Raw genomic sequence first — 57,118 nt, forward strand, 5'->3', positions numbered from 1 at the left:
GTCCGCCCGCGAACAGTCGACCGGCTTGGCCGAAGTGAATGTCGCGGTCAACCAGATGGACCAGACGACCCAGCAGAACGCCGCGATGGTGGAGCAATCGACCGCCGCCGCAGCCTCGCTCGCCCAGGAAGCCGGCAAGCTGCGCGATCTCGTCGCCCAGTTCCGGCTGGAACATGGAGCGGCCGCCCAGACGGCGGCGCTTCGCCAGACGGCCGCCGCCATGGCGCGTCCCGTTGCGACATCCCGCCCGCCTGCGGCTCGCCCTGCCCCGGCCCGTCCCGCCGCCAAGGCGGCGTCATATGGCAATGCCGCTGTGAAGGACGAGTGGGAAGAGTTCTAAGCAAACAACTCGACCATGAACAGAACAGCGCGGGGCTTCGGCCCCGCGTTTTTCATTTCAGGTGCGAGTTTCCAATGCAGAAACACCCATTAGACGATCGTTTTTTAAGCATCACTAAACTACTTTCTCGTAGCCTTAACCATGGACCGTGACGTTCTGTAAAGAACTGACGGCTGACCGCGACGACACCGCACCTCTCGGGGTGAGACAGCGCGAAATGATTTCGTCTGCGCTTGCGTTTCGAAACCCTTAGAGGGTGGGATGCAGGCGAACTCTTCCAAAGTGCGATCGGACCAGATTCTCGAAGGATCGCCATGAAAAACACTCCTATCGTCTACAAAGTCCTGCTGATACTGATCGTGTTCGGCGTTTATGCGATCGCAGCGTCGCTATATGCAGGCCAGAAAATCAAGCAGGTCGACACCGCCTACTCCGAACTTCTGTTGAAGGAACAGCGCGCAGCCCAGTTTCTCGCGAAGTCCAATCGCGCATTCCAGAACGCCCGAGCAGCGATCGGCGAAACCATCATGGTTTCCGATCCTGCAGCTGTTGAAACTGCAAAAGCGGAATTTTCTGCGGCGCGAAAGAGCTTCGACGATTTCTCGAACACAGCCATCAAGGCGCTCCCGGACGACCAGAACCTGAAAGCATTTCGCGAACAAGGGATTGCAATCCTAGACAAGGATTGCGCGACGTCATTTACGGCAGGCGCGGCAACCACATCAGATGCAGAAGTTTTAAAGGCGATTGAGATATTCAGAAGCCAATGCCAGCCGAAGTTTCCGCCATTAAGCAAGGAAATCGCCGAGAAGACGAAAAAGCTGGAAGCCGTGGCGGCTGAAGTCAGCGACGAATTGACGGCTGAATCGATCTTCACAGCCAATTCCACCCTTGCCGGTATGGTCATTGGCACTGCGATCATCATGGCGGCCGCCTACTTCGCCATTCGCGCCTGGCTCGTCGCACCGCTCGACATGATGCGTTCGGGCATGGCGAAGCTGGCCGACGGCGACCTTAACGTCGATGTGACCGGCCGAGACCGCCGCGATGAAATCGGAAGAATGGCTGTCGCAGTCCAGGTGTTCAAGGACAATGCATTGCGCGCCCGCGAACTCGAAGGCCAAAGCGAGCAACTGCGCAGCGAGGCGGAGCGTAACCGCGTCGCCGAACAGCAGCGCACAGCGCGCGAAGCCGAACAATTGCGCATCGCCACCTCGACGCTCGGCGAAAACCTGAAGAAGCTCGCTTCCGGCGATCTCACCTGCCGGATCGACACGGCCTTCGCCGCCGAATATGAAAGCCTGAGGGCGGATTTCAACGTCACCGTCCAGCAGCTGTCGCAGACCATCGCCTCGGTGTCGGTTGCGGTGCAGAACATGGACTCGGGCACCCGCGAAATCTCCTCCGGGGCGTCGGACCTCTCCAAGCGCACCGAACAGCAGGCCGCTTCGCTCGAAGAAACGGCTGCGGCGCTCGACGAGATCACCGCCAATGTCTCGAGCTCCAGCAAGCTGACCGACGAGGCCCGGGGCGTGGCGCAATCGGCCAACCAGAGCGCGGCGCAGTCCGCCCAGGTGGTCGCCCATGCCGAAGAGGCCATGCAGCGCATCGAGCAATCGAGCCAGCAGATCTCAAACATCATCGGCGTGATCGACGAGATCGCCTTCCAGACCAATCTGCTGGCGCTCAACGCCGGCGTCGAAGCCGCACGCGCAGGCGAAGCCGGCAAGGGTTTCGCCGTCGTCGCCCAGGAAGTGCGCGAGTTGGCCCAGCGTTCCGCTCAGGCTGCCAAGGAGATCAAGGGCCTGATCCAGAACTCGACCTCGGAAGTCGAAAGCGGCGTGAAGCTGGTGCGCGACACCGGCGAAGCGCTGAAGACGATCGGCGGCTATATCGGCACGATCAACCGTCACATGGAATCGATCGCCACCTCGGCCCGCGAACAGTCGACAGGACTTGCGGAGGTGAATGTCGCCGTCAACCAGATGGACCAGACGACGCAGCAGAACGCCGCGATGGTGGAGCAGTCGACCGCCGCCGCCGCCTCGCTCGCCCAGGAAGCCGGCAAGCTGCGCGATCTCGTCGCCCAGTTCCGGCTCGATCAAGGCGCGACAAACCAGACGGCGGCGCTTCGCCAGACGGCCGCCGCCATGGCGCGTCCGGTCGCCGCATCCCGCCCGGCCGCGGCTCGCCCTGCCCCGGCCCGTCCCGCCGCCAAGGCGGCGTCGCATGGCAATGCGGCGGTGAAGGACGAGTGGGAAGAGTTCTGAAACATACGCCACGGTTATGATGCGACGGCGCGGGGCTTCGGTCCCGCGCCGTTTGCTTTTCCGGGGGCGTGCGGCTCGCGTCACGGATCCTCGCCAATTCACTCTTTGGATGGCGCAAGCGCTGCTGCCGGTCCGCTCACAGCCTCCCAGACACCGAACTCGCGCTGAAGCGCCATCGCGCGCATGCGCCGCAAATCCCCCGCAACCGGGACAATCGGTTCTGTCGGAGCACACGGCTATCGTAAAATTCGCCATTATATTACATTGTAGTAATATGCAACAATAGTGCTAGTGCCTATACTTATATTTTAACTTTTCTTTTCCATTTTTTACTTAATCAAGGGTCAAGTCAATATAGACAATCCTCGAAAGAACGAGGGTCGCCGGATAGACAAATTCTAATTGCGGGAGTTGAAATGCGAAATCTGAAAATTCTTTCAAAATTCCTTGTCATCATGGGGATATTCGCGGTCGTCTCACTGAGTATTGCAGGTTTTTCAATCCTGCAGATGAAGCATATCGATTCCGAGTATAGCGACCTCCTCGCTCAGGAAGCCACATCCACGATTGCCGTTGCACGATCGGCGCGCAATTTTCAGACGATGCGCGCCGCAATTGGCGACATCATCATGGCAGTCGACCCGGAGGTGGTGAAGGCAAGCAAACGGGAGTTCGACGAGGCTCGCAACAAGTTCATTAATTATATGGACGCTGCGATTGAAGCGATGCCTGAAGAACAGATCATCAAAACGCTCAAGGCGCAAGGGCTGACGGTTGCGGATACGACCTGCGCGGGCGTCATCACCGCCGGAATGAACACGCTCGATCCGCTGGAAAATCAAAAAATCCAGGAAGAATTCTATAAGCACTGCCAGCCAGAGATCCTGGCCATGACCAACAAGATGGCCGACTACACCAAACAGGTGGTGGCGCGGACGAGCGCCGAAAACACCGAATTGTCGGCTGAGACAAATTCCATGGTTGGATGGCTGTCGGTCGCCTTCATCGGTGGTCTGGCTCTCGTTTCCGGCGCAGGCGCCTTTCTGATCCGTGGAAGCATCACCAAGCCCATACAGGGATTGGGCGACATCATGCGTCGCATGGCGGATGGCGATCTCACCGTTTCCGTCGACGGCCTTGATCGTCGCGACGAAATCGGGGGCATGGCCAAGGCGGTGCAGGTGTTCAAGGACAACGGCCTCAAGGCCCGCGACCTCGAAACCCAGGCCGACCGGTCGCGCAAGGCGACGGAAGCCGAGCGCGCCCGCTCGGCCGAGATCGACAGCCGCCGCGCCAGCGAAATGGCCGAAGCCACGGCCGGTCTCGCCGACGGGTTGAAACAGCTGTCCAACGGCAATCTGTCCGTCACGCTTGATCGCCCGTTCGCCGCGAATTTCGAAGGTCTCCGCCAGGATTTCAACGCAGCGGTCTCGCAGCTCCGCGATACGCTCGCATCGGTCGCCGAAGCCACGCGCTCCATCGATTCCGGCACCCGCGAAATCGCGTCCGGCGCGTCCGACCTCTCCAAGCGCACCGAGCAGCAGGCTGCATCGCTGGAAGAGACGGCTGCGGCGCTCGACGAGATCACCGCCAATGTCTCGAGCTCCAGCAAGCTGACCGACGAGGCCCGGGGCGTGGCGCAATCGGCCAACCAGAGCGCGGCGCAGTCCGCCCAGGTGGTCGCCCATGCCGAAGAGGCCATGCAGCGCATCGAGCAATCGAGCCAGCAGATCTCAAACATCATCGGCGTGATCGACGAGATCGCCTTCCAGACCAATCTGCTGGCGCTCAACGCCGGCGTCGAAGCCGCACGCGCAGGCGAAGCCGGCAAGGGTTTTGCGGTCGTCGCCCAGGAAGTGCGTGAACTCGCCCAACGCTCGGCGCAGGCCGCCAAGGAGATCAAGGGCCTGATCCAGAACTCGACCTCGGAAGTCGAAAGCGGCGTGAAGCTGGTGCGCGACACCGGTGAGGCGCTGAAGACGATCGGCGGCTATATCGGCACGATCAACCGTCATATGGAATCGATCGCCACCTCGGCCCGCGAACAGTCGACAGGACTTGCGGAAGTGAATGTCGCCGTCAACCAGATGGACCAGACGACGCAGCAGAACGCCGCGATGGTGGAACAATCGACCGCCGCCGCAGCCTCGCTCGCCCAGGAAGCCGGCAAGCTGCGCGATCTCGTCGCCCAGTTCCGGCTGGACCATGGAGCGGCCGCCCAGACGGCGGCGCTTCGGCAAACGGCCGCCGCCATGGCGCGTCCCGTCACAGCATCCCGCCCGACTGCGGCTCGCCCTGCCCCGGCCCGTCCCGCCGCCAAGGCGGCGTCGCATGGCAATGCGGCGGTCAAGGACGATTGGGAAGAGTTCTGATTACATCGCCGATAAGATTTCATAACGCGGCGCGGGGCTTCGGTCCCGCGCCGTTTGCTTTTTTCCGGCGCCACCCGGCGGACCCGCCGTGAGCGCCGGAGCGAAAGCGCATAATAGTGTTATCAAATGCAATTTTATATTGTTTTTACAGATGGTTGCGCGCAGAGCAAGAAAAGTAAATCCACGTGACGAACCAACGTTTCATTAATTTTATATGGCTAAAACATAGTCAGGTTTCGCATGGCTTGCGCTTTGTCAAACCTTCGAGTCGAATAGGGCGGGGCTATCTTGAAATCCATCATCAATTCTCTGCCGCTGTCGGTGCAGATCATCGGCAGCGTTGCCGCGGTTCTGGTTCTGGTCGGGGCGGCCAATCTGACTTATGAAATTTCCCAGCAGCATGCGGCGATAGAGGATAACGCCAGAAAGCGCGGCGATGCAGCGCTCGACATGCTGGAGTCCGTGCATGTCAGCGCCATGTTGAACCGGGACAAGGTTGCCGACGGCGATCCGGCGATCGGCACGCTCGACGGAACCATGGATCGCTTTTCCGCACAGAGCCGCGGCGTCGATCTCTGGCTGGTCATGGGTCCGAAGATCGTGGCTTTCCAGAAATCGGAAGGCGCGACGGAAGTCGAAGGACCGAAAGACGACGTCGACGAAAAGACGATCTCAGACAAATCCGCCCAGGTTACGGTGACAGGGGATCATATGCGCATCACCCGTCCCGTCATTCTGGGACAGGGTTCGGCGGCCGATCCGGCCTGCGCGGCCTGCCACACGGCGAAGATGAACATTCAGGCCGGGGAAATCGTGGGCGCCTATAGCGCCGCTGTCGATCTCGCGCCCGAGCGGGCTGCAGTCTCCGCAGCGATCAAGAGCAAGTTGATGATCGGCGTCGCCGTTCTCGCCGTGGCGCTCGGGGCCATCACCCTGCTGTTGCGCCTGACCGCGATCCGGCCGCTGCGCAAGCTCGCCGCCGCCACCGAACATCTTGCCAATGGCGACATTTCCGTCGACGTCAATGGCCAAGACCGCGCCGACGAGATCGGCTCCATGGCGCGCGCGCTCGACGTGTTCCGCGCCGCCTTCCAGCGCAACCGCACGCTCGAGGCGGAAGCCGAAGAGAACCGCCGGACCATGGAGCGCGATCGACTGGAGGCGCAGGCCCGCGCCGAAGCGGAAGCGGCTGCGCGCCTCAAGCAGGCGACGTCAGGTCTCGCTGGCGGGTTGAAGCGCCTGGCCGACGGCGACCTCGCCTTCGAACTCACCGAGGCTTTTGCGCCTGATTTCGAACCGCTGCGCCACGATTTCAATGCGTCGGTCAAGCAACTCGGCGACGCCCTTTCCGCCATCCGGGCCAGCGTGACCGTCATCGACGCCGGCTCGCGCGAAATCGCCACCGGCGCCGCCGATCTCGCCAAACGCACGGAATCGCAAGCCGCATCGCTGGAGGAGACGACGTCCGCCGTCGAACAGATCACCGTCAACGTCTCCAACTCGGCGCATCTGACCGAGGAAGTGCTGGAAGAAGCCACGGTCGCCAATGCCGATGCCAGCAAATCTGGCGCGATCGTCGCCAATGCCGAAGCCGCGATGCAGCGCATCGAGGATTCCTCGGGCAAGATCGCCAGCATCATCAGCGTAATCGACGAAATCGCCTTCCAGACCAACCTTCTGGCGCTGAACGCGGGCGTCGAAGCCGCCCGCGCCGGAGACGCCGGCAAGGGCTTCGCGGTGGTGGCGCAGGAAGTGCGTGAGCTCGCCCAGCGATCGGCCAACGCCGCCAAGGAGATCAAGGGCCTGATCCAGAACTCGTCGAACGAAGTCGGCAATGGCGTCAAGCTGGTGCGTGACGCGGGCGCCGCGCTCAATTCGATCGGCGGCCACATCCTGACGATCAATCGCAAGATGGAGGAAATCTCCACCGCGTCCCGCGAACAGTCGATCGGGTTGAAGGAAGTCAACACCGCCGTCTCCACGATGGACCACTCGACGCAGCAGAACGCCGCCATGGTCGAACAGTCGAGCGCGGCTGCGGCGACGCTAGCCCAGGAGGCCGCCAAACTGCGCGATCTCGTCGGCAAATTCGCCCTCGTCCAGACGGCGAGCCATGCCAACCTTCTGCGCAACACCGCCGCGCGGATGGCGAGCCCAACCTTCAGCGCGCCGCAACGCAGCCGGAGCGCCTCTCCGCGGGCGGCGAGCGGCAATCTGGCCGTAAAGGACGATTGGGAAGAGTTCTGATCGGCGTCCCTCCCCTGCAACACGCCCCCGGACGGTCCGCCGTCCGGGGGTTTTCATTTTCCGGCTCCTCGGCCATAGTCGTTGTCTGAACAGGAGCCAGACCATGTCCTTCTTTCCCGGCCACGATCCAGAGCCCGGCGACGCGCACGCCGTCGACCAGGTCGAGCTTCTAATCGTTCCACGCTCGTCCGACATCGGCAATTTCGAAGTGCGCCGGGCGCTGCCGACAGCCAAGCGCCGCATGGTCGGCCCCTTCATCTTTTTCGACCGAATGGGCCCGGCGCTGTTGCGCGCCGGCCAGGCGATGGATGTGCGGCCGCATCCGCATATCGGCCTCTCCACCGTCACCTACCTGTTCGACGGCGAGATCCATCATCGCGACAGTCTCGGCACCGGCATGGTGATCCAGCCCGGCGACATCAATCTGATGACGGCCGGACGCGGCATCGTGCATTCCGAGCGGACGCCGGACAAGCTGCGCGGCAAGCCCTTTTCGATCTCGGGCCTGCAGACCTGGCTGGCTTTGCCGGAGAGCCATGAGGAGATCGATCCCTTCTTCGCCCATACCGGCGTGAACGACCTGCCGAGCTTTGAGGACGGCGCTTCGCGCGGCCGCGTGGTGATCGGCTCCTGGCAGGGGCTGACCTCGCCCGTGAGGACGCCGACGGATACGCTCTATGTCGACCTGACGATCGGCGCGGGCGAAACCTGTCCCTTCCCGGCCGGCGCGGAAGAGCGCGCCGCCTATGTGCTCGACGGCTCGGTGATCATCTCCGGCATCGAACATCCCGCCGATCAACTGCTGGTGTTTAGGCCCGGCGACGCGATCGACCTGACGGCGGGGCCGGCAGGCTGCCACATCATGCTGTTTGGCGGCGAGACGATGGCCGAGAAGCGTTACATCTGGTGGAATTTCGTCTCGTCGTCGAAGGAACGGATCGAACAGGCCAAGGAAGAATGGCGCACCGGCAAGTTCGATATCGTGCCCGGCGACGAGGAAGAATTCATCCCCTTGCCGGCGACGTAAGGACGCGTTTTCCGTCGCATGCTTGGCGTATGCGGCCAATCGGGCTAGTATGTCCCGATGCGCGCCTCATTTTCAGCGTTGTTTGTTGTTGAAAAAGGCTCAAAGAGCGATAATAAGCCGGCTTCCACTTTGTCCGGTGACAGGACCAGCCCGTGAACGCAATGCCCCAGACGCCGCTCCTCGACAAGGTTTCCTATCCCGAGGATCTCCGCAAGCTCGACGACAAGGAGATGCCGCAGCTCGCCGCTGAGCTTCGGGTCGAGATGATCGACGCCGTCTCCAAGACCGGGGGCCATCTGGGCGCGGGTCTCGGCGTGGTCGAGCTGACCATCGCGCTTCACAAAGTGTTCGACACGCCTGACGACCGCATCATCTTCGATGTCGGCCATCAATGCTATCCGCACAAGATCCTCACCGGCCGGCGCGACCGCATCCGCACGCTCCGGCAGGAAAACGGTCTGTCCGGCTTCACCAAACGGGCGGAAAGCGAATATGATCCTTTCGGCGCGGCCCATTCCTCGACTTCGATTTCCGCAGGCTTGGGAATGGCCGTGGCGGCCGACCTCGATGGTCGCAGGCGCAATGTCATCGCCGTGATCGGGGACGGCGCGCTGTCGGGCGGCATGGCGTTCGAAGCGCTCAACAATGCCGGTTCGCTCGACGCCCGGCTGATCGTGATCCTCAACGACAACGACATGTCGATCGCCCCACCGACGGGCGCGATGAGCGCCTATCTCGCCCGCCTCGCCTCGGGCCGCACCTATCTCGGCTTTCGCGAACTCGGCAAGAAGCTGACCGCCTATCTCGGCAAGAAGGTCGATCGGGCCATCACCCGCGCCGTGGAGCATGCGCGCGGCTATGTGACCGGCGGCACGCTGTTCGAGGAGCTTGGCTTCTACCATATCGGCCCGATCGACGGTCACTCCTTCGACCATCTCCTGCCGGTGCTGCGCAATGTGCGCGACAATTCCACCGGTCCGGTGCTGATCCATGTGGTGACGCAGAAGGGCAAGGGCTATGGGCCCGCCGAAGCCGCCGCCGACAAATATCACGGCGTCAACAAGTTCGACGTCATCACCGGCGCGCAGGCGAAAGCAAAGCCGAACGCGCCGTCCTACACCTCGGTCTTCGCCGATGCGCTGATCCAGGAGGCCCATCACGATTCCAAGATCGTCGGCATCACCGCCGCGATGCCCACCGGCACGGGGCTGGACAAGTTCGGCGAGATTTTCCCCAAGCGCTGCTTCGATGTCGGCATTGCCGAACAGCATGGCGTGACATTCGCCGCCGGCCTTGCAGCCGATGGCTACAAGCCGTTCACGGCGCTTTATTCGACCTTCCTGCAGCGCGCCTATGACCAGGTCGTGCATGACGTGGCGATCCAGTCGCTGCCGGTGCGCTTCGCCATCGATCGCGCCGGTTATGTCGGCGCCGACGGGCCGACCCATGCCGGATCCTTCGACACGACCTTCCTCGCCACGCTGCCGGGCATGGTGGTGATGGCCGCCGCCGACGAGGCGGAACTCAAGCATATGGTGCGCACGGCGGCCGCCTATGACGACGGCCCGATTTCGTTCCGCTATCCGCGAGGCGAAGGCGTGGGCGTCGATATGCCCGAACGCGGCGAGATCCTGCAGATCGGCAAGGGCCGCGTGGTCAAGCAGGGTTCGAAAGTGGCGCTCCTGTCCTTCGGCACCCGCCTTGCCGACTGTCTGATGGCGGCGGAAGATCTCGATGCGGCGGGCCTGTCGACCACGGTCGCCGACGCCCGCTTCGCCAAGCCGCTGGATCTCAAGCTGATCCGTCAGCTGGCGCGGCACCATGAAGTGCTGGTGACGGTGGAGGAAGGCGCGATCGGCGGCTTCGGCGCGCATGTGCTGCATGCGCTGGCGATCGAGGGCCTGCTCGACGGCCGCCTCAAGGTGCGGCCGCTGGTGATGCCGGACATCTATATGGACCAGGCCAAGCCCGAGGCGATGAACGCTTACGCCGGTCTCGACCGCAAGGGCATCGTCGGCGCGGTGTTTTCCGCGCTGGGACGCGATCTTGCGGAACGCCTCGCCTGAGTTTTTGCTCCATCGCGCCGCCCTCAGGCGCGGTTCTCCCGGCTCAATCAAGCCGCGGCCCCATTCTCGCCCGACTGTGGTGGAATTTGGGACGCGCATCGCATGCGCCGATGCGCATGATCGTCACCTGACGACATTTCGCCGTCGCTTTGCCGACCGCTTTTCAGCAGACTGAACGAGGTTAGAAACGGAATGAAGACCAGAAGAATGGCAGCCTTGGCCGCCAGTCTCCTCGCGCCCATGCCGGCACACGCCATCGACCAGAAAATGCTCAGCCAGATCAAGCGGCTGGCGCCACGCGACCAGCTGGAGCAGCGCTGCGACACCGAAGGCATGGCCAAAGTGAAAGGCGACAAGGTGATCGCCTACACCTTCGCCGACCCGCGCTACCGCAAGGCCCATATCGACGCCCCCGGCGCCGTCTTCCGCCGCAAGGGCGAATGGTACCGGCTCTCCTACAGCTGCACCACCAGCCCCGACCATGTCGATGTCGTCAGGTTCGACTACAAGATCGGAAGCAGGGTTCCGCGGGAAGAGTGGGAGCAGTATCAGCTTTATGATTGAGAGGGATCTGCCGGTCGCGGAGCTTCTTGCGGACACGCCGGCAAGCGTGGCATAATTCCTCGACGGAGAAAAACGATGCCGCGCAGTGACAATCTCGGCCCCCAGTTGGAAAGCTATGTGGCTGACCTCGTGAAGTCAGGCCGCTACACATCCCGGAGCGACGTTCTCAGGGAAGGTGTTCGTTTGCTCGAAGAACGCGACACCCGGCTGAGCGCCCTGGATGCGGCAATCGCTCGTGGCCTGGCCGACGCCGACGCTGGGCGGATGAAGCCCATTGAGGATGTCGCGGACCGGCTGAGCGCGAAATATCTGAAGATGGCCAGGGATGGGTGACCATGTTCGTTGTGATCACCGACGAGGCCGAAGCAGACCTCGAGCAGATCGGTGATTATATTGCTGCGGACAATCCAAAGCGGGCGGTGAGTTTCGTTCAAGAGCTTCTTTCGCTTTGCCGTCAGTTGCGTGAGATGCCTCGCGCCTATCCACTGGTTCCACGCTATGGGCACACAGGAGTGCGCCGCCGCACTTATGGCGACTATCTGATCTTCTATCGCATCAATGGAGACGCCATTGAGGTGCTGCATATCCTCAATGGCGCGATGAATTACGAGGCAATATTGTTTCCCAAACCATAGGGACCGCTTGGAATGGGCGGTGAACAGAGCGAAGGGCGCGCCACTTACGTAAGTGGCCGTGCCCATCACCCTTCCACTCCCATCAGCCCGGATTTCCCGCCTGCAAATTGTAATTCAGGATCAGAATATCGAGATCCTTTTCCGGCCAGAAATCCGTCGCCTTCATCTCGAAGGTCGTCGGGCCGATCTTCTTGACGTTGGTCCCGCAGAAGCTGACATAGTTGTCCTTCGAGCCCTTGTCGACGATCAGCGTGAAGTCCTTGATCGGACCCGCCCAGTTGGCGCCGGTGGTCAGCACGTAGGAAATCCAGGATTCGTAGTGATAGGGCTTGCCCTCGTCCAGGGCCTTCAGCGTCTTCTGGGCTGCGCGCACGAAGGCGTCGTCGATGCAGTATTTGGCCTTGTATTCCTCATAATACTGCCCCTGGGGCTGCCGGTTTTCGTCCAGGAAGGCCGGCTGCACGGTGCCGCCCACGCTGGGCTTATAGGTGTGGGACACTTTGATATCGACGCCCGGCTCGTAATGGGCGCGCCAGTAATAGGCCGATTTCAGCGTCCAGATCGGCATGTAATGGGTCTCTTCGCCATTGCCCTGATCCCAGCTGTCGATGCGGAGCAGGCCGTCGGCGACCCATTTGTCGCGGGTTTCCTGCGGCAGGTTTTCCACTGCCTTGATGGTCTCGTCGCTGTTGGGCAGGAGCGAGACGCCGGCCGCCTTGATCTCTTCGGTCACGTCGAGCGCATTGGCCCAGGCGCGCTGCTGAAGCTCGGGCTCGATCGCCTCGCCGTCCTGCATGACGGTGAAATCCAGGAAATTGTCACGGTTCTGATCGCCCGAGGAGACGTCCGACATCGGGCCGCCCTCGATATCGGGCATCGGAAAAGCGACCAGCGTGTCGACCGCCTTGTCGGAGGAGTTGCGGAACACGTAATCGACGCGGATTTCCTTCATGGAGATGAAGAGGACTTCCTTCTCCATGGAAATATCGGCGCGGCGGGTGAATTCCAGCCCGCCGGTCTTCAAGACGGCGGTGGTGTCGTTGGCCAGTGCAGTGCTCGCGCCAAGGGCAATCATCCCGGCGGCTATGGCGAATTGTTTGGTCATAGGGTCCCTCCTGATGATGAGGCGGGACGCTAGCGGGCTTGGCTGCGGGGGTCAACGCCCCCAATACTATGAAGACAGACGCGATTCCCGGTTCAGGCCGGGTCGAGCGGCTCGACGCCTGCGGGCTTGCCGGCGCGGTCGAGGCGGATCTTCTCGATGCGGGATTCGGCGGCTCCGAGCAGGGTCTCGCAATGCTTCTTCAGCGCCTCGCCGCGCTCGTAAATGGCGATCGACTGATCGAGCGGCACGTCGCCGCGTTCGAGACGGGCAACGATCGATTCCAGTTCCTGCACGGCCTGTTCGAAGGTGAGGCCGGAAAGTTCTGTCGTGTCGGTCATCGTCATCCCCTCATCAGTCGCGCGATATGCAGGCCTGCCGATTCCGCCAAGCCTTCGAGGTCATAGCCGCCTTCGAGCACGCTGACGAGACGGTTTGACGCATATTTCCCCGCGATTTCCATCAGGCGGCCGGTGATCCAGTCGAAATCGTCGCCGACCAGATTGATCTGGGCGAGCGGATCGCGGTGATGGGCGTCGAAGCCGGCCGAGATCAGCAGGAAATCGGGCTGGAAATTTTCGAGCGCCGGCAGCACGCGGCTCTTCATCGCCTCGCGGAAATGATCGCCGGCAGAATTGGGGCTGAGCGGCGCGTTCACAATCGTATCATGAGCGCCCGTCTCGTCCTTGGCGCCCGTGCCGGGATAGAGCGGCATCTGATGCGTCGAGCAGAACAGCACCGACGGATCGTTCCAGAAAATATCCTGGGTGCCATTGCCGTGATGCACGTCGAAATCGACAATGGCGACGCGTTCGACGCCATAGGTCTTCTGCGCATGGCGGGCGGCGATGGCCACGGTGTTGAAGAAGCAGAAGCCCATGACCTTGTCATGCTCGGCGTGATGGCCCGGCGGGCGGCCCGCCACGAAGACATTGTCGGCCTTGCCGGCAAAGACGTCGTCGACGCCGGCCATGGCGCCGCCGATGGCGGTCAGCGCCGCCTTCAGGCTTTCGGGGCTGGCATGGGTGTCGGCCTCGATCTGACGCACGCCTTCTTCGGGCATGGAGCGCATCACCGAGAACAGATGCTCCTCGGGATGGGCGAGCAGCACCGCGTCCTCATTGGCGACGGGCGCTTCCTTGCGGTCGAGCGTGGAGAAATGCGGATGTTCGAGCGCCGCGTTCAGGGCGCGCAAACGATCGGGGCGTTCCGGATGGCCTTCCGGAACATGATGGGCGAGAAAGACCTGGTGTTCGTAAAGGCGTGTCGTCATGGAGCCTGATATAGCCGTTCCGGCCCTGCGGGTCCACACTCGCCCACGCTGCGGCGCGGGATAAAATCGTTAACCTCTCCGAAGGACGGATTGACAAGCCGTGACCGGTTTGTGACAGAGGAAGCACCATATTTCGCAGGAAGGGAAATTTCCGATGGCAAATCTCGCTCTCTCCTCGGGCGCCCAGACGCTCGACACGCTGTTCGGCTCGACGCTCGCCCGCAAGGCGGCCATCGCGTTCGGCGGCAGCCTGTTCCTCGCCGCCATGTCGCAGATAGCGATTGGCCAGCCGGTGCCGACGACGCTGCAGACGCTCGCCGTGATCCTGATCGGCCTGACCTTCGGCCACCGCCTCGCCGCAGCCTCGCTCGGCCTCTACCTGCTCGAAGGCGCGATGGGCTTTCCGGTGTTCGCCCAGTTCAAGTCGCTTATGCCGCTCGGCCCTTCGGCCGGCTACCTCGCCGGCTTCTTCCTGCAGGCCGTGATCATCGGCTGGATGGTCGATCGCGGCTTTGCTCGCGGTTATGTCGGCGCGGCCGTTGCCGTCGTGATTGGCGAAATCGTGATGATGGCTTGCGGCGCAGCCTGGCTCTCGACCTTCATGGGCCAGCCGACCCTGATCGAAAACCTCAAGGCCGCTTTCATGGCCGGCGTGGTTCCGTTCATCGCCATCGACCTGGTCAAGGGCGCGCTCGCGATCCTCATCGCCAAGGGCGTGATCTCCGGCGCGTCTAGCCTGATCCGTGGCTGATCAATCCGACATTTTGTTGAATGACATGATGCCCGTGCGCTTGCGCGGGCATCATTTTTTATGCGTGCTGACCTATCGCGGTTACGGCTATACGCCGGCCTTCGTCGCCAATATGAGCCGGGTGGTCGCGGCGATCAAAGCCGGCGCAGCGGTGGAACTCACAGAAGGTCCGGATGACATCTGCAACGGCTTCACCGCCGCCTGCCGCGACATGTCCGACCACGACTGTTCTCTGGTGTCGACGATGGAGATGGACCGCACGGCCATCGCCTCGGTCACGAGCCTGCTGCCCGATCTCGCAGACAAGGGCTCCGCCATCGTGCTGAGCGCGGAGCGGGTCGAGGCATTACGCGCCGCCTTCGCGAGCGGAGACATCCGTCAGGCCTGCAAGGATTGTTCCTGGGCGGAGTTCTGCACGGCGATCGCCGCAGACGGATTTTCCGACACCAAGCTCTGACCCGTCACCCCTTCTTGGCGAAAAAGCCGGCATAGACGCCAGCGGCTTCCTTGGAGCGCAACTGGGCGAGGAAGTGTTTCATCTCCTCATCCATGTGATCGCGCAGCGCATCGACGTCGCCCTTCAGCAGCCGGCGCGAGATCATCAGCGAGTCGCGCGGCTTGGCGGCCAGTCGGGACGCGGCGGCGAGCGCTGCGCCTTCGACCTCGTCTTCCGGCAGAACCTTCCAGATCAGCCCGGCTTCGCGGGCCTCTTCGGCGGAGAAGCCCTCCCCCATCACCAGCATGGCGAAAGCGCGCTGATAGCCCATGATGCGCGGGCCGAGCAGCGACGAACCGGCTTCCGGCACGACGGCGAGATCGGTGAACGGCGTCTTGAACACGGTGCGCGTCGAGGCGAAGGTCAGGTCGCAATGCATATGCATGGTGACGCCGACGCCGATGGCGATGCCATCGACCGCCGACAGAAGCGGCTTGGTGAAGCGCGCCAGCTCATGCAGGAAAGCGATGACATTCTTGGCCTCGCCTTCGGCGGCGGCGATCTGGATGAAATCTGCGAGATCATTGCCGGAGGAAAAGCAGCCGGGGCCGCCTGAGAGAACGACGGCGCGGATCGCGTCATCGGCGTCCGCCTCGGCCAGCGCCAAGGCCATCTGGCCATACATGTCGCGGGTGATGGCGTTCTTCTTGTCGAGCCGGTTCATCCGGATGACGATGACGCCGGGATGCGCCTCGGGACGTTCGATCAGGATATGGTCGGTCATGTCAGTCTCCTCAGGCAAAAGCGGCGCGAACGGCGGCGAGGCTTTCGGCGCCGTGCATCACACGATCTTTCAGCGCCGCGGTTTCGGCGATCAGGTTTTCGGCGGCGAAGCGGGCGAGCGCGACGCGCGTCTCGGCCCTGCCATCGTCAACCGGGGTGATGGCGGCTTTGGCGAGATAGACGCCGGTGAGCGTGAGCCCGAACTGGCGCTGATAGGGCGTGGCGCCGGCCAGCGCCTCGGTCATCTTCCCCTCGCCCATACTGGCGAGCAGCCAGGCGGTGGCTTCGCGGAGATCGGCGAGCGCGGCGTCGAGCTTGTCGGCGGTGCGGCCGAAGGCGGGATCGTTGGAGGCGCGGACCTGATCGACGGTCGCGGCGAGTTCATCAATGAAGCCGAGCACATGCGCGCCATTCGACTGCGGCAGCTTGCGGCCGATGAGATCGATGGCCTGGATGCCGTTGGTGCCTTCATAGATCGGGGTGATGCGCACATCGCGATAGAGACGGGCCGCGCCGGTTTCCTCGATGAAGCCCATGCCGCCATGCACCTGCACGCCGAGCGATGCGACCTCGACGCCACAATCGGTGGGGAAGCTCTTGGCGATCGGCGTGAGCAGATTGGCGCGCTCCTGCCAGTGACGGCTCTCCTCGCCGTCCGTCACATGCGCCATGTCGATGGCGTGGGCGCAGGCGTAAGCGATGGCACGAGAACCAGCCGTCAGCGCCTTCATGGTGGCGAGCATGCGCTGGATGTCAGGATGTTCGATGATCGGGCTCATGCCGGCGCCGGCCCAGCCTGGCGCACGGCCCTGCGTGCGGTCCTTGGCGTAGGCGATGGCCTTCTGGGTCGCCGCTTCGCAGACGGCGACGCCCTGCATGCCTACGGCCAGCCGGGCGTTGTTCATCATCGTGAACATGCAGGCGAGGCCCTTGTTCTCCTCGCCGATCAGATAGCCGATCGCGCCCTTCTCCTCGCCGAATTTGCCGTCGCCGAAGATCATGGTGCAGGTGGGCGAGCCGTGAATGCCGAGCTTGTGCTCGATGGAATGACAATAGGCGTCGTTGCGGGCGCCGAGCGAGCCGTCGTCATGGACGAGGAATTTCGGCACGAGAAACAATGAGATGCCGCGCGAGCCGGACGGCGCGTCCGGCAGGCGGGCGAGCACGAGATGGATGATGTTGTCGGTGAAATCGTGTTCGCCATAGGTGATGTAGATCTTCTGGCCGAAGATGCGGTAGCTGCCGTCGTCGCGGCGTTCGGCGCGCGTGCGCATGACGCCGAGATCGGAGCCGGAATGCGGCTCGGTCAGGTTCATCGAGCCTGTCCATTCGCCCGAGATCATTTTGGGGAGGTATTTCTCCTTGAGCGCGTCGGTCGCATGCGCCTCGATAGCTTCGATCGCGCCGATGGTCAGGGTCGGGCAGAGCGAGAAGGCGAGCGAACCGCCGTTCCACATTTCCAGCGTTGCGACCAGCAGCATATGCGGCAGCGCCTGGCCGCCATAGGTTTCCGGCGCGGTGAGCGAGTTCCAGCCGGCGGCCGACCAGGCTGTATAGAGATCGGCCCAGCCGTCGGGCGTCTTGACAGCGCCATCGACCAGCCGCGAACCCTGCTTGTCGCCGATCTCGCCCAGAGGCGCGACCTCGTCGCTGGCGAATTTGCCGGCCTCCTCGACGATGGCCTCAACGACATCGCCTGTGAGCTCCCCATAGGCGCCGCGTCCCAGCGCCATGTCGAGACCTTGCGCCTTGAGCGCAGCCAGAATTTCTCCCACGGGCGCCTTGTACATTCCGCTCCTCCAAGCTGATCTTCCCACCGCAGCCCAGCGCGCGCCGCGGTCTTCCGGAAGACGATCTAATTGATTTTTACGTAAACGTCAATTAAAGCGAAATGTAGAATGCATCATTCCGCATAGTTCACCGCCATCGACAAGTTTTTCTGCGCCCGCTAACGCTCTGGCGTTAACTTCCATCGCGGGACGAACATGAAGCTCGAACGCAGAATATCCGTCATTGCCAGTCTGATCCTCGGCGCCACATTGGCGATCGGCGGCTGGATGCTCTATTCCGACGGGCGCGCGGCGCTTTCCGACAGCGAGAAGAAGGAAATTGAGGCGACGAGCCTCGTGCTGACCACCGCCATGAGCCAGGCGGAAAACCTGACCGTCAGCCATTCGGAATTGATCGCCCAGAACCCTGATGTGGTGGCGCTTATAAAAGCCGGCGACCGACCGGCGCTGCTTGAGAAGATGAAGCCGGTGCTGGCCAGCCTGAAGCTGGAAGCCGGCATGGATGTGCTGCATTTCCAGACCGCCGACATCAAATCCTTTCTGCGCGTATGGGCTCCCGAGGATTTCGGCCAGGATCTCTCCAAGATCCGACCGATGGTCTTGGCCGCCAATCGCAGCCGCAAGCCGCAAAAGGGGCTGGAAATCGGCCTGAAGGGACTCAGCCTTCGCGCCGTTTCCGCCGCAATGGACGGCGATCGGGTGATCGGCACGGTGGAAGTCGGCGTCAGCCTGAAGATGCTGATGGAAGCGTCGAAATCCTCGACAGGCGCTGATTTCGCCATTTTCCTCGATCCGCAATACATCCCGACCGCGAAAGGCGGTTTCGGCGAGCGCGGGGAAAAGCTTCAGCCCGACGCTTCCACCGATAGCGCGCTGTTCGATGGGCTGCAGCAGGGTGGATTGATCAAGCTGTCGCGCGGCCCGGAACTGACCATCACCAAGCGGGACGCCGCGACCATCGGCGTCATGACGAGGCCGTTGCTCGATTATTCCGGCAAGGTGATCGGCGCGATGATCGTCGCCCGCGATTTCTCGACAGAAGAAGGCGCTTTCCGCGCCACATTGGTGACTGTGATCGTGGTGGCGCTGTCGGGTCTGATGATCGCCTTTGGCGTGATCATGGCGACGCTCCGGGCCTTCGTGTTCCGCCCTCTCGAAGAACTGGCGGATGATCTGCAGAGCGGCCGCATCGGCGCGCCCACCACGGCGCTGTCCGCCTATCTCAAGCTGCGCGACGGCGCCGGCCGGGCGCTCCGCAACAGCGGAGACGCCTGATGGCCCGGCTCGTCAGGCTCCTCGCGTTCATTCTGTTGGTTGTCGCGCTGGCGCCCGAGGCTTCCGCCGCCGCTCCGCCGCCATCCCTGCCCGGACGGGTGCATCTGCCGATCGAGACCCATCTTTCGGTCCGGCTGCTCAACATCACCCGGCTGGAAGAAACCAAAGGCGAGATTTCAGCGCGGGTGGAATACACCCAAGGTTGGAAAGACCCGAACCAGGCCTTCGATCCGCTCGCGGCCGGCGTCTATCGCCATGACTATTTCGGCGAGGAAGCCGAGAGCAAAATCGCCGCCATCTGGACGCCCGACGTCACGATCGCCAATCAGATCGGCGAGCCGCGCTCGCGCTCGGTGGCGCTGTCGATTTCCGCAGATGGGACGATTTCCCTGATCCGGCAGCTGGATGCGGATTTCCGCATTTCCGTCGATCTCGCCGCCTTCCCCTTCGACCGGCAGAACCTGGACTTCGTTTTCACCGCGCCGCGCTACTCGGCGAGCGACGTGATCTTCGTGGTCAATGATCGCGACCGCGAAGTCTCCGCCATATCCGACCAGATCTCGATCTCGGACTGGCGGCCGGAGCGGCTGTCCTTCGCGCTCACGCAATTCTATGGCTGGAACGCCAAGCCTTTCGTGCGCGCCACCGTGACGGCGACCGTCAGTCGCGAATGGCCGCGCTATCTGCTGCGCATCTTCATCCCGTTTGCGGCGGTGGTGTCGGTGTCGCTTTTCATTCTCTGGGCGCCGGAGAAGGTCAAGGTCGATCACGCCGGCATTACCTATTCGGCGCTGCTGGCGCTCGCGGCTTTGTCCTTCACCTTCGAATCGAGCTTTCCGGGATCGATGTCGGTCAATTCGCCGATCGCCTTCATGATCTCGCTCGGCTATTTCTATCTGGTGCTGACGCTGCTCGTGCATCTCGGCCTGCAGCATGCGGAGTTCCCCGCCGTGCGCCGCAACATCTATCTGATCGAGGAGATCCATCGCAGCGTGCGCTTCACTCTGCCGGCGATCTTCACGCTGATCTGCATCTGCTCGGTCGTGCGCTCGCTGTCATGATTTTGTAGCAAAACTGTCATGTCGGCGACCTATTGCTGTCCGGGCAGCATTTCGGACAGAAGGACGTCGCCAGCATGGAGCTTCCCGTCTCCGCCATTCCCGGTTTCGTCTGGGCGACGCGTTTCGAACCGGAGAGCGGCTCGAGCCTGCGACTGCCGCCGGAAACCGATCTCGACGCGTTATTGTCGCAACAGGGTTTTCTCTGGCTGCATCTGGGCCTGTCGGACGCGCGGGTGCCGCATCTCCTCGAACGCATCCCGGACCTGCCGCCGGAAGCCGTGCAGGCGCTGACCAGCCGCGACGCGCATGCGACCCTGTCGGTGTCGCTGGACATCGTCTGCGGCACGATCATCGACTTGCAACGCGGCTTCGACGAAATGACCTCGGAGATCGGCTGGCTGCATTTTGCCATCACCGACCGGATGATCATCACTACGCGGCTGCATCCCTTGCGCAGCATCGACCGGGCGCGGCAGGCGCTCGAGAAAAACAGCGCGCGCGTTTCAGGCCCGATGGATGTGTTCTCGACCCTGGTGATCGAATTCCAGCGCACGGTGATGGCGATGGCGCAGGAGATCAACGACGAACTCAACCGCATCGAGGATTTCGTCTATGAAAACGCCGAGAGGGACGAGCGCCACCGGCTGGCCCCTGCCCGGCGCTCGATCGTGAAACTCTATCGCCACCTGCGCACCGAACTGGCGCTGCTCCGCCGCGCCGCCGCATCCGACGACGACGAGGCGCCGGCGGGCTTTCAGGAAATCGCCCAGAAGCTCACCGAACGGATCGAGGTGGTGGAGCGGGACGTCTTTTCGCTGCAGGAACGGGCGCGGCTTCTGCATGAAGACATCGATTCCCGGGCGCAGGCCGAGACCAACCGCCATCTCTATATCCTCTCGCTCCTGACCGCCTTCCTGATGCCGCCGACGCTGGTCACGGGGTTTTTCGGCATGAACACCGAAAACCTGCCCTTCGCCCATACCGACGGCGGCACCTTCTTCGCGGGCGTGCTGATCACGCTGTCGATCGGCGCCGCCTGGATGCTTCTGAAGCGCGCGGGAATCCTGTGAGGGTTCAGACCCTGTAGACTTGGCCGGTTTGGGCGCCTTCGACGCTTTTCGAATAGGCCAGCGCGGCGTCGGCCACGGGAACCGGCTTGTAGCCGCGGAAGAACGGGCCGTAGCCTTCCATGGATTCCTCGAAGACAGTCGGGCTGACGGCGTTGATGCGGATGCCGCGCGGCAGTTCGATCGCCGCGGCCTTGACGAAAGAGTCGATCGCGCCATTGACCAGGCTGGCGCTGGAGCCGGCGCGGATCGGGTCATGGCCGAGAATGCCGGAGATCAGCGTGAACGAGCCGCCATCGCGAACGAAAGAGGTTCCTTCGAGCACCAGATTGACCTGACCCATCAATTTGTCCTTGATGCCGACAGCCATGAGATCGGCGGTCATGTCCTTGAGTGGACCGAAATGCACCTTGCCGGCGGCGGAGACCACCGCGTCCACCTCGCCGACCGTCTTGAACATCGCCCGGATGCTATCGACATCCTTTACGTCGACCTTGACGTCGCCATTGCGCGAGGCGGAAATCACCTCGTGGCGCGCCGACAATTCGCGCACCACCGCCGAGCCCAACACGCCGCTCGCGCCGATCACCAGAATCTTCATAGAGGTCTCTCCCTTGTCCTTGCCTTCGTCTTTCCATCGGTAGCGCAAACGCATCCGTGGGGGCAAGGTGGCCTGTTTCGGAACATGCGACCGGCAAAATCGCGATCCTGACCCGAAAGAACCCCAATCCGCTAAAACTTTAGCGACCTGTTCAAGGGTTCCGCGATGGTTTTGTGCGATGACGGGTCAATCGGGAGAAAGGGAATTCGAAGATGGCTCAGGCGAGTGCAGGCACATTGAAGGCGCTGGACGGTTCGTTCGTGGCGGGACGCCCTGAAGACGTGACGCTCGAAGACGCGCCGATCAATCCGGCCTGGATCGTCTCTGGCGCTCCAAAAGCGCGGGCCGGGCTGCATTCGCCGAGCGTCGACGGCCGCGCGGAGACCAAGATCTGGGAATGCAGCGCCGGAAGCTTCTGGTGGACCTTTCATGACGAGGAGACGGTGGTCATTCTCGAAGGCGCGGTGCGGGTGACGACGGAGGACGGCGCCACGCGGCTCCTGAAATCCGGCGATATCGCCTATTTCGCCCAGGGCAGCCGCGCGCTTTGGGAGATCGAGGATTATGTCCGGAAGATCGCCTTCTGCCGCCGCAAATATTCGGCTCAGGTGCTTCTGCTTCGCACCATGCTCGGAAAGTTGAAGCGGAAGGGTGTGCCTTACATCCTGCCGCCGGCCATTGTCGGCTCGATGGCCCTGATGATGACGCCCGACTTTTTCTAGAGCCGGTCGCATTCTCACCACTTGTTAACCTTAGTGGCGCACGCTTTGCTTTGAACACAACGGCAAGGCGAGCATGACATTATTCCGAGCGATCATCCTGGCGACAGCCTTTCTGGCGGGACTTTCCGCCGCGCACGCGGCCGACAACGAGCCGTGGAAAGATCCGCGCCAGGCGATCGTGCTCGACGCCTACGAGCTGAACATTCTCGACTGGGAGAAGCTGTTCGCCAACAAGCGCATCGCCGGCTTCATCTCCAAAGCCTCGGACGGTCAGCCGGAAGTCTATGACTGCTCGAAGCCGCATAAGGGCGACACGGCGGCGCATTGCAAGACGATGTGGCGCAAATATGCGGTCAGCCGGGAACTCTACCAAACACGCCGCTTGCTCGCGCGGCAGAACGGGCTGCTCTGGGGCGCCTATCATCTGGCGCGCCCGGGCAACCCTGTCGACCAGGCCAATCACTTTCTCGACTACGCACGGCCGGCAGCCGACGATCTCATCGCCATCGACATAGAAGGCCTCGATTCCGAAAAATACATGTCGCTCGAGGACGCCGAGATTTTCGTCGGCCATATCAAGGCCCGCATCGGGCGCTATCCGGTCCTCTACACCAATCACGACACCGCGAAGCTGATCGCCCTGAAGCGAGAGGAGTATCCGGTGCTGTCGCGGCTGCCGCTCTGGTATGCGCGCTACAAGCCGGAGATCAAGGGCGTCTTCCCGATGGGTCATTGGGAGAACTATTTCCTCTGGCAATTCTCCTCCATCGCCAATTGCGACGAAAAAGCCTGCCCGATGCGCATCGACGGCGCGCAGGAGGATATCGACGTCAACGCCACCGGCGGCGACAGACAGATGCTGGCCCGCGCCTGGAGCCGGGGAGAGCTTCTGCCGAAACGGCCGCCCGTGCTGCAATATCTGGTCAGCGCCAAAGGCGCCCTGGGCATCAGCCATATCGGCGGGGCGACATTCACGCTCCCAGGAGGGGAACAGGCGGCTTCGGAAACCGAGACGGCGCAGTATTTTCGTTGAGTTTCACGGCCTTGGGCAAGCCTCGCGTAACCATGCCCCACTAGCCTGCAATGCAAGTGAACGAGCCTAGAGCGAGCGAATGCAAGCGCAGCAACGATTGACAGACAAGACCGAGATGATTGCACAGCTGCGATATTTCGAGGAGAAGAAGCAGGCGGAGCAGGCTCCGAAAAAGCCGGCCCTCCATTCCGAATTCCTGCGCACCGGCCGCATCGACCGCAACCGCCCCAATTGGGACGGCGTCCAGAAACGCTACCTTTCCTATGAGGAAGTCGCCGAACGCGCCGGCAAGCAATTGACGGCGGCGGGCGAGCGCACCCATGAGCGGCTGAACTCCTTCCACCGTTCGATCCGTTTCCCCAAGCTCGTCTTCCATCGCACGCTCAAGGGCACGCCGCATCTCGGCTACTGTCACGTCACCGCCGCCAAGACCAGTTTCGCGGAATTCAAGGAGGTGAAATGGGCGTTCTACATCGCCAATTTCTTCGCCGACATCGAAGCCGAGCATCTGACCTTCGAGAGGATCAATATGCGCGCCGAGCGGATGTATTTTGCCCTCGCTGTGGAGAAGGACGAGGAACAGCAGAAGCTCACCATCAACACCGCCGTGCGCGGCAATGGCCTGTTGTTCCGCACCCAGGACCCCAAGGTGGCCTTCAAGAATGTGCTGATGCTGGGGGCCAGGGAAGATCAGTTGCGCCAGATCATTCGCGCGCTCTGATACACTCAACTTGGCAAGCCGATCCGCCCGCGCTATAGGCGAGGCCTGACGAAAGACGGCTTCATGGCGGACATCATCGACATCAGCACCCAAAGGGACGCGGGCCTCGCCCGCGCCGTCGAGATCCTGTCTTCCGGCGAACCGGTGGCGATGCCCACCGAAACCGTCTATGGGCTGGCCGCCGACGCCACCAATCCCGACGCCATAGCCCGCATCTACGAGGTCAAGGGAAGGCCGCGCTTCAACCCGCTGATCGCCCATGTCGCCGATCTCGCCATGGCCGAACGCCACGCCCATTTCGATCCCCTGTCGCGCAAGCTGGCCGAAGCGTTCTGGCCCGGGCCGCTGACGCTGGTGCTGCCGCTGACGGCGGAGAGCGACATCCACGATCTCTGCACCGCTGGTCTGCCGACGGTTGGTTTGCGCTGCCCGCTCGGTTTCGCCGCCGAACTGATCGCCGCTTACGGCAAGCCGCTCGCGGCGCCCTCCGCCAATCGCTCGGGACGGATCAGCCCGACCTCCGCCGCCCATGTCGCCGAAGATCTGGGCGACCGGATCAAGCTGGTGCTCGACGGCGGTTCGGCCCCGGTCGGCGTCGAAAGCACCATCGTCAAGATTGAGAATGACGAAGCCAAACTGTTGCGTCCCGGCGGCCTCGACGCCGCCGACATCGAAGCCGTCATCGGCATGCCGCTCATTCGCGCCGATCATGGCGCGGCGATCGAGGCGCCGGGCATGCTGGCGTCGCATTACGCCCCCGATGTCGGGGTGCGCCTCGACGTGGATTGCGTCCAGCCCGGCGAGGCGCTGATCAATTTTGCCGGCCAGGACATCGCCGGCCGCGACATGGCCGTAGAAGAATGGGATCTCAGCCCGCGCGGCGATCTGCGCGAGGCGGCGGCCAATCTTTTTGCGATGATGAAGCAGGCGGATGCGCTGGCGCCCACAGCAATCGTTTTCGCGCCCATTCCGGCGGATGGCCTCGGCGAGGCGATCAACGATCGCTTGGCGCGGGCTGCGGCGCCCAAAGGTTGATCGAGGCGAAAGCTGGAAGGACGAAACATGCTCGACAAGACGCTTCTCGACCGCTTCAAGGCCATTGTCGGCGAGGCCAACGCGATTACCGACCAGTCCGAAATCGCCCCGCATCTGAAAGAGACCCGCGGCCTCTATTTCGGCGCCTCCCCTCTCCTCCTCAAACCCGGCACGGTGAACGAAGTCTCAGCGATCATGGCGCTCGCCAGCGAAACCGGCACGCCGATCGTGCCGCAATCGGGCAATACCGGCCATGTCGGCGGCCAGACGCCGCGCGAAGGCGGCGCCGATGTGCTGCTGTCGCTGGCGCGGCTCAATCGCATCCGCGAGGTGGACGTTGCCGCCAACACGATGACGGTGGACGCCGGCTGCATCCTGCAGACCATCCAGGAGGAGGCGGAGCGCCACAACCGACTGTTCCCGCTGTCGCTGGGGTCGCAGGGCTCCTGCCAGATCGGCGGCAATCTCTCCACCAATGCCGGCGGCACGCAGGTGCTGGCCTATGGCAATATGCGTCAGCTCTGCCTGGGGCTTGAAGTGGTGCTGCCGACTGGCGAAATCTGGAACGGACTGCGCAAGCTCAAGAAGGACAATACCGGTTACGACCTGCGCGACCTGTTCATCGGCGCGGAAGGCACGCTCGGCGTGATCACCGGAGCGGTGCTGAAGCTGTTTCCGCGTCCGCGCGGCCATCAGGTCGCCTTTGCCGGGCTCGACAGCGCGGAAGCTGCGCTCTCGCTGTTCGAACGAGCGTCAGCGGTCTGCGGCTCGTCGCTGACCGGCTTCGAGTTGATGGCGCGGATCGGCGTCGAGTTCACCGTCAAGCATATCCCGGGCGTTCGCGAACCCTTGGCGGAAACCTATCCATGGTATGCGCTGATCGACATCTCGACCTCCGACAGCGCGGACGCCGCCGCGACGATGATGCAGAGCCTGATGGAGGAGGCCTTCGAGGCCGGGCTGATCAAGGACGCTGCGATCGCCGCCTCCACCCAGCAGGCGCGGGATTTCTGGCGTCTCCGGGAAAGCATGTCCAACGCGCAAAAGCCGGAAGGCGGGTCGATCAAGCATGACGTCTCGGTGCCGGTGTCGGCCATTCCCGCCTTTATGGCCAAGGCGGAAGAAGCGGTGATGGCGGCCATCCCCGGCGCGCGGATCTGCGCCTTCGGCCATCTCGGCGACGGCAATATCCATTACAACATTTCCCAGCCGATCGGCGCCGACAAGCAGGCCTTCATCGACTGCTGGCGGGAAATCAACGCCATCGTGCATGCGCTGGTGCTGGATTTCGGCGGCTCGATCTCGGCCGAACACGGCATCGGACAGTTGAAGCGCGACGAACTGGCCGAGATCCGCTCCGACATCGAGATCGACCTGATGCGGCGGATCAAGAAGGCGTTCGACCCGGCCTTGATCATGAACCCCGACAAGGTGATCCGGACGCCATGACGGACCGCATCCGCACCAATCTGCGTTTCACCTTTCCCGGCGGCGCGCCGCTCAGCCATGGAAAGGCGCAACTGATGGAGTTGATCCGCGAGACCGGCTCGATCCGCCAGGCGGCGCAGCGCATGGACATGTCCTATCGGCGCGGCTGGCTGCTGGCCGATGAGCTCAACCACCTGTTCATCGAGCCGGTGATCGCCACCAAGCATGGCGGCAAATCCGGCGGCGGCGCGGCGCTGACCCCGTTCGGCGAGGAATTGCTGACCCGCTTTCGAGCGATGGAGGCGCGCACCGCCGAGGCGCTCCGCGCCGATCTCGCCTGGATGGAAGACAATATGCGGATCGAGGAAAGCGCAAACAGCGCCGAGAGCGATCAGGCGTCTCGATAGATCCCGGCTCCTTCGACCGTCACCGCCTTGAAGACAGCATGCACATGGTCTCCGGGCGCGAGTTCCAGGCGCTCGGCGGAGAGAAGCGTGATCCGCGCCAGCAGCGTCTGACCATGACAATCCAGCGTGACGAGAACCTGTCGTCCCTCCCGAGCGATGGTCCTGACGAAGCATGGCAGGATGTTGAGCGCGCTCAGCCCGACCGGACGCGCTGCCGACAGCACCACGTCGGCGGCGGGAATGCGGAGCCGCAGCATGGCCCCGATCGGGGCGGCGACCTCCTGAATGGTGACGAGATGCGCGCCAATCTCGGCGATGCTGACGCCGTAATAGGGATCGTGCCCCACAAGGCGCGCTTCGATGATCGCCTGCGGCGCGAGCGGCTCGGCAAGCCCGCCGACGCCCGCCAGAACCTCCGCCGGCGCGCCCCCGGCTTTCACCTGCCCCTCGTCGAGCAGCACGATGCGGTTGGCCAGACGCGCGACTTCCTCGACGGAATGGCTGACATAGACGATCGCGATGCCGAACTCGTCGCGGATGCGCTCGATATAGGGCAGGATTTCTGCCTTGCGGGCGCGGTCGAGCGCCGACAGCGGCTCGTCCATCAGGATCAGTCGTGGGTTGGACAACAGGGCGCGGCCGATGGCGATGCGCTGTTTCTCCCCGCCTGAGAGCGTGGCGGGGCGTTGCGCCAACAGGCGCGACACGCCGAGGAGATCGACGACGTCGCTTTCGCTGATCCGGCTCTCGCCCCGCGAGAAGAAGCGGCCATAGAGCAGGTTCTGGCGGGCGGTGAGATGCGGGAAAAGCAGGCTTTCCTGAAAGACGTAGCCGATGCGGCGGCGGTGCGGCGGCGTGAACAGGCCGCGTTCGGCGTCGCTCCAGACGGTGTCCTCGAAGCGAATGACGCCTTTTTCCGGCCGCGTCAGCCCCGCCAGCATGCGCACCAGCGTGGTCTTCCCCGAGCCCGAGGCGCCGAACAGGGCGGTGAGCCCGCCATCGACAGCGAAACGGGCGGCGAGGTCGAAATCGCCCTGGCGGTGGCGGATATCCACCTCGATCATGAGCGCGCTCCGAGCCGCGCCGCGACAAAACGCGAGACATAGCCGGAAAGAAAGATGGCCAGCATGGAAAGCGCAATGGAGAGAAGCGTCAACCTGAAGGCCTGCGGCTCGCCATCGGGATCCTGAAGCGCCGTATGGATGGCCGAAGCGAGCGTCTGGGTCTCGCCCGGGATGGCCGAGACGAAGGTGATGGTGGCGCCGAATTCGCCCAGCGACCGGGCGAAGGCGATCACCACCCCGGCGATAATGCCGGGAAGACAGAGCGGCAGGGTCACCGTCAGGAACACCCAGGCGGGCGAGGCGCCGAGCGTGCGGGCCGCCTGTTCCAGCCTGCCATCGATGGCTTCCATGGAAATACGGATCGCCTGAACGAGAAGCGGAAAGCCCATGACGGCGGCAGCGAGGGCCGCGCCTGTCCAACGGAAGGAAAGCACGATGCCCATACTTTCCAAGACGCCGCCGAGCACGCCCTTGCGGCCGAAGGCAATGAGCAGGAGATATCCCGTGACCACGGGCGGCAGGACGAGCGGCAGGGTCACAAGGCCCGACAACAAGGTCTTGCCGAGGAAATCACGCCGCGACAGCAGATAGGCGACGGCTATGCCCACAGGAAGACTGAGCGTGACGGCCAAGGCCGCCACTTTCAGGCTCAGTATGATCGCGACCCATTCTTCATCCGAAAACGCCATGCGCCGATCATGACCCGGCGAGGACGGTAAATCCAGCCTGTTTGAAGATCGCCTGCGCCTCTGAGCCATTCAGGAAGGAGAGGAAATCCTGCGCCGAAACGTTGGTCGAGGCGGCGATCGGCGCGATCGGATAGATGATCGGCGCATGGCTCTCCTCCGGGAAGATGCCGATAACCTTCACGCCGGCTTCCGCCTTGGCGTCGGTCTCATAGACGATGCCGAGCGGCGCTTCACCGCGGGCGACCAGTTGCAGCGCGGCGCGGACATTGTCGGCTGAAGCGACCTTGGGCTTCACCGCCTTCCAGACGCCGTAATATTCCAGCGCTTCGCGGCCATATTTGCCGGCCGGCACGCTTTTCGGTTCGCCCATGGCGATGCGTCCGTCGCCCAGCGCCTCGACGAGCGGAAAGTCCTTGCCGATGGCGAGCGGCTTTGAGAAATCCGGCGCGCCGACGAGGACCAGGCGGTTGCCGAGCAGCTTGATCACCTGCTCCTTCTTCACCGCGCCCTTGTCGACCAGATAGGACATCCATTTGAGATCGGCCGAGAGAAAGACATCCGCCGGCGCGCCGGCTTCGATCTGTTTGGCGAGCGCGGAACTGGCGGCGAAGGAAATTGCGACCTTGACGCCGCTCTCACTCTCGTAAAGCTGCGCGGCCTTGTCGAGCGACCCCTTCAGGCTGGCGGCTGCGAAGACCGTCAGGGCTTTCGCCTCGTCCGCCAGCGCCGCGCCGGAACCGGCCACGCCCATTATCGCCGCTGCAAGCAAGCCCAGAACCGTTCGACGCAACATCATACTGCCTCCCTACCGTGATATCCTAATGGATATATCGATGCATGGCACGACGCAATCGGTTTCTTTCGCCGAATTGTCTATTGGCTAACGGACGCGGATCAGCTGTTTCTCAGCTGTGAAATCGACAGCAGCGTGTCGGCGCTGATGGAGCCTGACGACGACGAGAACAGGCTGAGGGTCGGATCCTGCGTCGTGTCGTTCTGCAGATCATACATAGCGGCAAAGCGCGTGATGAACTTCTGCAGCTCGTCTGGATCCTGCAGTTTCTCGAAATCCATGTATTTCTCGACCAGCGCTTTTTGCTTGTCGATGTCCATCGACGACATTTCTGTCGGCAGTTGATAGGCCGTGCGGAACACTTCGAGCATGGCCTTGTCGCCGAGAATGTCGTAGGCGGTGTTGACGTTTGAGAAATTGCGCTGGAAATACAGGGCCAGCTGTGCGCCGACGCTGTCTTCTCCGGTCTGATCTTCAAGGCTTTCCTGAAGATAGAGATATTCCGTCGTCAAGCGGCCATGCTCATCCTGAATGCCCGTCGTTCGCGGGGCGATGCCGCCATCCTCATTGAAATTGAAGAGAGAGGCTATTTCGACGAAGCGGTGATCATCCTGCTTGTTGGCGAAACTGTCGGGATCGGAAAGATCCGAGGTCATCACCTGCTTCAGGAAATCCGCGCTGACATCCTTTGGATCGAGGCCATAGGCTTCCAGCACGACATCGGTCAGGCGGGAATCGGCCAAGAACTCGTCGCGCGTGGTGATGGATTGCATGGTCTTGGTGTAGTAGCTGGCCTCCTCGGTGGCCTTCTCTTTCTCGTCCTCATGGCCAAATCGCGTCTTGCGCACGACATAATCCTTGGCGATTTGCTGGAGATTGGCCTGGGATTGGGCAAGATTGGGGGCTTCCATCTGGCCTTCGTCATCGAAGTTGAACGCGCTGGCCAGAGACTTGAAACGCTCGTCCTTGCTGGCGCTCGCAAAGCTCGTGGGATCCGAAAGGTCGCTGGTCAGCGCCTTCTCGATGTCCTTCTTGCGCGCGTCGCTGTCGAAACCGAAGGCGGCGAGGACGAAATTGTAGAGTTTCGAGGTTCCCTCGAGATCCTCCACACTCTCCACCGTGCCGATCGTGTTGCGGTAATAGGTGTAAAGGTCGTCGTCGGTCTGCTGCTGCTTGTCGTCGTAACCCGAGACGTAGCCGGCCGATGTGGCGGCCATCTGGCTCGCCGTCTGTGCGCCGCCGGCGCCCTTGATCGAGCCGTCGGTATTGAAGTTGAACGTCTTGGCGACCGCCTCATATTTCGCCCCGCCCATGGTGGTGGCGTAATTGGCGGGATCGGACAGGTCCGACGTAAGGATGTTCTTCAGCGTGCTCCGCAACGTGACGTCCTGCAAGCCGAAGGCGTTGCGCACATAGTCGAACATGCGGCTGTCATTGACCAACTCGTCCACGGAGGTAATGGTCGAGATCTTGGACTCGTAATATTCCTTATTGAGCGTGGCCAGCGCCGGCGTCACGCGGCCCGGCACGGTGCTCGTATAGTTATACATCGTCGCGGCGGTCTGATCCGCTGTCTGGGCGGAATCGCCACTGTCCAGCGCGCCGGATGCGTTGAAATTGAAGGCCTTCGCCATCGCGACGTAGCGATTCTTGTCCGACGTGGTCAGCTGATTCACGAAACTGCTGGGGTCGCTCACATCGCTGGTCAGGACCTTCGAGAGGAAGTCCTTGTCCCAATAGGGCGAATCCACGCCATAGGCCTTGAGCACGTAGTCCCGCAAACCGGAATTGTCGAGGAGGTTGTCAACCGTCTTCACACTACCGATGGCGGATTTGTAATAGGCGTTTGCGGAGGCCGTCTCTTCGTTGGTCGCCTGAATTTCATCCTGATAGGAGTCGATGACGTCTTCGACCTGATTGCTTGTCTGGGTGACGGCGGCGTCATTGGTCGAAAACTTGAACGCGGCGGCGAAATCCCGGTATTTCTGATCGGTCAGCTTGTTGGCGAAGGAATTTTCGTCGGTCAGATCGCTGTTCAGCACCTTCTTCATGAAGGCGGTCGCGTAGGTCATATCCTCGAGACCGTAAGCCTTCATAGCGTAGGAATAGAGGCGGTAGTCGTCGACGAATTCGTCGACTGTTTTCACCTTACCGATATTGTCCTGATAATATTGCGCTTCACGCGTGGTCGCAGCGTCGCTTTTCACCCGGTCGAGACTGGACTTGTAGTTCCGGTTGACCATTTCATAGCTGAGATAGGTGGAGACCATGGCTGACCCTTCGCGCGCGCTCATTTATTGTCTCACAGAGTTCTTATGCGAAACTTACTGTCGCGACGGGGAACGATAATGCAGCCTCTGGCTGCCGCAATAGGTTAACGAAGCGTATCTCCAGACAGCAAAAGTAGACTCCAAGCGTAAACCCGAATGAAACCAATTCAGGTCGGCAATTGCTAACCATCTGTCAGAACAAAGGTTTTTTAACCAGAGTTTTTAAGTCGGCTCACACAGACCACGCCTATTCTGACCCCATCAGAGAGGACGCAAAGTCCCAACGCAGAGAAGAGCAGAAGCTCTCAAGCTAAAACAGGGTCAAGAAAAATGCAGAACACCGTCATGCAACCGTCCTGGGCTACCGATGTCCTCAGGCTCGATCCGGGTCTCTTCCCCCAGCAGCTGACCTATGACGTGGGCGGCACGGACGACAAGGTTTCGGTGACGCTCGACGAACGCGGCGCCGTCATGCGGCGCATGTTGCCGGGCAGCGGCCTTCCGCTCACCATCGCCCTGCCCTCCCGCGTCTTCTCGGGCGTCGCCGCTCGCGCCATCGACCATGGAAATGGCGAAGTCACGGTGACGCTGGAGCTGCACCATACGGATCCGAATTGCTGCGTGCCGCTCCTGGTCGCACATGATCTCTACGACATCGCCGCCGACTGGCGCGCCTGGTCGGAAGCTTATCGCATTCCGATGCTGATGGTGGAAGCAGACGGCGTCGCCCGTCAGCTGGACGACCATCTGCTCGGCGCCGCCGCCCGTCCTGCAAAACCGCGCCGCCGTCATTCCTATTTCGCGAGCCGCCGTCCCCGTTTCCTGGTGCGCCGGAAGACTGGGGCATTGGGTGTGAGCATGAAGATACAGGGCCGCGAGATTTTCGCTCGCGACTGACCCGAAACACATACAGAAATGGCGCCTTGAGGCGCCATTATCGTTTTTGAGATCAGAACGAGAAGTTCGAAGACGTCAGATCGATCGAGCCATCAAGCTGGATCTGCATATCAACGACGCCGTCTCCATCAAGGTCGAGCTGCACATAGGTGTCGCCCGAGATTTTTTCGTAGCGGACTTCGGCGGTGCCGCCGGCTGTAAAGTCGTCGTCTCCCTTAAAGACGAATTCATCGGCGAGAGTGAACTCGCTGAAATCGAACTTGTCATCGCTCACGTTGAAATCGGAGATGTAATCGAGATCGTCGACGCGACCGCTCTCCTTGGTGGAGGAGTATACATAGACGTCAGAGCCGTCGCCGCCGGACATGGAATCCATCCCCACGCCGCCAGTGATGGTGTCATTGCCTTCGCCGCCCGAAATCGTATCAGCGCCATAGCCGCCGTTGATCTGGTCGTTTCCGGCTTCGCCATAGATCGTATCGCCGCCCGAGCCGCCGATGATCGTATCCTTGCCGTCTCCGCCGTAAATCGTGTCCGCACCTTCGCCGCCATCAAGGCTGTCATTGCCGTCGCCGCCCACCAGACTGTCAGCGCCCAGTCCGCCGGCAATCACGTCATTTCCGTCGCCGCCGTCGATGTCGTCCTCGCCATCGGCGCCGGACAAGTTGTCATTGCCCTCGTCGCCGTCGATGCTGTCGGCTCCTTCGCCGCCCGTGACCGAATCATTGCCCGCTCCGCCAGAAACCGTGTCGTCTCCGGTAGCGGCGACGATGACATCTGCGCCCGAGCCGCCGGAAAGCGAATCCGCTCCAGCGCCGCCATTGATCTGGTCATCACCGGTCTCACCGCTGATCGTGTCATTGCCATCCTGGCCGAAGAGTTCGTCATCGCCCTCGCCGCCGCTGATGTCATCCGCGCCGGCCCCGGTCTCGATGCGATCCGCCCCGTCACCACCGCTCACAGTGTCGACGCCGTTTCCGGCCGTGATCACATCCGCGCCGGCGCCGCCGTCGATCGAGGAACCACCGTCGCCCACGGTGATCACATCGGCGCCTTCCGCGCCGATAATGGTGTCGAAACCCTTGCCGAGAATGATCGTATCGGCGCCGGCGCCGCCATTGATCGAATTGTCGCCGTCGCCGAGCTCGATGCGATCCTTGCCATCGCCGCCGACCACCGTGTGATCGCCGGCTCCAGCGATGATCCGGTTCGCGCCGTCGCCGCCGTCGAGGAGAGCGTCCCCTGCCCCGATTTCGATGCGGTCGTCGCCATCCCCACCATAGATGCTGTGGAAATCACCGTCTCCCGCGGTTATCTTGTCGTCGCCGTCGCCGCCCTTGATCGACGAACTTCCGGCGCCCGCGCGGATGATGTCCGCGCCATCGCCGCCGATGATCGTGTCGTCGCCGTCACCCGCAGTGATGGTGTCGTCGCCTTCGCCGCCCGAGATCGAGTTGGCGCCATCGCCTGCCTTGATCACGTCAGCTCCATCGCCGCCATCGATCACGTCGGCGGCATCGCCGCTCGTGATCGTGTCCTGTCCCGTCCCGCCGAAGATCGTGCTGACACCGTCGCCGCCGTCGATAACGTCAGCGCCGTCGCCGCCATCGATCGAATCGACGCCAGCGCCGCCATTGATCGTGTCTGCGCCCGCGCCGCCCGAAATGACGTCGTCGCCCTTTGCGCCATCGATCGAATCGGCGCCGGCGCCGCCGTCGACCGTGTCGTCGCCTGCATCTGCAAGGATGGTGTCGTCGCCAGAGCCGCCCTTGATATCGTTATCGCCGACGCCTGCGGTAATGGAGTCCGCGCCGGCGCCGCCGGTCAAGGTGTCGTCGCCCTTCAGGCCAATGATCGTGTCGTCACCGCCGCTGCCTTCGAGGATGTTGTCTTCATCATTGCCGGTGATCGTGTCATCGCCAGCCGAGCCAACGATGTTTTCGACCTCCGTGATCTCGACCCATCCACCATAGGACCCGAAATTGGACCAGCCATCGAGCTTGACGGTAAAGCCGTTGCCTTCTTGAAGAATAAGCGTGTCGGACCCTTCGCCGCCAGATACGTGGTAGCTGTCCGAAACGAACCTGTCATCAGACTGATATTCCGTGGTGAAGATCCGGTCGTTTCCGCCACCGAGATCCATTTTTCGGTAAAATCTGTTGAGCCCGAAATCACCGGCGCCATCGCCGAAATTGTGCTCCCGACGCGATTCGTAATACAAGCTCTTCAGATAGGTGTATTTGCCCTGATCATCTTCAGGGAAGTCCGGGAGAGAGTATTCAGAGTTCATGAAAGCGGTAACGATTTCGCCGTCCCAGCGAACATAGTCTTCGTCGGTATCGTCTTCGGTGTCGGTATCGTCCTCTTCCGTCGTCTCGTCGTCCTCGCTGGCGGCGTCGGACGCGGGGGCGGACGCACTTTCGACCGCGGAAGAATCGCTGTCTTCGTCGTCCCCTTCATCAGATCCGGCATCGCCGTCATCCACATCGACGGTCAAATCCGTATCGGACATGCTGTCCGTTATCGCGGAAGCCGAGGACGACTGCCCGTCTGCATCCTCCTCTTCCTCGCTGGCCGACAAGATCGACGTCAACGCATCCACGTCGTAATCAGTCGTCTCGAGCGTCTCAAGAAGATCCGTCAGCCAGTCGACGCCGTTCTGTTCGACAAGGTCCGCAAAATAAGGAATGTCGAGAAGTTTATCGACCAGCGTTTGAGTATCAGACATGCGCCCCGAATCCCCGGCAAATCATGGTAAATTAAAGGTTGTTTCCCATAGGGCCAACGGCCTGTCAATTTAACCGAACAGGACAACAGAGCTTTTCCAAGCGGCTGATCAGTTGCGCACAAATATGCAACAGAATGGCCCCGCCTCACGCAAAGGGAAGCGCCAGGAAAAGCCCCGCAAAGATCGCCGCGCCGACAACCGAATTGAACTTGAACAGATCCAGGCACCGACTGGCGTCGTCGATATCAAGAATCAGCAGTTGCCAGCCGAACAGGGCCACGGCGACAATGAGGCCCAACCAGGCCGGGAAGGACACGCCGACTGCCCCGAAGGAGATGGCGAGAAGCAGAACTGTGAGCGCAAAGAAGATGGTCAACCAGATCTTGGTGGCGTCGCCGAACAGGCGCGCGGTGGAGCGGACGCCGACCAGCGCGTCGTCTTCCTTGTCCTGATGGGCGTAGATCGTGTCGTAGCCGATCGTCCAGGCGACCGCCGCGAGATAGAGCCAGACGGACGCCCAGGAGACGCTGCCGAACACCGCCGCCCAGCCCATCAGCCCGCCCCAGGAAAAAGCGAGGCCGAGGAAGAATTGCGGCCAGTCGGTGAAGCGCTTGGCGAAGGGATAGATGGCGACGATGCCGAGCGAGAGGATGCCGAGCAGGATCGAGAAACCGTTGAAGCTCAAGAGCGCCAGGAGGCCGGCGAAAGCCTGCAGCGCCAGGAAGATCTTGGCGTTGAGACGGCTGACGCGACCTGACGGCAGCGGCCGCGAGCGAGTGCGCGCCACCGCCATGTCGATGTCCTGGTCGACGAGATCGTTATAGGTGCAGCCGGCGCCGCGCATGGCGACCGAGCCGATGAAGAACAGGAGAAGATGGCCGATCAACTGCCAAAACGCTGGACGCCCTTCGGAAAGCGCGGCGTTTGCGGCGAGCGCCGCCGACCAGAAGCAGGGCCACATCAACAACTGCCAGCCGATGGGCCGATCCCAGCGCGCGAGCTGCGCATAGGGCCAGGCCCAGCGCGGCAGAGCCCGGTAAACCCAGTTGTCGGAAGGCGCGTCGGCCACGCGGCCGTTGTCGGAAAATTGGCTGGTCATGACCTAAGCCATGACCACGACATCCGGCAGGCGTCAAGCGGGCATTGCGTCTCAGGGCAGCGTGAAGCCGAATTTGTAGCTGGTGGAGATGCCGACCACGAACTGATCCTTGGAGCCGCGCTCCTCAACCAGGCTCGAATCGGCGGCGGGGCCGACGAGACGATTATACTGGCCGAACACGCCCGCCTCGATGCGGTCGGTCGCCTTCCAGACGACTTCCGAACCGAAACCGACCGACTTGAAGCCGCCCTCTGGATCATAAGCCGACAGGCCATGCTTGGCGCTGCGCTTCTTGGTGACCTTGTAATAGGCGTCCATATAGTCTTCGGAGGCGATCGACAGGCGCGGACCGGCGGAGACCCGCACCGTATCGGTCACGTCCACGAAGCCATCAAGCGCGAGGTCGGCGACGACGCCGTTATGGCTGCGGATGCCGTGGCGGATTTCGGTGCGGAAGCGCATCCAGTCGGTCGGATAGACTTCGCCGAACACGCCGGCTTCCAGGCCGAACTTGACCGCCTTCAACGCCTTGAGATCATCGGACGTGTCGCGGTCGCGCGGCATCACCAGCTTGCCGGTGATGCCGGCGCGGATCATGTCGTTCTCGAAGAGAGCGAAGGACGGATTGTCGTCGCGCGAGGTGAAGCGCGGCGCCGTCGCCGACTGCCGGCTGAGCGAGATGATCGGCGAGGCCTGGAGAATGTAGGACTTGGAGCCTTCGAAGCGCGGCGCGACGAAGCCAGAGGCGCCAGCCTTTAGATACCAGTCGCCCGACCAGAAATACTGACCGTCTTCCGCGAGAGCGGAAAGCGGGAGCGTGACGAGTGCGGCGGCGAGAACTAGGGCGCGACGGGACAAGGAAACCTCCTACTGGCGTTCGCCTCAATTAGACGAAACCTGTTATGCCGGCATTTACGATAAGACTGTCCTAACGGATTTGGTTACCGGATGTCTAACGCTGAGTTGCGCCCATCCCGATCAATCCAGGCCTTGACCTTTCCGCCCACCGGGTTAAACCGCCCGAAAGTTCACGATGGAGGCTGCGCATGAAGGTTCTGCTGATCGGTTCGGGCGGGCGCGAACACGCCTTGGCGTGGAAGCTGGCGCAATCTCCGCTTCTCGGCAAACTCTACGCCGCGCCTGGCAATCCCGGGGTCGCCGATCACGCCGAACTGGTCGCGCTCGATGTCGACGACCACAAAGCCGTGGTTTCCTTCTGCAAGGACAAGGCGATCGATTTCGTCGTCTTCGGACCGGAAGCGCCTCTCGTCGCAGGCCTGAGCGACGTGTTGCGCTCAGAAGGTTTCCTGTGCTTTGGCCCATCCCAGGCAGCGGCGCAGCTCGAGGGCTCCAAGGGCTTCACCAAGGATCTCTGCGCCCGCTTCAACATTCCGACCGGCGCCTATCAGCGCTTCAACAACGCGCCCAAAGCCAAGGCTTATGTCCGGGCGCAGGGCGCGCCGATCGTGGTCAAGGCCGATGGTCTGGCGGCAGGCAAGGGCGTCACGGTGGCGATGACCATCGAGGAAGCCTGCGCGGCGATCGACGACTGTTTCGAAGGCGCATTCGGCGCGGCCGGCGCGGAAGTCGTGGTCGAAGCGTTTCTCGACGGCGAGGAAGCCAGCTTCTTTGCGCTTTGCGACGGCAGGACGGCGCTGGCGCTGGCCTCGGCTCAGGATCATAAGCGCGTCGGCGATGGCGACACCGGCCCCAACACCGGCGGCATGGGCGCCTATTCCCCCGCCCCGGTGATGACGCCTGACCTTACCGAGCGCACGATGAAGGAGATCATCGAGCCGACCATGCGCGGCATGGCGGAGATGGGCCATCCCTTCACGGGCGTTTTCTTCGCCGGCCTGATGATCACCGACAAGGGTCCGGAACTCATCGAATACAATGTCCGCTTTGGCGATCCGGAATGCCAGGTGCTGATGATGCGGATGAAATCCGATCTTCTTCCGCTTCTGCTCGCCGCCGCCAGGGGTGAACTCGACCGCGCCCAGGTGGAATGGCGCGATGAGACAGCTCTGACGGTGGTGATGGCCTCCAAGGGCTATCCCGGCGCCTATGACAAGGGCACGGAGATCGAGGCGCTGCCGGAAAATGCCGCGAATCTGCACGTGTTCCACGCCGGCACGGCGCTCAAGGACGGACGCCTCGTGGCGACCGGCGGACGCGTTCTCAATGTGACGGCGCTCGGCGACAGCGTGTCGGAGGCGCAGAGCAAGGCCTATCGCGCCATCGATGATCTGCGCTGGGAAAGCGGCTTCTGCCGCCGGGACATCGGCTGGCGCGCGGTCGCTCGCGAACGGAATTAACGTCTCGTTCACCAGCACTGCTGACCGGACCTTAAGAGATTTTTCATAAGCTTCCCGAAATTCGTTATCGGGAGCCTGTCATGCGTCTGGCCGTCATCGCCGCCCTCGCCGCCGTATCCGCTCCGGCCTTTGCCGGATCGATCGACGTGAAGTCGACAGATCGGACCAATCGCAGCGTCGAGTTCATTCGTTGCGACTTCTGTGAGCCGGAGGTGGAAGCCAAGCAAAAGGCCGAAGCGCCGGTTCTGAAGCCGGGCGAACAGAAGATCGAAATCCGCACGGTCAATGGCCAGAAGATGATCTACCGCACCGAAGCCTTCATGGGCGGGTCCCCGGTAGTGATCGTCAGCAAACTTCCCGCGAGTCTCGACAGTGCGGTGGCTGGAGCCGAAACGCCTCCCTCGGAACCGCAGCCGGTCATCGACCGGGACGCCACCACGTCGGCGGTTACGGCCGATATGCAGCCCATGCCGCCTGCGCATGAAGAGGCGAAGGCCGAACCGCAATCCTTCGATCCGGCGAAACTGGAATTGCGCCTGCGTTGATCAATCCGCCGCCAGCCTGGCGGCGAGACGGTCGATATCGACGGGCGCGAAGACCTCGACGCCGTTTTCGGCCAGCAGGGCCGCCGTGACGCCCCTGCCCTCATGGCGCCGACCGGAAAACGCTCCATCATAAATACTGAGCGACCCGCAGGACGGACTGCCGTCGATCAGAAGCGCATATCGACAGTTCTCGTCGCGAGCCTTGCGCAGCGCCTGCCGCGCGCCTTCCACGAACATGTCGGTCACGTCAGCGCCGTCGACATCGACCACCCGCCCCTCGCCTGCGAGCACGGCGTCGCCCGTGGCCTGCGCGGCGATTTCCGCGGCAGGACGCGGGGTCTGGAACCCGCCGGCCAGTTCCGGACAGAAGGACACGAGCCGGCCCTCGCTGCGCCAGCGGTCGATCAGCGGATGGGCAAACAGCTTGCCCTTGCCGTCATAGCGCACCGGCGCGCCCAGAAGACAGGCGCTGATCAGGATCTTATCCATTGCCGCGCCTGAGATGCTCGTCGAGCCTCGGCATGATCTCCACGAAGTTGCAGGGCATGTGGCGATAATCGAGCTGCAGCTTGAGAATGCCGTCCCAGGCGTCCTTGCAGGCGCCGGGCGAGCCGGGCAGCACGAAGATGAAGGTGGCGTTGGCGACGCCGCCGGTGGCGCGGGACTGGATGGTCGAGGTGCCGATCTTGTCGTAGGAGATGCGGTGGAAGACTTCCGAGAAGCCGTCCATACGCTTTTCGAACAGCGGCTCCAGCGCTTCCGGCGTCACGTCGCGGCCGGTGAAGCCGGTGCCGCCGGTCGTGATGACCACATCGATGCGTTCATCCAGCGTCCAGGCCTTGACCTGATCGAAGATCGCCTGCTTGTCATCCGTCACGATGGCCCGGGCTTCCAGCCGATGACCGGCTCCCTCTATCCGGGCGACCAGAGTGTCGCCGGAGCGGTCTTCGGCGAGGCTGCGCGTGTCGGAGACAGTGAGCACGGCGATGCCAACGGGGATGAACGGCCTGGTGTCGTCGATGCGAGACATATCAGAATTCTCCCTTGGAAACGCAAGCCTGCCAATACCAGTGCGGCCGCTCCGCCTCAAGCGCGCGGCTTGCGGCCGAACGTCTTTCCTCATCCGCATAGATGGCAAAACAGGTCGCTCCGGAGCCAGACATGCGGGCGAAAAGCGGTTCGGTCGAGGAGAGAAGCGCCATCGCTTCCGGGATTTCCGGCGCCAATTGTTCGGCCGGCGGCTGCAGGTCATTGCGCGCGAGGCTGAGTGAGGCGACCCAATCGACGAGCCCTGCCCCTTCTGCCGGCAGCGACAGCGGTGGATTGGTCTTGTTGGCGAGCCGCTTGAAGATCGCCGGGGTGGCGACTTCCACCAACGGATTGACCAGCAGGATTTGCAGGCCGGGGAAATCGGGCACCAGCTTGATGTCCTCGCCGACGCCGCGAGCGACCAGGGGCCGGCTCTCCACGCACATCGGCACATCGGCCCCGAGCGGCAGACCGAGTTCACGCAGGTCTGCCGTGGCGAGACCGAGACCCCAAAAGCGGTTCAGGCCGCGCAAGGCGGCCGCCGCATCCGCCGATCCGCCACCGATGCCCGAGGCGATCGGCAGGTTCTTTTCGAGATGGATATGGACGGGAGACGCCTCGCGGTCCATCTCGCCGGCTCTCGTCCGCAAAGCATCTCGAGCCCTGAGCGCCAAGTTGCCCGAATCATTCGGCGACAACAAAGACCCGAAACGGCCCGACAGGCTGAATCCGTCTCGCTCGGCTGGCGCGAAGGTCACACGGTCGCCGGCGCTCGCGAACACCACAAGCGAATCCAGAAGATGATAGCCGTCGGCGCGCTGACCCGTGACATGCAGCGCGAGATTGATTTTCGCGGGCGCGAATTCTTCGATCATAGGTCACCGTGCATTGGGCGGCGGTTTCGTACAGCTTGCGAAGCATCCTGACACAGGACGGCCAACCACCCAGTTCGTCACCCTCGGGCTTGTCCCGAAGGTCCGCTTTGGAAAACAATGACGCTCGAACGTCACTTCAGCCGATGCAGATGCTCGGGACAAGCCCGAGCATGACGGTTCGCCTCTCGGCTGGAACAGTCAGTTCTTGACCGGCAGCTTCAGCACCTGGCCGGGCGTCAGCGCGTTGGGACGCCGCTTGAGATCCGGATTGAGCTCGATGATTTCCCGGAACCGGTGTCCGTCGCCGAGGCGATCGCGGGCGATGATCCAGAGGTTGTCGCCGTTGACGACCGTATGGGTGGCCGCTTCGGTCGCAGGAGCGGGTTCGGTGACGGCTGGCGTCGCCGCCGGCTTGTCTTCCGTCTTCGGGGCGTCCTCAGTCTGCGTCTGCACCGGCTGGGCTGGCGCGGCCTTGATCGGCTCGGCAGCGGCAGGCGTCACTTTCGCAGGCTCCGGCGTCTTGGCTTCCGTGGCGGGCGGCGTCTGCTGCGCGGTCTTCACCGATTTGGTCGTCTCGGCGCTCGCTTCGATCGGCGGCAGGCCTTCGCGAATCTTTTTCTGGATCTTCGGGATCAAATCGGCGTCGGGCTTCAGTTCGAGCGCCGTCTTCCACTGGAAGATCGCTTCGAGCTTGCGGCCGACGCGCCAATAGGCGTCGCCGAGATGGTCGTTGATGGTCGCGTCCGACGCCCGGAGGTCGGTGGCGCGCTCCAGTTCGGACACTGCATCGTCAAAACGACCGAGACGGTAATAGGCCCAACCGAGCGAATCGACGATGTAACCATCATCGGGACGCAGATCGACGGCCTTGCGGATCATCTCAAGGCCTTCCTCGAGATTGATGTTCATGTCGACCCAGGAATAGCCGAGATAGTTGAGCACCTGCGGCTGATCCGGATAGAGCGCCAGCGCCTTGCGGAAATTCGGCTCGGCGAGATCCCACTTCTTGAGACGCTCGTAAGCGATGCCGCGCTGGAAGAAGATCGACCAGTCGGTGCGCTTGGGCATGGGCCCGATGACTTCGACCGCCTTGTCGTAATTGGCGGCCATTTCGGCATATTCCTTGTTGTCGGACAACAGGCTGCCGTAAGCGAGATAGGCGCGGGCGTCGCGCGGATCGGCGGCGATGGCGGCCTTCAGATGCTCGCGCGCTTCCTCGATCTTGCCGGTGCCGGCGAGGTTGAGGCCGAGCTGAAGGTCGGCGACGCGGCGCAGGATCGAATCTTCCTGCACCTTGCGATACCATTCGATCGCCTTTTCCGGCTTGTCATTGGCCTCGGCGAGACCGCCGAGCAACACGGCTGTGTCCGCGTCCTTGGGCGACAGCGCGTTGGCCGTGACCAAATAGAAGGTCACGATATCCTGGGCGCTCGCCCGGTCCGGCGCGCTGGACAGCGACTGGTTGAGGGCGCCGCCGACCGAGAACAGCACCGAGGCCATGCCCTGGGTGGCGTCGGATATGGCGAAGTCGGGCTTCTCGCCCGCTTCGATCTTCTTGCGGAAGGCGTGCAACGGGATGTAGCCGGGCGCAAAGGTTTCGCCGGCCGAAATGGCGTCCAACGCTTTCTGGCGATTGCCGGCGCGAGCTTCGAGCGTCGCCAGCGCGATGACCGCGCGCATGTAGGTGTCGCTGGCGGCCGTGCCTTCTTCGCGGTTGGCCACGGTTTCGGCAAGCTTCCGGCGCGCGGTGTCGGTGTCGCCTGCGGCGGCGGCGATCACGCCGGCCGTATAGTTGCGAAACACCGAGAACCATTCGGGGCCCTTGAGGCTGCCGGCGGCGGCGATGGCTTCCTTGGTCTTGCCTTCGCCGAACTTGCCCCAGGCGACGATCAGCGAATTGATCATGCGGTCGAGCTCGTTCGGGCCTTCATATTTCAGGAATTTATAGGCTTCCTCGAAATTCTTCTTGCGGATGGCGTCGATGCCCCGGGCGATCTTGGCGATGCGCTCCACCGCCGGATCGTCTTTGAGCTTGACGGCTTCGGCCACGCCCTCGTCGAAATCGCCATTCATGAACAGGCAGATCATCAGCCGTTCGCGGACTTCGAGATTGGCGGGATCGAATTTCAGCGCCGTGCGGTAAAGCGTGATCGCGCTTTCGTAATCGTAATCGCCATCGGCGGTGCGGGCGGCCAGGAAAGCCCCGGAAAACGTGTCGACGCTCGCAATGTCGAACTTGACCTCGGGCGCCGCCGCTTCCGGCTTGGCGGCCTCGACGGCGAGGGCCGGCGCAGACAGAGTGAGAAGAACCCCAAGAGCCGTGCCGAGCTTCAACCGGCCGATGTTCAAGAATGCCATTCGACAGCCTTTCAATGATGCGCTTTGCACAATCCGCTTCGCGCATGTGGCGACGTCGGCAGCGGCATGCAAGCCGACGACGCAAATCATAAGAATCCTTAAGACCACAATTCGCCAGACCTCACAAGAGATCCGGACGCGCGCTTAAGCGTCCGGCGCTACAGGGCGAAACAGGCAATTAGTTGACGCGCGCAATACAAAATTCGATCACATCGATCAAAGCCGACTTGAGCGGCGACGCCGGCAGAGCCGCAATCGCGTCATGCGCCATGGTGCCGTAATGATTGGCGCGGGCGATCGTGTCGGACAGCGAGCCGTATTTGGTGATCAGACCCATGGCGCGCTCGAGATTTTCTTCGGTCGATTCGCCGCCTTCGATGGCCTTGCGCCAGAAGGCCCGCTCATCCTCGGATCCGCGCCGCCAGGCGAGAATGACCGGCAGCGTGATCTTGCCTTCGCGGAAATCGTCGCCGGTGTTCTTGCCGAGTTCGGCGGCCTTGCCGCCGTAATCCAGCGCATCGTCGACGAGCTGGAAGGCGAGACCCAGATTCATGCCGTAGGAGCGCAGCGCGGCGCGATCGGCCTTGCTGGCGCCGGCGATGATCGGGCCGACTTCGGCGGCGGCGGCGAAGAGCGCGGCGGTCTTTGCGCGGATGACCTGCAGATAGTCGTCCTCTGTCGTCTCCATGTTCTTGGCGACCGACAATTGCAGCACTTCGCCCTCGGCGATGACGGTGGCGGCGGTGGCGAGCACATCGAGCGCGTCGAGCGAACCGACCTCGACCATCATCTTGAAGGCCTGACCTAGCAGAAAGTCGCCGACCAGCACGCTCGCCTGGTTGCCCCAGAGGATTCGCGCCGTCTTGCGTCCGCGGCGCATGTCGCTTTCATCGACGACATCGTCATGCAGAAGCGTCGCCGTATGCATGAATTCGACGCTTGCCGCGAGCTTCACATGGCCTTCGCCCTTGTAGCCGAACAGATTGGCCGACGCGAGCGTCAGCATCGGGCGCAGACGCTTGCCGCCCGAGGAAATCAGGTGGTTGGCGACTTCCGGGATCATCTGGACGTCGGAACCAGCCTTCGACAAAATGAGTTGGTTCACGCGCTCCATGTCGGCCTTGGTCAGATCGACCAGAGGCTTGATGGACGCCTGTTTGTTTTTGCTTTCATCAAGCGGTATGACCACGCCCAAGGAACCGGCTCCTGTTGAATTCTTTGGGCGGACCATAAAAACCAAGGGGCCGAGCGGCAAGAGGCGAATTGACCCGGCGCCCATGAATTGACGAAATTTGACCCTCAGGGAGCGTGAAGTGATCGAAATCATGCGCAGCAACGACCCGGTGACCATGTCCTACGCCGAAAGCCTGCTCAAAGACCGGGACATCGTCTGTTTCATTGCGGACCAGGGCATGAGCGTGCTCGAAGGCTCGATCGGCATCCTGCAACGTCGGCTTCTTGTGGAAGACGAGCGCATCGACGAGGCGCGGCGGACGCTTCGGGACGCCGGCCTCGGCGGGGAGCTAAGATGAACGCCAACGCATCGCAGGCTGCGGCGATTGAGGATGATCAGGGCGTGAACGACACGATCGACGCCTTTCACTTCGGCCGCTTCTACCTCGTCCAACCCAAGGGGCGCGGCCATCGCTCCGGCATGGACGCCATGTTGCTGGCCGCGATGGTGGATGCGGACGGGCCGATCGACGTCGCCGACCTCGGCGCGGGCGCGGGCGCGGCGGGCCTGGGCGTCGCTGCGCGGCTCGAGGCGGCGCGGGTGACGCTGGTCGAGAAATCCCCTGACATGATCGCCTATGCGGAAAAGACGCTGGCTTTGCCGGAAAACGCTCCCGTCGCCTCCCGCGCCCGGCTGATCGAGGCCGATGTGACCCTGAAAGGTCGCGAACGGGTGGCCGCGGGTCTGCCGGACGACATGTTCAACCATGTGATCATGAACCCGCCCTTCAACCATGCCGGCGACCGGCGCGCGCCGGATGGTCTGAAAGCGCAAGCGCATGTGCTGCAGGACGGGCTGTTCGACGCCTGGATCCGCACCGCCGGCGCCATCCTGAAACCCGGCGGCCAGATGTCGCTGATCGCAAGACCGGAATCGATCGCCGAGATCATGAGCGCCTGCGGCAAGCGCTTCGGCGGACTGGAATTCACGATGATCCACCCCCGCCAGGGCGAAAGCGCCATCCGGCTGCTGGTCAACGGGATCAAGGGATCACGGGCGCGGCCGGTGTTTCGCGCACCTGTTTTCATGCATCCGGAAGGTTCGCATAAATTCCTTCCCGATGTCGACGACCTCAACAATGGCCGCGCGGCCTATCGCCGGCTCGCGCCGCGCCGCTAGGGCCTTCCAAAGGGGCTCGCGCTCTCCTATATCCGTCTGAACGACCGCACGCAGGATCAGGAACAATCAATGGGTTTTCTCAGCCGTCTCATTCCCGCCCGCTTCCGCAAGAAGAAGGTCAAGATCCCTGTGGTGCGGCTGTCGGGGGTGATCCAGGCGGGGGGCAGCCAGTTCAGGCCGGCGCTCAATCTCGCCAATGTCGAGGAATTGCTGGAAGACGCTTTTGAGACCAAGAAGGCGCCGGCGGTGGCCATCGCCATCAATTCGCCCGGCGGATCGCCGGTGCAGTCACGGCAGATCTTCTACAAGATCCGCGCGCTCGCCAAGAAGCATGAGAAGAAAGTGCTGGTGTTCGTCGAGGATGTCGCCGCCTCCGGCGGTTATCTGATCGCGCTCGCCGGCGACGAAATCATCGCCGACCCGACCTCGATCGTCGGATCGATCGGCGTCATCTCCGGCGGCTTCGGCTTTACCGAACTGATCAAGAAAGTTGGCGTCGAACGCCGCATCTACACGGCCGGGGAAAACAAGTCGGTGCTCGATCCGTTCATGCCCGAAAAGGAAAGCGATATCGCGCATCTGAAATCGCTGCAGCTCGACGTGCACAAAGTGTTCATCGACATGGTCAAGGAAAGCCGCGCCGGCAAGCTGGCCGAGGACGACACGCTGTTCACCGGCCTGTTCTGGTCCGGCGAGAAGGGTCTGGCGCTCGGTCTCGTCGATGCGCTCGGCGATATGGAAACCGAACTGCGCTTGCGTTATGGTGACGATGTCGAGATCGAACAGGTCGAGGCCTCGCGCGGCTTCGTGGCCCGGATGATTTCCGGGCGTTCGACCGCGCCGCAATTGGGCGGACAAATCGGCGCCGGCGCCGCGGAAGCGGCGATCTCGACCGCGGAGGAGCGGCTCTGGTGGAGCCGATACGGACTTTAGGATCTGAACGTGGGTTTTTCGAAGATCATCTTCGTCGTCGTGATCGGGCTTGTCGGCTGGATGGTCTACAAGAAATTCGTCGCCGACGCATTGAAACTGGCCAAGGCCAACGCCGCCAAGCGGCGCGAGACCGAGACCGGGGCGATCGGCACGCTGGTCAAGGATCCGGCGACGGGCGAATATCGTGTCAAGCGCCCCGACGAAGCCTAGAGCGCCGCCTCACCGCCTTTTCGGTCTCCATCGCCAGCAAGAGAGCTGCGGCGGGCGCGAGCAGCATCGCCCATTCCTCGAAGGTCACGGGACTGATTCCGAGCGTGCCGGAGAGGCCGGGCACATACATGGCCCCGACATGCAGAAGCTGGGTGATCGCGACGCCCGCAAGCAGCAGGGGATTTGAGAAAAAGCGCCGGCTGAACAGACTGGCCCGCTCGCTGCGGGCGCTCAGCGTCAGCACATTTTCGAACATCACGAACAGCAGAAGCAGTTCGTTGCGGATCGTCTCGATCGGCGCGCCAGCCTGAAGCCGCCAATAATAGAGAGCAAAGCCGCCGCCGGCCATCAGCAGCGCGGCAAACACGATGCGCCCGATCATCACGCGATCGAAGATCGGCTGGTCCGGCCGGCGCGGAGGCTGAGCGAGTTCGTCGCCTTCCGCCTGTTCAGCGGCGAGCGCCACATCCTGAACGCCATTGGTGACGAGATTGAGCCAGAGAAGCTGGACGGCCAGCAGCGGCATCGGCAGGCCGAGCGGCACGGTGAACAGAAACAGCAGCACCTCCGCCGCGCCCGTCGCCACCAGCATGAAGATGACTTTGCGGATATTGGCGAAGGCGACGCGACCCTCGCGCACGCCCGCGACGATGGAGGCGAAATTGTCGTCGGTGACGATGATATCGGCGCTTTCCCGGGCGATATCCGTGCCCTTGCGGCCCATGGCGACGCCGGCATGAGCGTTTTTCAGCGCCGGCGCATCGTTGACGCCATCGCCGGTGACGGCGACGATATGTCCGCGCCGGGCCAGCGACCGGACGATGGCGAGCTTCTGCAGCGGCTCGACCCGCGCATAAATGCGCGCCTTGGCCGTAAGCGCGTCGACCGCCGCCGGTCCCTTCGCCTCGGCCTCGGCCAGCTGCGGGCCGGTCACGATCTCGTCGTCCTCAGCCCGAAGACCGGCTTCGCGGGCTATGGCGGCGGCGGTGACCGGATCATCGCCGGTGACCACGGCCACGCCGATGCCGGCGGCGGCGCAGGCCGCCATCGCCTGGGGAACTTCCGGCCGCAGCGGGTCCTTCATGCCGGCGAGACCGAGAAAGGTCAGCCCCGCGAGATGCGCGCCGGTAAGCTGCCCGCTGGCGCCCGAGGCGATCCGGCCCTCCGCAAAGGCCAGCACCCGCAATCCGCGCTCCGCCATCGCATCCTTCTGCGCGGCCAGCAGAGCGCGATCGATCGGTTGGTCGTCTTCGCCGATCGCCATTGCGTCGGCCATGGCGGCGAGCGTTTCCGGCGCACCCTTGACGAAAATCCTGATTTCGTCGCCCGCATCATGGAAAGAGGCGGCGTATTTCAGATCCGGCTCGTAAGGGATGCGGCTGAGCAGCGGATGGTCGGCCAGCACATCGGCATGGATCAGGCCGCCTTTGCGCGCGGCGTGCAGGAGGGCGACGTCGACGCTGTCGCCCAGCCCGCGCCAGCCCTCTTCTTCCGACACCAGACTGGCTTCATTGGGAAGGCAGGCGGCGCGTAGAAGCCGCGCCATACGAGGGCCGGCCTGCGGATGGGCATGCGACAGAGGCGGCTCGTCCTCGATCGACTGAGGCGGGCGGTGATCCTCGAGCGTGATTTCGGAGCCGTCCGGCAGGAGAATGTCGGTGACGGTCAGCTCGTTCATGGTCAGCGTGCCGGTCTTGTCGGTGGCGATCATGGTGCATGACCCCAGCGATTCGATCGCCGGCATGTTGCGCATGATCACATTGCGACGCGCCATGCGCCGCATGGCGATGGCAAGCGCCACGGTGATCGCCACCGGCAATCCCTCGGGAATGGCGCTGACGGCGAGACCGACCGACACCATGAACAGCTCGGCAAGCGGCATGCCGCGCAGCCAGCCGGCGGCGATCAGCAGCACGGCTGCAACGAGCACCGCAATCGCCAGATTTTTCGAAAAGCGTTCAAGCCGGACGAGCAAGGGCGGGCGTTCGCTCTGGGATCCGCTGATTGCGGCGGCGATCTTACCGAACTCGGTCGCCAGCCCCGTCGCCACCGCCTCGCCCAGACCCCGACCGCGCGTGACCATCGATCCGGAAAAGGCGGTGGAGGCCCTGAGATCGCCCTGGTCGTCGTCGCGCGGCCATTTGCGCACCGCATCGGGTTCGCCCGTCAGCAGCGACTCGTCGCAGCGGAGGTCATTGACCTCGATGAGCCTGAGATCGGCGGGCACGCGTCCGCCCGCCTCAAGGCAGACGAGATCGCCCGGAACGAGATCGCGGGCGGGAAGTTCCTGGCGCTCGCCGTCGCGGATGACGATCGCCCGCGCCTCTTCCATCTGCCGAAGCGCTGCCGCCGCCTTGCCCGCCTGAAACTCCTGCACGGCCCCGATCAGACCATTCGCCAGCAGAACCACGCCGATGAAACCGGCATCCTCGACATCGCCGAGAAAAACCGAGAGGGCCGCGGCGGCAAGCAGGATGTAGATCAGCGGACTGAGAAACTGACGGAGAAAAACGCGAAAGAAGGACGGGGATTTCCGTTCCGGCAAGGCATTGGGGCCGAATTGGAGACGGCGCGCAGCGGCTTGATCGTTTGTCAGGCCTTGTCTGTCCATCCTGCGGTCCTTCCCGATGTTGCGCCGAATACTGCAGGGGAAGCGTCCGACGCGCCTTGAAGCAGATCAATTTGAGCCCCACAAAATCAAGCGGATCGCTTGACAGCCGACGGGAAATATCTAGAACATTTAGAGAACATACATGGAGGACAGCATGCTCGACCATATCGGTTTTCCGGTTTCGGACTATCAACGCGCCCGCGCTTTCTACGATGCGATCATGCCGGCCATCGGCGCGGGGCGGATGATGGAGGTGACGGCGGAGATGACGGGCGGGGCGGCGCATGCCGGCTACGGCGTCGACAAACCGGATTTCTGGATCAGCAGCGGCGGGCCGGTGACCGGCGTGCTGCATATCGCCTTCCAGGCCAAGGACCGCGCTGCGGTGCGCGCCTTCCATGAAGCTGCGATGGCCGCAGGGGCAAGGGACAATGGCGCGCCGGGGCTGCGGCCGCATTATCACGAGAATTATTACGGCGCCTTCGTGCTCGATCCGGATGGCCATAACATCGAAGCCGTCTGCCATCTGCCGGAGTGATGGCGGCGGGACGCGGCGCTTGACACGGCAAGGGCCTTGACCCTTCCCGCCCGCCATGGCACTCAGCCGCCAGCAATTGCCGAGGTAGATGTCATGTCCGCGATCCCTGATCATATGAACCCGAAGCGCTCGTTCCAGGCGCTGATCCTGACCCTGCATAACTATTGGGCGGACAAGGGTTGCGCGGTTCTGCAGCCTTACGACATGGAAGTGGGCGCCGGCACGTTCCATCCGGCGACCACGCTGCGCGCGCTCGGCCCCAAGCCATGGAAGGCCGCCTATGTGCAGCCGTCCCGTCGTCCCTCGGACGGACGCTATGGGGAAAACCCGAACCGGCTGCAGCATTACTATCAGTATCAGGTGATCCTGAAGCCCAATCCGTCGAACCTGCAGGAGCTCTATCTCGGCTCGCTGGCGGCGATCGGGCTGGATCCGCTCCTGCATGACATCCGCTTCGTCGAAGACGACTGGGAAAGCCCGACGCTGGGCGCCTGGGGTCTCGGCTGGGAATGCTGGTGCGACGGCATGGAAGTCAGCCAGTTCACCTATTTCCAGCAGGTCTGCGGCATCGAATGCTCGCCGGTGGCGGGCGAACTGACCTATGGTCTCGAGCGGCTCGCCATGTATGTGCAGGGCGTCGACAATGTCTACGACCTCAACTTCAATGGCCGCGAGGGCGCCGAGAAGATCTCCTATGGCGACGTCTTCCTGCAGGCCGAGCAGGAATATTCTCGGCATAACTTCGAATACGCCAATACCGAGATGCTGCACCGGCATTTCATCGACGCCGAAAAGGAATGCCAAGCGCTGCTGGCCGCAGGCGCGCCCGGAGACCAGGACAATCAGCGCCTGCACAAATGCGTGCTGCCGGCCTATGACCAGTGCATCAAGGCGAGCCATGTTTTCAACCTGCTCGACGCGCGCGGCGTGATCTCGGTGACGGAACGCCAGAGCTATATCCTGCGCGTGCGCACGCTGGCCAAAGCCTGCGGCGAAGCCTTCCTGCTGACCGACGCCGGCGGGGTCAACTGGACGGCGTAAGCCGTCCGCCGCAGACAATTCGCATCCGGCCCTCGCCGTGATATCGACGGGGCCGGCTCCCACGCACCGCTCTTTCGGATCGCCTGATGACGCTTGAGAAACTCACCATCGTCCCGACCTCCAAGCCGCTCGAAGGCCGCGTGAGCCCACCGGGCTCGAAGTCGATCACCAATCGCGCGCTGCTGCTTGCTGGCCTCGCCAAGGGCGTGAGCCGGCTGACCGGCGCGCTGAAGAGCGACGACACCCGCTATATGGCCGAGGCGCTGCGCGCCATGGGCGTGACGGTCGACGAGCCCGACGCGACAACCTTCGTCGTCACCAGCGACGGCGTCTGGAAAGAACCTGCTACGCCGTTGTTTCTCGGCAATGCCGGCACGGCGACGCGCTTCCTGACGGCGGCGGTGGCGCTCGCCAAGGGGCGCTTCGTGGTGGATGGCGACCAGCATATGCGCAAGCGGCCGATCCTGCCGCTGGTCGAGGCGCTGCGCTCGCTCGGCGTCAAGATCGAGGCGCCGACCGGCTGCCCGCCGGTGACCGTTGACGCCGAGGGACGCTTCACCACCAATCGCGTGGTGATCGACGCCGGCCTTTCCAGCCAGTATGTCTCGGCGCTGCTGATGGCCGCGCCGCTCGCCAGCGAACCCTTCGACATCGAACTCGCCGGCGCCGAGATTGGCGCGCGCGGCTATATCGACCTGACGCTCGCCTCGATGCGCGCTTTCGGCGCCGAGGTCGAGCAGACCTCGCCCGCCACCTGGCGCGTGCAGCCCACCGGCTATGTCGCCGCCGATTACCATATCGAGCCTGACGCCTCGGCCGCCACCTATCTCTGGGCGGCGGAAGCGCTCACCGGTGGCAAGATCGATATCGGCGTGGACGCCGGCGCCTTCACCCAGCCGGACGCCAAGGCCTATGAGGTCATCTCCGCCTTCCCGCATATTCCCGCCGTGATCGACGGCTCGCAGATGCAGGACGCGATCCCGACCATCGCCGTGCTCTCAGCCTTCAACGAAACGCCGGTGCGCTTCGTCGGCATCGCCAATCTGCGCGTCAAGGAATGCGACCGCATCCGCGCTTTGTCGACCGGCCTCAACGCCATCCGTCCGGGGCTGGCGACCGAAGAGGGCGACGACCTGATCGTGGCCTCGGACCCGAGCCTGATCGGCCAGCGCCTGCCGGCCGAGATCGACACTTTCGCCGATCACCGCATCGCCATGAGCTTTGCGCTGGCCGGCCTCAAGATCGACGGCGTCACCATTCTCGATCCGCTCTGCGTGGGCAAGACCTATCCGGATTACTGGAAGGCGCTGGGCTCGCTCGGAGTGGAACTCGTCGAAGGCTGACTGGGCCATCGCCAAGCGGCTTGACGTTTGCACACGGAAGAATGACTTCGACAGTTGACAATTCGATGCCCTGATTGCGACGGTGCGGCACTCTTGCAATCCTTGCGATTGGACGGTCGATGAAATTTTCTGCCTGGATCGTGCGGCGGGGGCCGCAAAGTTTTGTCGCCGCCGGTCTTGTCGCCTATGCCTGTTGGCTGTTGGACGACACTCTCGTATTCTGGCCGAGCTGGGCTTCAGGCAACCGACTGGTGTTGGAATTCGTCTATGGGCCGGGGCCGGAAATACTGAGCTATCTGGGGCTCATCACCTCTTTCGCCACCACGATCATCATGTCGGCCTGGATTTATGGGGCAGTGAAGCTCCTGCGGCGGGAAAACGATAACTTCAGTCTTTCACCCTGGGTCGCATCCCTGAGCATTTATGCGCCCGTGCTGATTTACATCATGCCGCTCTTCGCACTCAGTCAGATCGCCTTGCACACCAAAAGCGCCGGCGAGCAACCCGTAAAACGGCCATTTCACCTCGGAGCAATGGCCGGAGCGCTCTTCTCTTTACGCTTCATCCTTTCAAAAGCCATCACCCTGACGCAGGAGACTCCCGTTTCGGAAAACGTCGCCCTTGCTATCGACATCAGTTCATTCGTCGTCCAACTCGCCTTCTTCGTGACGACCATCCTTTTCATGCGGCGCATGCAGCGCCTGCATCTGGACATGCTCGCCGAGAGGCCGGTCGCCTAAAACTCCAGCCCCGCCGCGACCCGGTTTTCGATCCGGAGAGCGAGGCCCTGGATCTTGGCCATCAGCACATCGAAATCGATGGGCTTGGTCATGTAGTTGTCGGCGCCGGCGCGCATGCCTTCGAGCATCTTTTCCCGGTCGGCGAGCGCGGTCAGGAAGATGAAGGGCATGTTGGCGAATTGCGGATAGTTGATCTGCAATTCCGCCAGAAGCTCGGTCCCGTCCATCTCCGGCATGGTGATGTCGGAGATGACGATATCAGGCCGGTGCTGTAGAATTTTCTCCAGCCCTTCCTTGCCGTTGGAGGCCTGAAGCACGCGCAGGCCGGCGTCTTCCAACTCCTCGGTGATCAGCTCGCGGACGTCCATTTCGTCTTCGACGCAGAGAATGGTGATCATGCCGATATCCTTTCGTCTTGCTGGGCCGGACGGATGGGCGCGTTTGCGCGCTCCGCCTGCGGCTTGGTTGCAGGTCCATGCACGGGCAGGATGAGGGTGAATGTCGACCCCTGCCCCCGCTCGCTGTCGACCCTGATGTCCCCTTCATGCAGATCGACGATCTGCTTGACGAGGTTGAGCCCGATCCCCGTGCCGGCGATGCCCGTGGAGGTGCGGGCGCGGAAATAGAGCGAGAACATTTTCGGTATGTCGTCGGGGTCGATGCCGACGCCATGATCGCGGAAGGAGATCACGGCGTAATCGCCTTCGTCCCAGCCGGTGATCTCGATGTCGGGGGCGTGCGGCGAGTATTTCACCGCGTTCGACAGCAGATTGGTGATCGCCTGGCCGATCCCCAGCGGATCGCAGCGGACTTTGTCCGGCAGGAGTTGCAGATCCACATGGAAGCGATGGCGCTTGGAGAATTCGCGCTGACGCTCCACCGCCTGCTCGATCAGTGTCTTGATCGAGCATTCGGCGAGATTGAGCTCGATCTTGCCGGTCGTCATGCGACCAGCGGAGAGGAAGCTTTCCATCAGCTCGACCATGCGCGCTACCGAGGCGCGGATCTGGCCTGTCTTCTCGACGAGAAAGTCCTGATCGACCGCGCCCCTGCGGCGGAGCAGCCGCTGGGCGGCGCCGTCGATGATGGCGAGCGGCGTGCGGAATTCGTGGCTGGTCATCGAGACGAACTGGCGCTGCAGCGCATTGATCTGCTTTTCGTGGTTGAGCGCCTCTTCGAGCGCATGCGCCTGGGCTTCGATTTCCAGCGTGCGTTCGCGGACCTGATCCTCCAGCTGGTCGCGATGGCGGATGAGCTCCATCTCAGCCTGCTTGCGCACGGTGATGTCGGTGTAGCTGAGAATGTAGCCGCCGGCGGCGAGCGGCTCGGCGCGCACCGCGAGCACGCGGCCATTGGCGCTGACCCGCTCGAAACTATGCGGCAGGAACAGCCGGGCGTGATTGACCCGCTCCAGAACCAGCGCGTCGATGTCGCCGTCGCCATATTCGCCGCGCTCGGCATTGATGCGGATCAGGCTTTCGAAGCTTGCGCCCGGCGGAAAGGCGTCCGGCGTCACATCGAGCATCTCATAGAGATGACGGTTGGCGATCATCAGGTCGAGCCGATGATCGAAGACGGCGATGCCGCCCGGGAAGGCCTCGAAGGCGGCTTGCAGGATGCCGAGCATCTTGCGCTGTTCTTCGGTCGTGTCGAACACCACTTCGGCGAGGCATTCGCCCTTCTCGCCCCTGAGCGAGATGACTTTGACGGTGACGCGGTACTGGCTGCCGTCGCGACGGGAGTGGAAGGTTTCGAAGGTCACGAATTTCTCGCGCCCCGTAATCACCGGATTGATCAGAATGCGATATTCGTCAAGCGTCAGGTCGGGCTTGAGCGACACCGGCGTCATCCGGATCAACTGGTCTTCACGGTAACCGGTCTTGATCGTCGCCGTGCCGTTAGCGCGGAAGATCTCCAGCATTTCGGGATCGATGAGATAGATTTCGTCGGTCGAGATCTCGACGAGATCGGCGAACTGATGGTCGGCGTCGGCGCGGCGGCGCGACAGAACGATGTCGGCGAGATCGCAGATCAGCAGCCGCAGTACCGCCATCCGCTCCTCGTCCATGCGGCGGCGGCTCTTGCCGAGGAACAGCACCGAGCCGAAAATCGCCCCCGAACTGCGGTCGATCAGCGGCAGGAGATAGGATCGCGCCCTATCCTCCGCGCAGAGCGGCTGCGCCTGGCCCGACTGGGGATCATACTCCAAGGGAATGGTGCACCAGTCCGCCTGGGTGTGATAGAGCAGCTTGTGGCGGCCGCCATAGGGCGTTTCGTTGAAGATGGCGGCGCAGGGGCCGAGGTCGAATTCGCGCGTCGAAATGATTTCGTTGAGCACGCCGGAGAGAACCTCGTCGCGGCTCTTGTCGCTCAGCGTCCAGCGCAGCATGGCGCGGGTGGTGACCAGACCCCAGATGGGCATTGCATTCCAGACTGCCTGCGGCATATGGGGCTTCCCCCTGAAATGGCTTGGAGGATCAGAATAGGTCATGCCCGCTAATGAAGCTTGCAAGGCTCCGTTAAAACTTTAGCGACGCCTGATATTTCGCGGTTTCCGAGCATGGGACCGGGCGCAATTCAGGCATGACAAGCGCCGCGGAACTTGCTAGGTCCGGCGCGACATTTCCCTATCCGCCCGCGAAAGCGAAAGACACCATGCCCGATCTTCTTCTTGAACTCCGCTCCGAGGAAATTCCCGCCAGCATGCAGCGCAAGGCCGCGGGCGATCTGAAAAAGCTGTTGACGGATGCGCTGGTCGAAGCAGGCCTCACCTATGAAGGCGCGCGCGAGTACTGGACGCCGCGCCGGCTGACGCTCGATATTCGCGGCCTGACCGCCCGCTCCGCCGACCAGCATGAAGAGCGCAAGGGACCGAGCACGAAAGCGCCGCAGGCGGCCATCGACGGCTTCCTGCGCTCCGCCGGCCTCGCCTCGATCGATCAGGCGCAGGTGAAATCGGACCCGAAGAAGGGTGATTTCTATGTGGCGACGATCCACAAGCATGGCCGCACCGCAGAGGAGATCATCACCGAGGTGATGCCAGGCATCATCCGCAATTTCCCCTGGCCGAAGAGCATGCGCTCGGGCGCAGCCTCCGCCAAGCCGGGCTCGCTGCGCTGGGTGCGTCCGCTGCAATCGATCGTCTGCACCTTCGGGCCCGAGCATGACGAACCGGTGGTCATTCCCTTCGAAATCGACGGCATTGTGGCCTCCAACGTGACCTATGGCCATCGTTTCCACGCGCCTGAGGCCATCACCGTCAAGCGGTTCTCGGACTATGTTTCGTCGCTGGAAAAGGCCAAGGTCATTCTCGACGCCGACCGCCGCAAGGAAATCATCCTCGCCGACGCCAAGAACATCACCTTCGCCTCCGGGCTCGACCTCGTCGAGGACGAGGGCCTGCTCGAGGAAGTGTCGGGGCTGGTGGAATATCCGCATGTGCTGATGGGCAGCTTCGAAGAGGATTATCTGAAGATCCCCGCCGAAATCATCCGGCTGACCATCAAGACCAACCAGAAATGCTTCGTGACCCGCCTGCATGGCCAGGAGGCGCTGTCGAACCATTTCATCCTGATCTCCAATATCGAAGCCAAGGACGGCGGCGCCGAGATCATTCACGGCAATGGCAAGGTCGTGCGCGCCCGCCTGTCGGATGCGGCGCATTTCTACAAGCGCGAC

At 62.7% G+C, this 57,118-nt stretch carries 52 protein-coding genes and 2 pseudogenes (1 of these 54 cut by a window edge); 32 read left to right on the plus strand and 22 right to left on the minus strand.

Going from position 1 to position 57,118, the window contains the following annotated elements:
* The 9 genes and pseudogenes from E8Q41_RS25930 to E8Q41_RS16070 all read left to right on the plus strand — a co-directional run.
* A pseudogene (locus E8Q41_RS25930) lies at positions 1-340 on the plus strand (methyl-accepting chemotaxis protein); the annotation flags it as partial.
* A gap of 314 nt (positions 341-654) precedes the next feature.
* Entirely contained in the window at positions 655-2,610 is a 1,956-nt protein-coding gene (locus E8Q41_RS16035) for a methyl-accepting chemotaxis protein (RefSeq protein ID WP_137156558.1), read from the plus strand.
* A gap of 416 nt (positions 2,611-3,026) precedes the next feature.
* A complete protein-coding gene (locus E8Q41_RS16040; RefSeq protein WP_137156559.1) occupies positions 3,027-4,982 on the plus strand; it encodes a methyl-accepting chemotaxis protein in 1,956 nt (651 codons plus the stop codon).
* Positions 4,983-5,270: 288 nt separating this feature from the next.
* A complete protein-coding gene (locus E8Q41_RS16045; protein ID WP_246660213.1) occupies positions 5,271-7,229 on the plus strand; it encodes a methyl-accepting chemotaxis protein in 1,959 nt (652 codons plus the stop codon).
* 103 nt (positions 7,230-7,332) lie between these two features.
* Positions 7,333-8,256, plus strand: a complete 924-nt coding sequence (locus E8Q41_RS16050; protein ID WP_137156560.1) for a pirin family protein — start codon at positions 7,333-7,335, stop codon at positions 8,254-8,256.
* A gap of 152 nt (positions 8,257-8,408) precedes the next feature.
* On the plus strand, positions 8,409-10,322 hold the full coding sequence (gene dxs / locus E8Q41_RS16055; protein WP_170976515.1) for a 1-deoxy-D-xylulose-5-phosphate synthase: 1,914 nt from the start codon (positions 8,409-8,411) through the stop codon (positions 10,320-10,322).
* A 207-nt stretch (positions 10,323-10,529) separates the two neighbouring features.
* Positions 10,530-10,886, plus strand: coding sequence for a DUF930 domain-containing protein (locus E8Q41_RS16060; RefSeq protein WP_137156561.1), 357 nt, complete (start codon positions 10,530-10,532; stop codon positions 10,884-10,886).
* Between the two features lie 75 nt (positions 10,887-10,961).
* Positions 10,962-11,219 (plus strand): type II toxin-antitoxin system ParD family antitoxin, encoded by a 258-nt coding sequence (locus tag E8Q41_RS16065; RefSeq protein ID WP_137156562.1) that lies wholly within the window; start codon positions 10,962-10,964, stop codon positions 11,217-11,219.
* Between the two features lie 2 nt (positions 11,220-11,221).
* A complete protein-coding gene (locus tag E8Q41_RS16070; protein WP_137156563.1) occupies positions 11,222-11,521 on the plus strand; it encodes a type II toxin-antitoxin system RelE/ParE family toxin in 300 nt (99 codons plus the stop codon).
* An 82-nt stretch (positions 11,522-11,603) separates the two neighbouring features.
* Here E8Q41_RS16070 and E8Q41_RS16075 read toward each other — a convergent pair whose 3' ends face one another.
* From E8Q41_RS16075 to E8Q41_RS16085, 3 genes are all read right to left on the minus strand, one after another.
* On the minus strand, positions 11,604-12,626 hold the full coding sequence (locus E8Q41_RS16075) for a DUF4424 domain-containing protein (protein ID WP_137156564.1): 1,023 nt from the start codon (positions 12,624-12,626) through the stop codon (positions 11,604-11,606).
* A 92-nt stretch (positions 12,627-12,718) separates the two neighbouring features.
* The gene (locus E8Q41_RS16080) at positions 12,719-12,964 is read right to left on the minus strand and encodes an exodeoxyribonuclease VII small subunit (RefSeq protein WP_137156565.1); all 246 of its coding nucleotides are present in this window, start codon (positions 12,962-12,964) and stop codon (positions 12,719-12,721) included.
* Between the two features lie 2 nt (positions 12,965-12,966).
* On the minus strand, positions 12,967-13,896 hold the full coding sequence (locus E8Q41_RS16085; RefSeq protein WP_137156566.1) for a histone deacetylase family protein: 930 nt from the start codon (positions 13,894-13,896) through the stop codon (positions 12,967-12,969).
* A gap of 154 nt (positions 13,897-14,050) precedes the next feature.
* Between E8Q41_RS16085 and E8Q41_RS16090 the strand changes: the two genes are divergently transcribed.
* Positions 14,051-14,647 carry a biotin transporter BioY gene (locus tag E8Q41_RS16090; protein WP_137156567.1) on the plus strand — a complete coding sequence of 199 codons (597 nt, stop codon included), beginning with the start codon at positions 14,051-14,053 and terminating at the stop codon, positions 14,645-14,647.
* Positions 14,648-14,675: 28 nt separating this feature from the next.
* A complete protein-coding gene (locus E8Q41_RS16095; RefSeq protein ID WP_137156568.1) occupies positions 14,676-15,104 on the plus strand; it encodes a DUF1284 domain-containing protein in 429 nt (142 codons plus the stop codon).
* A gap of 4 nt (positions 15,105-15,108) precedes the next feature.
* Here the strand turns inward: E8Q41_RS16095 and E8Q41_RS16100 are convergent, their stop codons facing one another.
* Positions 15,109-15,867 (minus strand): crotonase/enoyl-CoA hydratase family protein, encoded by a 759-nt coding sequence (locus E8Q41_RS16100; RefSeq protein ID WP_137156569.1) that lies wholly within the window; start codon positions 15,865-15,867, stop codon positions 15,109-15,111.
* Positions 15,868-15,877: 10 nt separating this feature from the next.
* Positions 15,878-17,656, minus strand: a complete 1,779-nt coding sequence (locus tag E8Q41_RS16105; RefSeq protein WP_137156570.1) for an acyl-CoA dehydrogenase — start codon at positions 17,654-17,656, stop codon at positions 15,878-15,880.
* 195 nt (positions 17,657-17,851) lie between these two features.
* Here E8Q41_RS16105 and E8Q41_RS16110 point away from each other — a divergent pair, with 195 nt between their 5' ends.
* The 3 genes from E8Q41_RS16110 to E8Q41_RS16120 all read left to right on the plus strand — a co-directional run bounded on the left by E8Q41_RS16110 (position 17,852) and on the right by E8Q41_RS16120 (position 21,062).
* Positions 17,852-18,931, plus strand: coding sequence for a cache domain-containing protein (locus E8Q41_RS16110; RefSeq protein ID WP_137156571.1), 1,080 nt, complete (start codon positions 17,852-17,854; stop codon positions 18,929-18,931).
* Positions 18,931-19,992 (plus strand): neurotransmitter-gated ion-channel ligand-binding protein, encoded by a 1,062-nt coding sequence (locus E8Q41_RS16115; RefSeq protein ID WP_137156572.1) that lies wholly within the window; start codon positions 18,931-18,933, stop codon positions 19,990-19,992. Before E8Q41_RS16110 ends, E8Q41_RS16115 begins: the two co-directional genes overlap by 1 nt.
* Positions 19,993-20,066: 74 nt before the next feature.
* Positions 20,067-21,062 carry a transporter gene (locus E8Q41_RS16120; protein WP_137156573.1) on the plus strand — a complete coding sequence of 332 codons (996 nt, stop codon included), beginning with the start codon at positions 20,067-20,069 and terminating at the stop codon, positions 21,060-21,062.
* Positions 21,063-21,066: 4 nt separating this feature from the next.
* Here the strand turns inward: E8Q41_RS16120 and E8Q41_RS16125 are convergent, their stop codons facing one another.
* On the minus strand, positions 21,067-21,660 hold the full coding sequence (locus E8Q41_RS16125) for a short chain dehydrogenase (RefSeq protein ID WP_137156574.1): 594 nt from the start codon (positions 21,658-21,660) through the stop codon (positions 21,067-21,069).
* A gap of 212 nt (positions 21,661-21,872) precedes the next feature.
* Here E8Q41_RS16125 and E8Q41_RS16130 point away from each other — a divergent pair, with 212 nt between their 5' ends.
* The 6 genes from E8Q41_RS16130 (at position 21,873) to E8Q41_RS16155 (ending at position 27,006) form a co-directional block, all read left to right on the plus strand.
* Positions 21,873-22,382 carry a cupin domain-containing protein gene (locus E8Q41_RS16130; protein WP_137156575.1) on the plus strand — a complete coding sequence of 170 codons (510 nt, stop codon included), beginning with the start codon at positions 21,873-21,875 and terminating at the stop codon, positions 22,380-22,382.
* Between the two features lie 73 nt (positions 22,383-22,455).
* Positions 22,456-23,415 carry a GH25 family lysozyme gene (locus E8Q41_RS16135; RefSeq protein ID WP_137156576.1) on the plus strand — a complete coding sequence of 320 codons (960 nt, stop codon included), beginning with the start codon at positions 22,456-22,458 and terminating at the stop codon, positions 23,413-23,415.
* Positions 23,416-23,533: 118 nt separating this feature from the next.
* Positions 23,534-24,136 (plus strand): DUF6656 family protein, encoded by a 603-nt coding sequence (locus E8Q41_RS16140; RefSeq protein WP_137156649.1) that lies wholly within the window; start codon positions 23,534-23,536, stop codon positions 24,134-24,136.
* A 63-nt stretch (positions 24,137-24,199) separates the two neighbouring features.
* Entirely contained in the window at positions 24,200-25,171 is a 972-nt protein-coding gene (locus E8Q41_RS16145) for an L-threonylcarbamoyladenylate synthase (protein WP_137156577.1), read from the plus strand.
* Between the two features lie 27 nt (positions 25,172-25,198).
* Positions 25,199-26,620: an FAD-binding oxidoreductase gene (locus tag E8Q41_RS16150; protein ID WP_137156578.1), complete on the plus strand. Its 1,422-nt coding sequence runs from the start codon at positions 25,199-25,201 to the stop codon at positions 26,618-26,620.
* The gene (locus E8Q41_RS16155) at positions 26,617-27,006 is read left to right on the plus strand and encodes a winged helix-turn-helix domain-containing protein (RefSeq protein ID WP_137156579.1); all 390 of its coding nucleotides are present in this window, start codon (positions 26,617-26,619) and stop codon (positions 27,004-27,006) included. The genes E8Q41_RS16150 and E8Q41_RS16155 overlap by 4 nt, the downstream gene beginning before the upstream one ends.
* Here the strand turns inward: E8Q41_RS16155 and modC are convergent.
* The 4 genes from modC to E8Q41_RS16175 all read right to left on the minus strand — a co-directional run bounded on the left by modC (position 26,991) and on the right by E8Q41_RS16175 (position 31,846).
* Entirely contained in the window at positions 26,991-28,070 is a 1,080-nt protein-coding gene (modC, locus tag E8Q41_RS16160; protein WP_137156580.1) for a molybdenum ABC transporter ATP-binding protein, read from the minus strand. The genes E8Q41_RS16155 and modC overlap by 16 nt on opposite strands.
* Positions 28,067-28,759, minus strand: a complete 693-nt coding sequence (modB, locus tag E8Q41_RS16165) for a molybdate ABC transporter permease subunit (RefSeq protein WP_137156581.1) — start codon at positions 28,757-28,759, stop codon at positions 28,067-28,069. Before modB ends, modC begins: the two co-directional genes overlap by 4 nt.
* Before the next feature lie 7 nt (positions 28,760-28,766).
* Positions 28,767-29,555, minus strand: a complete 789-nt coding sequence (gene modA / locus E8Q41_RS16170) for a molybdate ABC transporter substrate-binding protein (RefSeq protein WP_137156582.1) — start codon at positions 29,553-29,555, stop codon at positions 28,767-28,769.
* Positions 29,556-29,653: 98 nt separating this feature from the next.
* Complete coding sequence (locus E8Q41_RS16175; protein ID WP_137156583.1) at positions 29,654-31,846, minus strand: DUF1217 domain-containing protein; 2,193 nt, start codon at positions 31,844-31,846, stop codon at positions 29,654-29,656.
* Between the two features lie 306 nt (positions 31,847-32,152).
* Between E8Q41_RS16175 and E8Q41_RS16180 the strand changes: the two genes are divergently transcribed.
* Positions 32,153-32,719, plus strand: a complete 567-nt coding sequence (locus E8Q41_RS16180; protein WP_137156584.1) for a DUF6101 family protein — start codon at positions 32,153-32,155, stop codon at positions 32,717-32,719.
* A 52-nt stretch (positions 32,720-32,771) separates the two neighbouring features.
* Here E8Q41_RS16180 and E8Q41_RS26195 read toward each other — a convergent pair whose 3' ends face one another.
* The 3 genes from E8Q41_RS26195 to E8Q41_RS16195 form a co-directional block, all read right to left on the minus strand.
* Complete coding sequence (locus E8Q41_RS26195) at positions 32,772-35,447, minus strand: calcium-binding protein (protein ID WP_137156585.1); 2,676 nt, start codon at positions 35,445-35,447, stop codon at positions 32,772-32,774.
* Between the two features lie 145 nt (positions 35,448-35,592).
* The gene (ubiA, locus tag E8Q41_RS16190) at positions 35,593-36,546 is read right to left on the minus strand and encodes a 4-hydroxybenzoate octaprenyltransferase (protein WP_137156586.1); all 954 of its coding nucleotides are present in this window, start codon (positions 36,544-36,546) and stop codon (positions 35,593-35,595) included.
* Between the two features lie 51 nt (positions 36,547-36,597).
* Positions 36,598-37,404 (minus strand): MipA/OmpV family protein, encoded by an 807-nt coding sequence (locus tag E8Q41_RS16195; protein WP_137156587.1) that lies wholly within the window; start codon positions 37,402-37,404, stop codon positions 36,598-36,600.
* A gap of 188 nt (positions 37,405-37,592) precedes the next feature.
* On the opposite strand from E8Q41_RS16195, the gene purD reads away from it, so the two are divergent.
* Both purD and E8Q41_RS16205 read left to right on the plus strand, forming a co-directional pair.
* Positions 37,593-38,864, plus strand: coding sequence for a phosphoribosylamine--glycine ligase (purD, locus tag E8Q41_RS16200; protein ID WP_137156588.1), 1,272 nt, complete (start codon positions 37,593-37,595; stop codon positions 38,862-38,864).
* Between the two features lie 80 nt (positions 38,865-38,944).
* Positions 38,945-39,409, plus strand: a complete 465-nt coding sequence (locus E8Q41_RS16205; RefSeq protein ID WP_137156589.1) for a plant virulence effector HPE1-like domain-containing protein — start codon at positions 38,945-38,947, stop codon at positions 39,407-39,409.
* On the opposite strand, the gene E8Q41_RS16210 is transcribed toward E8Q41_RS16205, so the two are convergent.
* The 6 genes and pseudogenes from E8Q41_RS16210 to E8Q41_RS16230 all read right to left on the minus strand — a co-directional run bounded on the left by E8Q41_RS16210 (position 39,410) and on the right by E8Q41_RS16230 (position 44,866).
* Complete coding sequence (locus E8Q41_RS16210) at positions 39,410-39,898, minus strand: DUF523 domain-containing protein (RefSeq protein ID WP_137156590.1); 489 nt, start codon at positions 39,896-39,898, stop codon at positions 39,410-39,412.
* Positions 39,891-40,439 (minus strand): molybdenum cofactor biosynthesis protein B, encoded by a 549-nt coding sequence (gene moaB / locus E8Q41_RS16215; protein ID WP_137156591.1) that lies wholly within the window; start codon positions 40,437-40,439, stop codon positions 39,891-39,893. The genes E8Q41_RS16210 and moaB overlap by 8 nt, the downstream gene beginning before the upstream one ends.
* Before the next feature lies 1 nt (position 40,440).
* Positions 40,441-41,313, minus strand: a complete 873-nt coding sequence (locus tag E8Q41_RS16220) for a 4-(cytidine 5'-diphospho)-2-C-methyl-D-erythritol kinase (protein WP_137156592.1) — start codon at positions 41,311-41,313, stop codon at positions 40,441-40,443.
* Between the two features lie 198 nt (positions 41,314-41,511).
* Entirely contained in the window at positions 41,512-41,874 is a 363-nt protein-coding gene (locus tag E8Q41_RS25950; protein ID WP_246660219.1) for a LysM peptidoglycan-binding domain-containing protein, read from the minus strand.
* 27 nt (positions 41,875-41,901) lie between these two features.
* Positions 41,902-43,671: pseudogene (locus E8Q41_RS16225) on the minus strand (tetratricopeptide repeat protein); the annotation flags it as partial.
* Positions 43,672-43,849: 178 nt separating this feature from the next.
* Positions 43,850-44,866: a polyprenyl synthetase family protein gene (locus tag E8Q41_RS16230; protein ID WP_137156594.1), complete on the minus strand. Its 1,017-nt coding sequence runs from the start codon at positions 44,864-44,866 to the stop codon at positions 43,850-43,852.
* A 118-nt stretch (positions 44,867-44,984) separates the two neighbouring features.
* Here E8Q41_RS16230 and E8Q41_RS16235 point away from each other — a divergent pair, with 118 nt between their 5' ends.
* The 4 genes from E8Q41_RS16235 (at position 44,985) to E8Q41_RS16250 (ending at position 47,167) form a co-directional block, all read left to right on the plus strand.
* Positions 44,985-45,203, plus strand: coding sequence for a DUF2007 domain-containing protein (locus E8Q41_RS16235; RefSeq protein WP_137156595.1), 219 nt, complete (start codon positions 44,985-44,987; stop codon positions 45,201-45,203).
* Complete coding sequence (locus E8Q41_RS16240; protein WP_137156596.1) at positions 45,200-46,024, plus strand: methyltransferase; 825 nt, start codon at positions 45,200-45,202, stop codon at positions 46,022-46,024. The genes E8Q41_RS16235 and E8Q41_RS16240 overlap by 4 nt, the downstream gene beginning before the upstream one ends.
* Positions 46,025-46,093: 69 nt before the next feature.
* Positions 46,094-46,957 (plus strand): S49 family peptidase, encoded by an 864-nt coding sequence (locus E8Q41_RS16245; RefSeq protein ID WP_137156597.1) that lies wholly within the window; start codon positions 46,094-46,096, stop codon positions 46,955-46,957.
* Between the two features lie 9 nt (positions 46,958-46,966).
* A complete protein-coding gene (locus E8Q41_RS16250; protein WP_137156598.1) occupies positions 46,967-47,167 on the plus strand; it encodes a hypothetical protein in 201 nt (66 codons plus the stop codon).
* On the opposite strand, the gene E8Q41_RS16255 is transcribed toward E8Q41_RS16250, so the two are convergent.
* Positions 47,145-49,778, minus strand: a complete 2,634-nt coding sequence (locus E8Q41_RS16255) for an HAD-IC family P-type ATPase (RefSeq protein WP_137156599.1) — start codon at positions 49,776-49,778, stop codon at positions 47,145-47,147. The two genes, E8Q41_RS16250 and E8Q41_RS16255, sit on opposite strands and share 23 nt — an antisense overlap.
* 154 nt (positions 49,779-49,932) lie before the next feature.
* Here E8Q41_RS16255 and E8Q41_RS16260 point away from each other — a divergent pair, with 154 nt between their 5' ends.
* The 4 genes from E8Q41_RS16260 to E8Q41_RS16275 all read left to right on the plus strand — a co-directional run bounded on the left by E8Q41_RS16260 (position 49,933) and on the right by E8Q41_RS16275 (position 53,440).
* Positions 49,933-50,316 (plus strand): VOC family protein, encoded by a 384-nt coding sequence (locus E8Q41_RS16260; RefSeq protein ID WP_137156650.1) that lies wholly within the window; start codon positions 49,933-49,935, stop codon positions 50,314-50,316.
* 93 nt (positions 50,317-50,409) lie between these two features.
* Positions 50,410-51,357: a glycine--tRNA ligase subunit alpha gene (locus E8Q41_RS16265; protein ID WP_137156600.1), complete on the plus strand. Its 948-nt coding sequence runs from the start codon at positions 50,410-50,412 to the stop codon at positions 51,355-51,357.
* 86 nt (positions 51,358-51,443) lie between these two features.
* Positions 51,444-52,700 carry a 3-phosphoshikimate 1-carboxyvinyltransferase gene (locus E8Q41_RS16270; RefSeq protein ID WP_137156601.1) on the plus strand — a complete coding sequence of 419 codons (1,257 nt, stop codon included), beginning with the start codon at positions 51,444-51,446 and terminating at the stop codon, positions 52,698-52,700.
* Between the two features lie 119 nt (positions 52,701-52,819).
* Positions 52,820-53,440 carry a hypothetical protein gene (locus tag E8Q41_RS16275; protein WP_137156602.1) on the plus strand — a complete coding sequence of 207 codons (621 nt, stop codon included), beginning with the start codon at positions 52,820-52,822 and terminating at the stop codon, positions 53,438-53,440.
* Here the strand turns inward: E8Q41_RS16275 and E8Q41_RS16280 are convergent.
* Positions 53,437-53,838 carry a response regulator gene (locus E8Q41_RS16280; RefSeq protein WP_137156603.1) on the minus strand — a complete coding sequence of 134 codons (402 nt, stop codon included), beginning with the start codon at positions 53,836-53,838 and terminating at the stop codon, positions 53,437-53,439. The two genes, E8Q41_RS16275 and E8Q41_RS16280, sit on opposite strands and share 4 nt — an antisense overlap.
* On the minus strand, positions 53,835-55,886 hold the full coding sequence (locus E8Q41_RS16285) for a PAS-domain containing protein (protein ID WP_170976516.1): 2,052 nt from the start codon (positions 55,884-55,886) through the stop codon (positions 53,835-53,837). Before E8Q41_RS16285 ends, E8Q41_RS16280 begins: the two co-directional genes overlap by 4 nt.
* Positions 55,887-56,095: 209 nt before the next feature.
* On the opposite strand from E8Q41_RS16285, the gene glyS reads away from it, so the two are divergent.
* Positions 56,096-57,118: the 5' end (the start) of a glycine--tRNA ligase subunit beta gene (gene glyS / locus E8Q41_RS16290; RefSeq protein ID WP_137156605.1), read on the plus strand. Its footprint extends 1,209 nt past the window's final position; 1,023 of the gene's 2,232 nt are visible here — the first part of the coding sequence; its start codon is at positions 56,096-56,098; its stop codon lies beyond the right edge, outside the window.

Origin of the sequence: Rhizobium sp. FKL33, assembly GCF_005222915.1 — a bacterium.
GTDB lineage: Bacteria > Pseudomonadota > Alphaproteobacteria > Rhizobiales > Rhizobiaceae > Rhizobium_E.

Coding starts and splice junctions, on each gene's coding strand:
- E8Q41_RS16260 (WP_137156650.1), top strand. CDS start 49,933: ATGCTCGACCATATCGGTTTTCCGGTTTCGGACTATCAACGCGCCCGC.
- E8Q41_RS16285 (WP_170976516.1), bottom strand. CDS start 55,886: ATGCCGCAGGCAGTCTGGAATGCAATGCCCATCTGGGGTCTGGTCACC.
- E8Q41_RS16075 (WP_137156564.1), bottom strand. CDS start 12,626: ATGACCAAACAATTCGCCATAGCCGCCGGGATGATTGCCCTTGGCGCG.
- E8Q41_RS16130 (WP_137156575.1), top strand. CDS start 21,873: ATGGCTCAGGCGAGTGCAGGCACATTGAAGGCGCTGGACGGTTCGTTC.
- E8Q41_RS16035 (WP_137156558.1), top strand. CDS start 655: ATGAAAAACACTCCTATCGTCTACAAAGTCCTGCTGATACTGATCGTG.
- E8Q41_RS16040 (WP_137156559.1), top strand. CDS start 3,027: ATGCGAAATCTGAAAATTCTTTCAAAATTCCTTGTCATCATGGGGATA.
- E8Q41_RS16255 (WP_137156599.1), bottom strand. CDS start 49,778: ATGGACAGACAAGGCCTGACAAACGATCAAGCCGCTGCGCGCCGTCTC.
- E8Q41_RS16080 (WP_137156565.1), bottom strand. CDS start 12,964: ATGACCGACACGACAGAACTTTCCGGCCTCACCTTCGAACAGGCCGTG.
- E8Q41_RS16280 (WP_137156603.1), bottom strand. CDS start 53,838: ATGATCACCATTCTCTGCGTCGAAGACGAAATGGACGTCCGCGAGCTG.
- E8Q41_RS16115 (WP_137156572.1), top strand. CDS start 18,931: ATGGCCCGGCTCGTCAGGCTCCTCGCGTTCATTCTGTTGGTTGTCGCG.
- modA (WP_137156582.1), bottom strand. CDS start 29,555: ATGATGTTGCGTCGAACGGTTCTGGGCTTGCTTGCAGCGGCGATAATG.
- modC (WP_137156580.1), bottom strand. CDS start 28,070: ATGATCGAGGTGGATATCCGCCACCGCCAGGGCGATTTCGACCTCGCC.
- modB (WP_137156581.1), bottom strand. CDS start 28,759: ATGGCGTTTTCGGATGAAGAATGGGTCGCGATCATACTGAGCCTGAAA.
- E8Q41_RS16275 (WP_137156602.1), top strand. CDS start 52,820: ATGAAATTTTCTGCCTGGATCGTGCGGCGGGGGCCGCAAAGTTTTGTC.
- E8Q41_RS16220 (WP_137156592.1), bottom strand. CDS start 41,313: ATGATCGAAGAATTCGCGCCCGCGAAAATCAATCTCGCGCTGCATGTC.
- E8Q41_RS16245 (WP_137156597.1), top strand. CDS start 46,094: ATGGGTTTTCTCAGCCGTCTCATTCCCGCCCGCTTCCGCAAGAAGAAG.
- E8Q41_RS16100 (WP_137156569.1), bottom strand. CDS start 15,867: ATGACCGACCATATCCTGATCGAACGTCCCGAGGCGCATCCCGGCGTC.
- E8Q41_RS16180 (WP_137156584.1), top strand. CDS start 32,153: ATGCAGAACACCGTCATGCAACCGTCCTGGGCTACCGATGTCCTCAGG.
- E8Q41_RS16270 (WP_137156601.1), top strand. CDS start 51,444: ATGACGCTTGAGAAACTCACCATCGTCCCGACCTCCAAGCCGCTCGAA.
- E8Q41_RS16110 (WP_137156571.1), top strand. CDS start 17,852: ATGAAGCTCGAACGCAGAATATCCGTCATTGCCAGTCTGATCCTCGGC.
- ubiA (WP_137156586.1), bottom strand. CDS start 36,546: ATGACCAGCCAATTTTCCGACAACGGCCGCGTGGCCGACGCGCCTTCC.
- E8Q41_RS16065 (WP_137156562.1), top strand. CDS start 10,962: ATGCCGCGCAGTGACAATCTCGGCCCCCAGTTGGAAAGCTATGTGGCT.
- E8Q41_RS16050 (WP_137156560.1), top strand. CDS start 7,333: ATGTCCTTCTTTCCCGGCCACGATCCAGAGCCCGGCGACGCGCACGCC.
- E8Q41_RS16145 (WP_137156577.1), top strand. CDS start 24,200: ATGGCGGACATCATCGACATCAGCACCCAAAGGGACGCGGGCCTCGCC.
- E8Q41_RS16060 (WP_137156561.1), top strand. CDS start 10,530: ATGGCAGCCTTGGCCGCCAGTCTCCTCGCGCCCATGCCGGCACACGCC.
- E8Q41_RS16240 (WP_137156596.1), top strand. CDS start 45,200: ATGAACGCCAACGCATCGCAGGCTGCGGCGATTGAGGATGATCAGGGC.
- E8Q41_RS16155 (WP_137156579.1), top strand. CDS start 26,617: ATGACGGACCGCATCCGCACCAATCTGCGTTTCACCTTTCCCGGCGGC.
- E8Q41_RS16090 (WP_137156567.1), top strand. CDS start 14,051: ATGGCAAATCTCGCTCTCTCCTCGGGCGCCCAGACGCTCGACACGCTG.
- E8Q41_RS16120 (WP_137156573.1), top strand. CDS start 20,067: ATGGAGCTTCCCGTCTCCGCCATTCCCGGTTTCGTCTGGGCGACGCGT.
- E8Q41_RS16265 (WP_137156600.1), top strand. CDS start 50,410: ATGTCCGCGATCCCTGATCATATGAACCCGAAGCGCTCGTTCCAGGCG.
- E8Q41_RS16135 (WP_137156576.1), top strand. CDS start 22,456: ATGACATTATTCCGAGCGATCATCCTGGCGACAGCCTTTCTGGCGGGA.
- moaB (WP_137156591.1), bottom strand. CDS start 40,439: ATGTCTCGCATCGACGACACCAGGCCGTTCATCCCCGTTGGCATCGCC.
- E8Q41_RS26195 (WP_137156585.1), bottom strand. CDS start 35,447: ATGTCTGATACTCAAACGCTGGTCGATAAACTTCTCGACATTCCTTAT.
- E8Q41_RS16085 (WP_137156566.1), bottom strand. CDS start 13,896: ATGACGACACGCCTTTACGAACACCAGGTCTTTCTCGCCCATCATGTT.
- purD (WP_137156588.1), top strand. CDS start 37,593: ATGAAGGTTCTGCTGATCGGTTCGGGCGGGCGCGAACACGCCTTGGCG.
- E8Q41_RS16175 (WP_137156583.1), bottom strand. CDS start 31,846: ATGAGCGCGCGCGAAGGGTCAGCCATGGTCTCCACCTATCTCAGCTAT.
- E8Q41_RS16205 (WP_137156589.1), top strand. CDS start 38,945: ATGCGTCTGGCCGTCATCGCCGCCCTCGCCGCCGTATCCGCTCCGGCC.
- E8Q41_RS16105 (WP_137156570.1), bottom strand. CDS start 17,656: ATGTACAAGGCGCCCGTGGGAGAAATTCTGGCTGCGCTCAAGGCGCAA.
- E8Q41_RS16095 (WP_137156568.1), top strand. CDS start 14,676: ATGCCCGTGCGCTTGCGCGGGCATCATTTTTTATGCGTGCTGACCTAT.
- E8Q41_RS16125 (WP_137156574.1), bottom strand. CDS start 21,660: ATGAAGATTCTGGTGATCGGCGCGAGCGGCGTGTTGGGCTCGGCGGTG.
- E8Q41_RS16210 (WP_137156590.1), bottom strand. CDS start 39,898: ATGGATAAGATCCTGATCAGCGCCTGTCTTCTGGGCGCGCCGGTGCGC.
- E8Q41_RS16070 (WP_137156563.1), top strand. CDS start 11,222: ATGTTCGTTGTGATCACCGACGAGGCCGAAGCAGACCTCGAGCAGATC.
- E8Q41_RS16150 (WP_137156578.1), top strand. CDS start 25,199: ATGCTCGACAAGACGCTTCTCGACCGCTTCAAGGCCATTGTCGGCGAG.